The organism is Cupriavidus sp. Agwp_2, from assembly GCF_040784895.1.
GTDB lineage: Bacteria > Pseudomonadota > Gammaproteobacteria > Burkholderiales > Burkholderiaceae > Cupriavidus.
This window is the reverse complement of sequence record NZ_CP088084.1, coordinates 2,673,613-2,730,107: the sequence shown is the minus strand read 5'-3', so window position 1 is coordinate 2,730,107 and position 56,495 is coordinate 2,673,613. Positions and strand designations below refer to the sequence as shown.

The window sequence follows — 56,495 nt, the reverse complement described above, 5'->3', positions numbered from 1 at the left end:
CGCGGTCTCGGTCGGACCCGGGCACACCACGTTCACGGTGATGCCGTGGCGGGCATGCTCGCGTGCGATGGTCTTGGAGAACGACACCAGCCCGCCCTTGCATGCGGCATACACCGCCTCGCCGGACGACCCCACGCGCGCGGCATCGGAGGCGATATTGACGATGCGCCCGCGCTTGCGCGCCGCCATGCCCGGCAGCACCGCGTGGTGCATATGCAGGGCGCCGGTCAGATTGATGGCGATCAGCCGCTCCCACTGCGCCGGCTCGGTCTTGACGAAGGGACGGAACACGTCCCAGCCGGCGTTGTTGACCAGCACGTCGATGGGGCCCAGCTCCTGCTCCACCGCCGCCACCGCGGCATCGACGCTGGCGCGATCGGTAATGTCGCAGCGCACTGACAACGCGCGGCCGCCGGCGTCGCGGATCTGCGCCGCCACGCGTTCGCCGGCCTCCGGATTCAGGTCGAGCACGCCGACCGCCGCCCCTGCCCGCGCAAAGCGCAAACACGTTGCACCGCCGATACCACCGCCACCACCGGTCACGATGACCGTCTTGCCTTCGAGTCCTTGCACAGCCGTTCTCCTTTCAGGGTTCCGGTGCTATCGTGCCGGCGGTGCCGCCGCCACATGCCCCGTCAATTACGTAAATATGTTGACGTATAATAGGTGCGGCCGGCACCGTGCGCAAGGCATCAATCCTTTGGAAACGACTATGGTTAACCCCGACCTGGGAGGCGAACTCCCCACTAACGCACGCATGGAACTGGCCAACCGGCTGTTCTTCCGCCTCTACCAATGTGCAAACATGTTGCATAAAACGGGATCGCGGGCGGTGGAAGCCGAAGGCCTGACGACGCAGCAGTGGGCGGTGCTGGGCGCCCTGTCACGCCCCGACGCGGCCGGCGGCATGAGCGTCGGCGACCTGGCGCGCTACCTGATGGTGAGCCGGCAGAACCTGTCCGGGCTGGTCAGCCGGATGGAGCGGGACGGCCACGTGACGCTGGCGCCCGACGGGCGCGACCGCCGCTCGCGGCTGGTGCGGATGAGCGAGCCGGGCCGCGAGGTATGGCTGCACCAGGCGCAGCCGAAGATCCGCGAGTACTACGAGCACGCACTGGACGGGTTCTCGACCAACGACCTGACGCATACGCTGCACTACCTGCTGAAGCTGCTGGACAACATGCGCGCGCTGGATACGCCGGACGGTGCCGACGGCGGACCGGTACAAGACTGAGGCGGCGCGCTGTATCACGGCTGATACAGCCGGGCCTGCAATGCGCCGGCCCGGGACGGAGGCAACGGATGCGCCAGCCGCGAACCCGCCTGTCGCGCCGACTGGCGCGCGATATGCGTGGGTACGAGGTTGCTCAGGCACACCGGTGCCGCACCGGCAAGCCCTGAACCACTGCCCCGGCTGACTGCGGCGCTGCCGACCAAGCGCTGCGCCGGGACGGCGTCCGATCCATCCTTTACCGGAGATCCCGCCATGACCCGCTACATCGTGCTAGCCAGCTTCACCGACCAGGGCATCCGCGCCGTCAAGGACACCACCAAGCGCGCCGCCGCGGTGCGCGAGATGGGTGCGCGCTTCGGGGTGCAGATGAAAGACATCTTCTGGACACTGGGCAAATACGACATCGTGCTGACCGTCGAAGCGCAGGACGATGCCAGCATGACTGCCTTCGGCCTCGCGGTCGGCGCGCTGGGGAACGTGCGCACGCAGACGCTGCGGGCCTTCAATGCCGACGAGATGCAGGCGATCCTCGGCAAGATGAGTTGAACCGCCCTCGCACCGTCCCCGCAATGACGAACGCCCGCCAGGGTTCCTCGCGGGCGTTCTCGCTTCTGCTTGTTCTGCTTGTCGCGTGCGGGCTCAGAACCCTTCCAGCACCAGCTTGCCGATGGTGCGGCCACCCTCCAGCATGGCGTGGGCGCGGCGCAGGTTCTCGGCGTTGATGCGGCCCAGGTTTTCACCGAGCGTGGTTTGCAGGCGCCCGGCGTCAACCAGGCGCGCCACCTCGTTGAGCAGCCGGTGCTGCGCGATCATGTCCGGCGTGTGGAACATTGCGCGGGTGAACATGAATTCCCAGACGAATGTAGCGCTCTTGCTCTTGAGCAGTTCCACCGGCAGCGGGCGGGCGTTCTCGACGATCGTGCAGATCTTGCCCTGCGGTGCGACCAGTTCGGCCAGGGCCGGGAAGTGGCCGTCGGTGTCGTTGAAGCAGAGGATGTAGTCGACGTGCGCGAAGCCCAGCGCCTTCAGTTGCGCCGGCAGGTCGCCTCGGTGGTTGACGGTATGGTCGGCGCCCAGCTTGCGGCACCAGTCCTGCGACTCCTGGCGTGATGCCGTGGCGATCACGGTGAGGCCGGCCAGCACCTTGGCCAGCTGGATGCCGATCGAGCCTACGCCGCCGGCGCCGCCGACGATCAGCACGGAGCGGCCGGCGTGCTCGCCCTTGGGCGAGATGCCGAGGCGGTCGAACAGTGCTTCCCACGCGGTGATCGCGGTCAGCGGCAATGCGGCGGCGTTGGCAAAGTCGAGCGAGGCAGGCTTGTGGCCGGCGATGCGTTCGTCCACCAAGTGATATTCGGCGTTGGTACCGGGGCGGGTGATGCTGCCGGCGTAGTAGACCGGGTCGCCTGGTTTGAACAGGGTGACATCGGGGCCGACGGCTTCCACCACGCCAGCGGCGTCCCAGCCCAGTATGGGGGAGCGGGTTCGGCCTGGGGCTTGGGGGCACGGACTTTGGTGTCGACCGGGTTGACGGCGATGGCTTCGATCTTGACGAGCAGGTCGTGGCCTGATGGCGTGGGCTTGTCGATTTCCACGTCCTGGAGCGAACGGGGATCGGAAATGGAGAGGTACTGGGTCAGGCCGATGGCTTTCATTTGCTTGGGCTCCGGGGTGGAGAGGATGTGGCTCAAGCGTAGCGCATCGGGATTGGAATGATTAGCGGGATGACCCGGCAATCAATTTCCTGGAAACCAGGACAATCTTGTGCTTCTGCGGGATGGGCTGGTCGCAGCGCTCGCCAAGCGCCGTCGCCGGTGAACCCTTGTTTGCGCCCCTCTCCCGCGTCGCGGGAGAGGGGCCGGCCCATCACTCGCCGCGAGCCCAAACCCCTAGACAGCCTCCAATATCTGCCCGCCCCCATAACTGGACTGCACCGGCGCCTCCCCGCCCAGCGTCATGCGAATCGCGCAGTATTTGAATTCCGGAATCTTGCCGAACGGGTCCAGCGCCGCATTGGTCAGCTTGTTGATCGCCGCCTCGTAATAGCAGAACGGCACGAACACCGCCCCGCGTGGCGTGCCGGCGTCGGCGCGCGCATACAGCGTGACTTCGCCGCGCCTTGACGACAACGTGACCACACTCCCCGGCTTGCCGCCCAGCGCATCGAGATCCAACGGATGCACCAATGCCACCGGGTCCGGCTCGATCGCATCGAGCACGCCGGCGCGACGCGTCATGCTGCCGGTATGCCAGTGCTCCAGCTGGCGCCCGGTGATCAGCACCATCGGGTAGTCGGCATCGGGCCGCTCGGCAGCCGGGATGATGTCGGCCGGCACGAAGCGGCCACGGCCAGTGTCGGTCGGGAAGCCATCCGTGAAAATCACCGGCTCGCCCGGATCGCCCTCTTCCTTGCACGGATACGTCACCGCATGCTCGCGTTCGAGCCGCTCCCAGGTCACGCCACCGATGCTCGGCATCGCCCTGCGCATCTCGTTGAACACGTCCTCCACGCCGTCGTAGTGCCAGTCCAGCCCGAGCTGTGCCGCCATCTGCCGGATGATCCACAGGTCCTGCCGCGCCTGGCCCGGCGGATCGAGCGCCTGCCGGCCAAGCTGCACGGTGCGGTCGGTGTTGGTGAAGGTGCCGGTCTTTTCCGGGAACGCCGACGCCGGCAGCACCACGTCCGCCAGGTAAGCCGTCTCGGTCAGGAAGATGTCCTGCACCACCAGGTGATCCAGCGAAGCCAGCGCCTCGCGCGCATGCTCGGCGTCAGGGTCCGACATCGCGGGGTTCTCGCCCATGATGTACATGCCCCGCACTTCGCCGCGCTCGATCGCCTGCATGACCTCCACCACGGTCAGGCCCGGCTGGCGGTCGAGCGGCATGCCCCATAGCGCCTCGAAGCTGGCGATCGCCACCGGATCGTCGACGCGCCGGTAGTCCGGATACATCATCGGGATCAGTCCCGCGTCGGACGCGCCCTGCACGTTGTTCTGCCCGCGCAGCGGATGCAGCCCGGTGCCGGGCCGGCCGATCTGGCCGGTCATCAGCGCCAGCGCGATCAGGCAGCGCGCGTTGTCGGTGCCATGCACGTGCTGCGACACGCCCATGCCCCACAGGATCATCGATCCCTTCGAGGTGGCATAGAGCCGCGCGACTTCGCGGATAGTCTCGGCGTCAATGCCGCAGATCGGCGCCATCAGCTCGGGACTGTACGCGGCGACGTTGCGCTGCAGTTCGTCGAAGCCGATGGTGCGGCTGTCGATGAACTCGCGGTCGACCAGCCCATCGTTGACGATCACATGCATCATCGCGTTGAGCAGCGCCACGTCGGCATCGGGCTTGAACTGCAGGAAGCGCCAGGCGAAGCGCGCGAGGTCGGAGCGGCGCGGGTCGGCGACGATCAGCCTGGTGCCGTTCTTGACGGCATTCTTGATCCAGCTGGCCGCCACGGGGTGGTTCACGGTCGGGTTGGCGCCGATCACGATCACGACCTCGGCCTTGTCGACGTCCATCACCGGATTCGACACCGCGCCCGAGCCGATGCCTTCCAGCAGCGCCGCCACCGACGAGGCATGGCACAGCCGCGTGCAGTGGTCGACGTTATTGCTGCCGAAGCCGGTGCGCACCAGCTTCTGGAACAGGTAGGCCTCTTCGTTGCTGCCCTTGGCCGAGCCGAAGCCCGCCAGCGCGCGCTTGCCATGCGTGTCGCGGATCTGCGCAAGCTTGCCGCCGGCGAGCGCCAGCGCCTCTTCCCAGGTGGCTTCACGGAACACGTCCATCACGTGGTCCGGGTCCATGACGAAATCCCCGCGCTTGGGCGCGCCTTCGCGGCGCACCAGCGGCACGGTCAGCCGCTGCGGGTGCTGCACGTAGTCAAAGCCGTAGCGGCCCTTCACGCACAGCCGCTGGTGGTTGGCGGGGCCATCGCGGCCTTCCACGAACAGGATGCGGTTGTCCTTGACGTTATAGGTCAGCTGGCAGCCCACGCCGCAATACGGGCACACCGATTCGACCTGCTTGTCGGGCTCGGCCAGGGCCACGTCGCGCGCGGGCATCAGCGCGCCCGTCGGGCAGGCCTGCACGCATTCGCCGCAGGCGACGCAGGTGGATGCGCCCATCGGGTCGTCCATGTCGAACACGATGCGGGCTTCGTCGCCGCGCAAGGCCAGTCCGATCACGTCGTTGACCTGCTCGTCACGGCAGGCGCGCAGGCAGCGGGTGCACTGGATGCAGGCATCGAGGTTGACGGCGATGGCCGGGTGCGACAGGTCCGCCGCCACGCGCTCGCGCGGGGCAAAACGCGGCTTGCCCACCTCCAGCTTCGCCGCCCACTGGTCGAGTTCGTTGTGGCGGGTGTATTCCGTTTCCGGCATGTCCGACTGCAGCAGCTCCAGCACGGTGCGCTGGGCACGGCGGGCGCGCTCGGACTCGGTCTGCACCTGCATGCCCGCGGCGGGATAGCGGCAGCAGGACGGGGCCAGCACGCGCTCGCCCTGGATCTCGACCATGCAGGCGCGGCAGTTTCCGGCCGGCTCGAGGCCGTCCTTGTAGCACAGGTGCGGAAGAACGTCGAAGCCCTCGCGCTGCGCCACCTTGAGCAGGCTTTCGCCGGGCTGCGCGGTGACTTCGCGGCCGTTGAGCGAGAAGGAGACGGCCGGCTCGGCGGATTCGACAAGCGCGCGTTCGGCGCGGGTCAGTGCATTCATGTCAGTCTCTCACGCGAGTTCGTGCGGGAAGTACTTGATCACGCAGTCGACGGGATTGGGCGCGGCCTGCCCCAGCCCGCAGATCGATGCATCGCGCATCACCGCGGACAGGTCGTCCAGCGCGGCCAGGTCCCACTTCTGCTGCCGGATCAGGTCGAGCGCCTTGGCCGTGCCGGTGCGGCATGGCGTGCATTGCCCGCACGACTCATGCTTGAAGAAGTGCATCAGGTTGCGCGCCGCCTGCGTGGCGCTGTCATGGTCGGACAGGATCACCACCGCGGCCGAGCCGATGAAGCAGCCATAGGGCTGCAGCGTGTCGAAATCGAGCGGGATATTGCCCATCGATGCCGGCAGGATGCCCCCCGACGCGCCGCCAGGCAGGTAGGCGTAGAACGCGTGGCCGTCAAGCATGCCGCCGCAGTATTCGTCGATCAGCTCGCGCACGGTGGTGCCCGCGGGCGCCAGGTGAACGCCCGGCTTCTTCACGCGTCCGGATACCGAGAACGAACGCAGGCCCTTGCGCCCGTTGCGCCCTTGGGAAGCGAACCACTCGGCACCCTTCTCGATGATGTCGCGCACCCAGTACAGGGTCTCGAAGTTGTGCTCGAGCGTGGGCCGCCCGAACAGGCCCACCTGCGCCACATACGGCGGACGCAGCCGCGGCATGCCGCGCTTGCCTTCGATCGACTCGATCATGGCCGACTCTTCGCCGCAGATGTACGCGCCGGCGCCGCGGCGCAGCTCGATGACCGGCAGGCCGGGAATGGGCGGATCGTCGCGCAGTTGCCGCAAGGCCTCGGCCAGCAGCGCACGGCAGCCGGCGTATTCGTCGCGCAGGTAGATGTAGATCGCCGACACGTTGACCACCGTCGCCGCGATCAGCATGCCCTCCAGGAAGCGGTGCGGATCGCGCTCCAGGTAGACGCGGTCCTTGAAGGTGCCCGGCTCGCCTTCGTCGATATTCACGGCCATCAGGCGCGGTGCCGGCTCCTTCTGCACGATGCGCCATTTGCGGCCGGTGGGGAAGCCCGCGCCGCCCAGTCCGCGCAGGCCGGAATCTTCCATCGTGCACAGCACGGCGGCGGGATCGAGCGTGCCGTCGGCAAGGGACCGCAGCAACCCGTAGCCGCCGGCCGCACGGTACGCGTCGTAATCGATATGGGGTTCAGGCACGTGACGCACGGCCTTCTCCTGCACTGCATCGGCAACCGTGGCGGCAGTCGCGCCGTCCACGGGGTTCTGCCCGACCAGCGCGGCGGGCGCTTTCTCGCAACGGCCGATGCAGGGCGCGGCAACCACGCGCACATCGGCGCCCAGCAACGCCGGCAGCTTGTCGATCAGCGCCTGGGCACCTGCCAGTTCGCAGGCGATGCCTTCGCACACGCGCACCGTCAGCGCGGGCGGCGCGGCGATGTGTCCGTCCGCATCCTCGCGGACCACATCGAAATGATGGTAGAAGCTCGCGACCTCATACACCTCGGTCATCGACAGCCGCAGTTCGCTGGCGAGCGCCACCAGGTGTGGCATGGCCAGCTGCCCGTAGCGGTCGTTGATGCAGTGCAGGTGCTCGATCAGCAGGTCGCGGCGGCGCGGCAAGTCGCCCAGCGCCACGCGCACTTCGGCCAGCGCGGCCGCGTCAACCTGCCGGCCCTTGGGCTGGCGGCGCTTGCGCTGCCGGCCTAGCCCTGTCGCCTCAAGGGGAATGACAACCTGGTTCATGGCAGTGCCCGGATCTTTTGTGGATGTCAGATGGCCGATCAGGAAGGTGCCGTGCGGGCCACCTTCCTGTCGCGCTTCATTGTTTTTTGTATTGTGCTACCGGGGCGGGTGCCCGTGCAGGCATCGAGGCCGCCTGCCCCGGATACTACCGGCGCCCGCAGGCGCCGTACTGCTTTCTTCATCAGGTCAGGTCTTCGGGCACGGTACGGTAGCCCATTGGTGCCGAGGTATTGGCGTGGACATACTTGCGGGCATGGGCTTCGCGCATCGGCTTGAGCACGAACAGCGCCATGATCGCAGTCAATGCCGCCATGCCCGAGGCCACCATGAAGACCGCATGCCAGCTACCCGTGGCGGTCGTGATCACGCTGGAGAACGGCACCAGCAGCGCTGCGGTGCCCTTGGCGGTGTAGAGCAGGCCCGCATTGGTCGCGGCAAATTTCGGCCCGAAAGTGTCGCCACAGGTGGCCGGGAACAGGCTGTAGATCTCACCCCAGGCGAAGAACACCACGCCTGTCAGGATCACGAAGGCAACCGGATGATGGCCGTACTTCGACAGCAGCAGGATGCCGATGGCCTCGACGCCGAAGGCAAAGAACATGGTGCGTTCACGGCCGATATGATCGGAGATCCAGCCGAAGAACGGGCGCGTCAAGCCGTTGAGCACGCGATCGATGGTCAGTGCGAAGGTCAGCGCGGGCAAGGTCAGGCCAAGGATCGAGATCGGCGCGTCGTGCAGGCCAAAGTCCTTGGCGATCGGACCGAGCTGGGCGGTGGCCATCAGGCCGCCGGCGGCCATCATCACGAACATCGCATACATGACCCAGAAGATCGGCGACTTCAGCACCTGGCGCGGCGAAGCGTTGTAGGTGGCGGCAGCCTTCAGCGTGGTCTTGACCTCGCTCAGGATCTTGGCGGAAGGCGGGAACAGGGCCATGCCCAGGATGAACACGATCAGGCCCTGGCCAAGACCGAACCACAGGAACGCGGCTTCATAGCCCGACGTCTTGATCATGTTGGCGATAGGCACCACGGTCAGCGCGGAGCCCGCGCCGAACCCGGCCGCCGTGATCCCTGCCGCCAGTCCGCGGCGATTGGGGAACCACTTCAGCGCGTTGCCCACGCAGGTGCCATACACAGCGCCTGCGCCCAGGCCGCCGATTGCCGCCGCGACGTAGAGCATCGGCAGCGAGGACGCCACCGAGTTCAGCGCCCAGGCAATGGCGCACAGCAAGCCGCCACCCACCACCACCGGGCGCGGGCCGTACTTGTCGACGAGGTAGCCCTCGATCGGGACCAGCCAGGTTTCCGTCACGACGAAGATGGTGAATGCCACCTGGATCGCGGTGCGGCCCCAGTGGTATTTATCGTCGATCGGGTTGACGAACAGCGTCCAGCCATACTGCATGTTGGCGATCATCGCCATGCAGATCACGCCGAAGACCAATTGCACCCACGGCGACGCAAAGCGCGACGTGGACTCCCTTTGCTGCAGTTCCATGATGTCTCCTTATAGCGGCTAGCCGCCAAGGTGGAAGATTGGGCGCCTGAAGACGCCTCTGCGTGACTCTCGGTCTCGAACAGCTTAGCCGTTCTAGTGCTATACGGTATGTGATATATCAACCAAGTCAAGCGTATTCGTTGCGGCTCTGCAGCATGCCCTGTCCGCAACTGACGCCCGCATGGCCGATGGTGCCGCGCGACTGGTGCGCGCAATGCATCAACGGCCGTACCGCTGGTACCGGGAATCCTTGGAAATCAAGCAGTTGCCTTAAGTCGGCGCATCAATCCGCGCGTCGTTGGCAGCCATCAGAATGCCGGGGATCGCCCCGCTGGAAAACCCGGGAAAACGGTCGGTTCGGGAAAGTCCCTAGATAGATACAATAAGACATGGCCTGCTTGTCTGGCCACGAAATCGGCGGAATTTGGGGGGAATGACGGGGTAGGAGGATGGTGGCGGCCGTGGGTTCGCCTGGAACCCGCCCTGCCTGCCAGCGCGTGTGGCATCCAGGGAATTGCACGGGGGGACTACCTTACTGCTTGCTGCGCCACAAGGGTTGCCGGCCGCTACAGCCCTTGTCATCTGCGCCGGTCAGCAGCCGGTCCATGCACGAATGCGCGGACGGGCAGCCGGCGCCGCCTGGCTTCAGGCGTACGCCAGTTCGCCGGCGGCGGGCACTACGCGCGACGGGCGAGCGCGGCCAACACCATGGCTTTCCTGGTTCGAGCCCAGTCCGGCAAAGCGGCCGTGTTCCTGCGCGGTCACCAGCACGTCCATCGGCAGGCGGGTGGCGAGCAGGATGGTCATGGCGACACCGCCGGCAAGAGCGGCCAGGCCAAGGACGAAGAGCAGTGCGACTTCCATTTGAAAACTCCAGTTGCGTTGTGGTCAGGAGTTTTCATTATATGCTGCGCTGCACTATGTGTAAATATCCTGTATGTAATATATCAGTAGAAGTTTTGCTCCTATACAACAGGGCCGGCGCGCTATCCCGCCCCCGTCACACCTTGGTGGTTTCCTGCCGCGTGGCAGTCGGTTGTTCATACTCGAGCCCGCGCAATGCATCCCAGATGGCTGCGGCATTGGGCTTGAGTGAGCGGCTCTTGCGCCGCACCAGCATGACGGTGGATGTCACCTGCGGCCGCAAAGGCCGCATCACCGCGGCCGGGTTCAGGCCACCCGCCTGCGCGCGCGACGGCACCACGCCGATGCCGAGCCCCAGCGCAACCATGCCAAACACCGCGGCAAAGTGCCCGAGCAACTGCAGCGAACTGGTCCGCACGTGGTAGCTGCTGAGCGCCTTCTCCACCGCCGGCTGCATGCCGCACTGCTGGTCCAGTGTCAGCACGCTGGCATCGCTGAGCTCGCCCCACCCTACCGTGTCGCGCGCGGCCAGCGGATGCTGCGCCGGCAACACGGCGTGATAAGGGTCGATGCACAGCGGCTCGCAATAGAGGTCATCCGCGGCGTGCGGATCGGTGGCGATGCCGAAGTCGACCTCGCCGCTGCGCACGCTCTGCAGCACAGATTCCTGCGAGCGGTCCTTCAGGTGGATCGAGATCGCGGGCCACGCCTGCCGGCAGCCTGCCAGCCACGCCGGCAGCGACATCGAGCTGAGCACCGGGTCAGACGCGATCTGCACCAGTCCCTGGCATGGGCGGCTGGCGCTCTGGCTGTCGCGCAAAGTCTGCTCGACTTCCTCGATCAGGTGGCAGATGCGCTGCGACAGGTGCAGGCCGGCTTCGGTCAGTTCCACCTGGCGCGTGGTGCGGTCGAACAGCCGCTGGTCGATTTCCTCTTCCAGCTCGCGCACGCTGCGGCTCACCGCGGACTGCGTCAGGCCGAGTTCGGCGGCGGCGCGCGTAAAGCTCTTGTGCCGCGCCACCGCGGCAAAGGCCTTCAGCTGGGGGAGCGAGATGTTCATGGCCGCCCTCCCTGGCACGCGACGGCGAGGCTCAGGCGCAACCCGTGGTCGGGCGCGGCGGGATGTCGCGGTGCGGGCACCGATGCATGCGGTCCGGTCATGGCAGTCTCCTTGATGGGGCGTGGCTGTGTGCAGCCATCGTTGCTGTGGGTATGGATTTGCTTGTGTCGCGCGGTCGTTGGCCTTGCGTCACGGCAACGGCCCGCGCGCAGGCAGGCCGTTTTCCGGGGTACTCAGTCTCCTTCTCTCTGGATCCGGGGCAGGTACGCGGCATCGGATGCCGGCAGGCCCTCGGCCTGCCCGGTAATAAATCGCCTGCGCATGGGCGCCAGCAATACCTTGGCCGAGATGCCCGCGGCGATCGTCACGACCGCCGCCACGGTAAATACCGCTTCCCAGCCACCGCGCGCCGACAGCACCGACGCCAGCGGCACCAGCATCGCCGCCGTCCCCTTCGCTGTATAAAGCGTGCCCGCGTTCGCCGCCGCGAACTTGCTGCCAAACGTGTCCGCGCACAGCGCCGGGAAGATCGAGAAGATCTCGCCCCAGAACAGGAACGTCAGCGCCGCGAAGAACATGAACCAGTACGGGTTGTGCCCCAGCTGCATCAGCCCCAGCAGCGCCAGCCCCTCGCCGATGAAGATCACGAACATCGTGTTCTCGCGACCGAACCTGTCCGACAGGAACCCGCACAGCGGACGCGTGAAGCCATTGCACAGGTTGTCGATCGACAAGGTCATCGTCAGCAACGGCAAGGTCAGCCCCAGCAGCGTCACCGGCATCGACGCAAAGCCGTAGTCCTTCGCGATCGGCCCCAGCTGCGCCGTCGCCATGATCCCGCCCGCCGCCACCGCGACAAAGCTCGCGTAGATCAGCCAGAACACCGGCGTCTTCACCATCTGGCCCGGCGTGTATTCCACCGGGTTGGTCAGCACCGCCTTCGCCGCGACCGCGCCCTTGGGCGCCCTGGGCTTCACCAGCAGCAGCGCCAGCACGAAGATGCACACCCCTTGCAGGATGCCGAAGAACAGGAACGCTTTCTCATAGCCCGCGCTCTGGATCATGTTCGCGATCGGAATCACCGTGATCGCCGCGCCCGCGCCAAACCCCGCCGCCGTCAGCCCCGCCGCCAGCCCGCGCTTGTCCGGGAACCACTTCAGCGCATTGCCCACGCACGTGCCGTACACCCCGCCCGCGCCGATGCCCGCGATCACCGCCGCGGCATACAACTCCGGCAGCGTGGTCGCATACGCGTTCATCACCCACGCCAGACCCGCGCAGATCGCCCCGCCCGCCACCACCGGGCGCGGACCGAACTTGTCCACCAGCCAGCCCTCCAGCGGCACCAGCCAGGTCTCGGTCACGATGAAAATGGAAAATGCCACCTGGATCGCCGACGCCCCCCAGTGATGCTTGGCGTCCATCGGGGATACAAACAAGGTCCAGCCATACTGCAGGTTCGCTACCAGCCCCATGCACACCACGCCGATTGCAAGCTGCGTCCAACGGTTCTGCAGGCCCCGCCCGTTCACGTCGCCGTGAGCGGGCGGGGCTGCCGCTTCATATTGCGCCATCTGTTTTTGTCTCCTGGTGCTTGTCAGCTGCGTCCCGGACGGGACGCCCTCCCGGGCCTCTGCGGAGTGGGCCCTTGGTCACGATGAGATCGGCGCCTGACATTGCGGCATGCAAATCTGGGATTGATGCTACTTGAAACTAAGATCAACACTGCATAAAGTTTTTTATCGTTTGTATTGACGACCGTTTATATATTGCACGGAACGATTGAATGAAGAACGCCACGCTGCGGCAACTGAAGGTCTTTGAAACCGTCGCCCGCCATATGAGCTTTTCGCGCGCCGCCGAGGAACTGCACCTGACGCAGCCGGCCGTGTCGACCCAGGTCCGGCAACTGGAACACCATGTCGGCCTGCCGCTCTTCGAGCAGCTCGGCAAGAAGATCTACCTGACGCCGGCCGGGCACGAGATGCTGCACTACAGCCGCAGCATCATCCAGCAGTTCCGCGAGGCGGAAGACGCCATGTCGCAGCTGAAGGGCATCTCCGGGGGGCGGCTCAACGTGGCGGTGATCAGCGCCGGCGACTATTTCTTTCCGCGGCTGCTGGCCGAGTTTATGGAGCGCCATGACGGTGTGACGCTGAATCTCGCGGTGCACAACCGTGAGGAATTGCTGCACCAGCTGGCCGGCAACCTGACCGACCTCGCGGTCATGGTGCGCCCCCCCGAAGGCATGGACACCATCAACGAAGTCTTCGCGCCCCACCCTTACGTCATCGTCGCGGCGCCCAGCCACCCGCTGGTCGGCAAGCGCAAGATCCCGCTGGCGGGATTGGCCGACGAGGCCTTCGTATCGCGCGAGAAAGGCTCCGATACGTGGAATTCGATGCAGGAAGGCTTTGCCGGACGACTCTCCAACCTGCGCATCGCGATGGAGATCAAGAGCACTGAAACCATCAAGCAGGCGGTGATCGCCAACATGGGCATCGCGTTCCTGTCAGCGCACACCGTGGGACTGGAACTGCAGGCGGGGAAGCTGGCCGTGCTCGATATCGAGGGCTTCCCGGTGATGCTCAACTGGTATGTGGTGCACCGCAAGAACAAGCGCCTGCCACCGGTGGCGCTGGCGTTCAAGCAGTTTCTGATGGAGGAAGGCGCCGGATTGATCCAGCGGATTACGGGCGTGGAGGGGTTGATCCGCCGGCAAGCGTAGCCACCGCGATACATAAACGATTACTTATGATTAATCGATGAAACTTTAATTATCGTAAATCGTTCGCCATTCCTATGCTTGTCTCAACCCACCGCTACAGCGCACCGAGGAGACAAGCCATGAACCAGGTCCAGATTGACAGCCGCCCCGCAGCCATCACGATCGGTACCGACAACCAGCCCATCCCGCGCGAGACGCAGCTCGCGGCCTATAACGCCGCCTTCATCGAACTGGGCCTGCGCTTCCGCTGGGATGCCGAGATGTACGAATGGCTGTGCGGCATCGAATGCGAAAAGGCCCGCGTCGCCCGCTATATCGAAGAGCACCACGCCCACCTGCTCGCCGCCTATGATGCGGCCTTCCTCAGCGGGCTGATCTTCGAGAAAAAGAACGAATACCTGCGCGCGGTCGGCCATCTCAACTGAGCGGTCCGATCGATTACTGGCGAGGCGCTCTGGCGGCCTCGCCTTTTTTATTGCCGCGCTCGCCGCCACTCCCGCATTGGCATGGGAACGCGCTCGCAGAAAGGCTCAACGCGGTTGAATTCCTGACCTTCGCCACGAAGTGGGCGACAGCATAGAATTCGCTTGTCATGGCGGTGGCGCCGCCGTGCGGCGCTTCTGGTGCGGCCGGCGCACGCACGCGCCTTATTCCCGCCACCACATGGAATCCACTTATCACCAGGGCAGCACGGGCATGACGGCCATTGAAGCCGCCGGCGCCGGGCACCAGCACCCGACGGATGCGGCCACCATCCTGCGCCGCGCCGCGGTGTCCGGTGCCTGCGCCAGCCTGCTGTCCTCCGGCATGCTCGCCTGCGGCGGCACCGTCGATTGCGGCAGCGCCTTCGCGCCGGTCAATGCGGTCAGCCACTGGATCTGGGGCGAACGCGCCCTGCATGCGAACCGGCCGTCGGTCCGGCATACCGTGCTGGGTTACGTGATCCATCATGCGATGTCGGTGTTCTGGGCAGTGTTCTATGAAACCGCGGTGGCACGGCATCATGCGCGCGGTGCCCTCGGTACCCTGGCGCTTGGCGGTCTCGGCATCGCAGGCCTGGCCTGCCTGGTGGACCTGAAGTGTACGCCGCACCGCCTGACGCCCGGCTTCGAGCGGCGCTTGTCGGCGCCCATGCTGACGCTGGTCTACCTGGCTTTCGGGCTGGCCCTGCCGCTGGGGTCACTGCTGGCGCGGCGCGCGGCGCGCTCGCGTGGCAGCCTGCAAGGCCCCTCGGAGCCGATTGCAAGACTTATGCGCTGATCGTCGTAAGATGCGAGGATTCCCTCGACACCCGGCATTCTGCCCTTCCCTGTTTTCATGGCCACCCGACGCACCGACGACGAATTCATCCAGGAACTGACCCGGCTGCTAAGCACCGAAGGCGTGTCGTCGCTGACCATCGGCGAGCTCGCGCAGCGCATGCGCTGCTCGCGGCGGCGGCTGTATGAGATCGCGCCGACCAAGGAAGCGCTGTTCGTAGGCATCTGCGAGCGCGTGCTCGCGGCCAGCCTGGAAAAGGGCTTTGCCGCGGCCCGCCGCGAAAGCGATCCGGCGCACGCGGTTTCCGCCTACCTGCACGCCACGCTGAACACGTCGGGGCTGGGCAAGGCGGCGCTGACCGACCTGGATGCGATCGACAGCGGCAGGGCCGCGTTCGACGCCTACCAGCTGGCCCGTGTGCGCGGCCTGGAGAGCCTGCTGGAGGCCGGCATGCGCGCCGGGCAGATGGCGCAACACAATCCGCGGCTGGTGTCCGAAGCCATCCTTGGCGCCGCGCACCGGCTGCGCAACCAGCAGTTCCTGAAGGAGACCGGCATGAAGATCGGCGACGCCTTCAGCGAGTTCTACGAGATCATCCTGAATGGCCTGCTGTGCCGGCCCGGACAGGACGCGCGCGCATCCTAGCCCGGCCAGCCGGGATCACTGCGGCGGGATGTTCGCGGCGTGGATCACCTTGCCCCACTTGGTGTATTCATCCTGCACGAAGCGGCTGGCCTGTTCCGGCGCGCCGGCCACCGGGATCAGCGCGGCCGCGTCGAGCGTGGTGCGCAGGTCCTGGTTCTTCTGCGCCTGGTTGATGACCTCGTTCAGCCGCGTCACCACCGGCGCCGGCGTGCCCTTGGGCACGAACGCCGCCATCCAACCGACCACTTCGAATCCCGGCACGCCCGACTCGGCAATGGTCGGCACATCCGGCAATTGCGGTGCGCGCTTCGCGGTCGTCACCGCCAGCGCCCTGACCTTGCCCGATTTGACCTGCGTGACCGCAGCGCCGATGTTGGCGAACAGAAAGTCGACGTGTCCGCCGATCAGCGCCGACATGGCCTCGGACGGACCCCCGTACGGCACGTGCGTATATTCCAGCCCATTCACTTCCTGCTTGAGCAGCTCCGCCGCCAGGTGCGCCGAACTGCCGACGCTGCCGGAGGCATAGTTGATCTTGCCCGGCCGGGCCTTGATATAGGCAAGGAACTCGGCAAAGGTCTTCGCCGGGAAGCTGTTGCTGACCAGCAGCACGTTGCCGTTCAGCCCGAACACGGCCACCGCCTGGAAGTCCTTCAGCGGGTCATACGGCGTCGAGGCCAGCAGCCGCGGATTGATCGCATGGGTGACGTTGGTGCCGAGCAGCAGCGTGTAGCCGTCCGGCGTCGAGCGCGCGACAAAGTTGGCGCCGATGGTCGCGCCCGCGCCGGGCTTGTTCTCGGTCACCAGCGGCTGGCCCAGCGTATCGCCCATGTACTTGGCGAAGGTACGCGCAGTCAGGTCGGTCACGCCACCGGGCGCAAACGGAACGACGAAACGGATCGGCCTGGACGGGTACGGCTCGCTGGCGTGAGCGGCGGGGCTGGCCAGGCAAAGCGCCAGCAAGCAGGCGTGGGCGGCGCGCACGGCGTGGCGCGCATGCCGGATGATGCGGAATGACATGGTCTCCTCCATGGTTGTTGTCCTCGTCTAGCCGCCGGCCCTCTGGCGGAGCCTGGCGGCATGCGTCAGCGGCGCTCAGGCCACCTGCCGTTCCTGCCCGCCCCAGTAGCGGCCGCGGATCGCCTTGCGGTCGATCTTGCCCAGCGCGGTCAGCGGCAGTTCTTCGGCAAACACGACCTGCTTGGGCGCGTTGACCACACCCTTGTGTTGCGTGACATGGCCGATCACGTCGGCCTCGGTCAACGCGGCGCCGGGGCGTGTCACGACGATGGCCGTGACCGACTCGCCCCACTTGGCATCCGGGATGCCGATCACCGCCGACATGGCGATGGCCGGGTGCTGCGCCAGGCAGTGCTCCACCTCGCTCGGGTACACATTGAAGCCGCCGCTGATGATCATGTCCTTGGCGCGGTCGACCAGGTACAGGTAACCCTCGCTGTCGCAGCGCGCCATGTCGCCGGTATGCAGCCAGTCGCTGGCGAAGACTTTCGCGTTTTCTTCCGGCCGATTCAGGTAGCTTTCCATCACCAGCGGCCCGCGCACGCACAGTTCGCCGACCTCGCCCGGCGCGACTTCGCGCAGGTCGGCGTCGAGCAGCCGCACCTGGTTGCCGGCGATGACCTTGCCGCATGAACGCAGCCGTTCCGGACGATCCGGGTCGTGGTCGGCGCGTGGCAGGTAGCTGATGCACATCGGCGCTTCGGCCTGGCCATAGATCTGGCCGAACACCGGGCCAATGCGGCGCAGCGCATCGGCAAGCCGCACCGGCGCGATCGGCGCGGCGCCATAAAGCACCAGTTCCAGGCTGGACAGGTCGGCCGTATCGAGGCCATCGCAGTCGAGCACGCCGTAGATCTGCGTAGGCACCAGGAAAGTCAGGTTGATGCGGTCCTGCGCCACGCGGCGCAGGAAGTCCGCGGGGCTGAACTTGTCGCACAGGTAGACGGTACCGCCGCGCAGCAGCGTCGGCAGGATCATGGCGCCAGACGCGTGCGAGATCGGCGTGGTCACCAGGTAGCGCACCTGCGCCGGCCACTCGTAGGTAGCCAGCATGTACTGCAGCACGGTCACCGTGGTCCGGTGGGTATGCAAGATGCCTTTGGAGCGGCCGGTGGTGCCGCCGGTAAAGGAGATCTTGCTGATTTCCGTGGGATCGTCGCCGGGGATATAGTCGGCGCCATCCATCGCCGCCGCCACGCTGGCCAGCCCGGGGCCGAATTCGCCGTCGTCCAGCGGCAGCACCTGCACCGCGCGGGCACCGGCCAGCGCGCGCGCCCGCTCGGCGAAACGCGCGTTGTCGACCACCAGCGCCGTCACGCCCGCCTCCTGCAGCACGAAGGCGTGATCCGCTTCCGATGCCATCGGATGCAGCGACACGTTCTTCAGCCCGGCCAGCTGCGCGGCGATGATCGCGGCCACCGCTTCGGCGCGGTTGCCGACCAGGAAGGCCACGGCATCCTGCCGCGCCAGCCCTCTGGCGGCGAACAGCCGCGCGAGGCGCGCGCACAGCTGCGCGAGTTCGTCGTAACCCAGCGTGATGTCGTCGCCCACGATGGCCGGCACGCCCGGCCGCGCGCGCAGCGCCGTCGCATAGAGCTGGCCAACGGTCGCGCCGCCGTGCACGCGCGAGACCGCCGGAACGCCTGGGGGCTGAAGGGTCATCTTGTCTCCTCGGTGGCTGTTCTTGTCAGGCGACAATGTAGGGGCCGTTCGGTACCACGTCAATGCTTTTGGTACCGAAAAGGCGGCGTTCGGGCGCATTGAAGCGGCGCGCAAGGCGCGCGGCCGAAAGGGCTTGGGGTATTCCCGGGGACGAAAGGACGGGGTGCAGCGCCGCGGCACTGTGCGACGGCGCTGGCAACAATCAGAAGGGAAAACGCGAATGTTGTGTCCCCTCTCCCATTTATGGGTCATTTATGGGAGAGGTGGAGAATCAGGCCTGTTCCTTGACCTGGTTCTCCAGCTCGACCAGCCGCTTCTTCAGCGCCCGCTCTTCCTGGAAGCGCACGGTCTCGTCGCGGATCACGGCGACGATGCCGGTGATGGCACCCGCGTCGTCCTTGAGCAGCGCCACCGTAAAGGCGATCGACATGGTCTTGCCGTGCTTGTCGACCGCGGGCACCTTCAGCAGGTCATGGCCGTAGCGCGTGATACCGGTGGCCATGGTCTTGTCATAGCCCTCCCAATGGCGCCCGCGCAGTCGCTCGGGAATGATCAGGTCGAGCGACTGGCCCATGGCCTCGGCCTGGGTGAAGCCGAACATGCGCTCGGCGGCGGGGTTCCACAGCGTGATGGCGCCCTTGGCGTCGGAGATGATGACGGCGTCGCCGATGGCGGACACCAGTTGCGCGAAATCGATGGGTTCTGGCATGGGGATTCCCTCTCTGTCGGTCATTGCCGGTTGGGGTATGTTGCCATCAAGGTAGCGCGGCCCGGGGCCACGCTGCAAGCAAAAACGCCGGGGCGGCGCGGTTTGCGCGGCCCCGGCGTACGCCCCGGCACATGTGCCGGGCAGGTGGCGTCAGATCACTTGGGACTCGCGCAGGCGCTTGATGTCGTCCGCGCCGTAGCCCAGGCCGGCCAGCACTTCCTCGCTATGCTCGCCCAGCAGCGGCGAACCGGTGATCTCCGGCTTGAGGTCGGAGAACTTGATCGGGCTGCCCACCGTCAGGTAAGTGCCACGCTCCTTGTGCGGCACCTCGGTGATGCTGCCGCTGGCGCGCAGCGACGGATCGTCGGCGATCTCCTTCATCGACAGCACCGGCGAGCACGGGATGTCATGCTTGCGCAGGATGTCCACCGCCTCGTACTTGGTCTTGTCGGCGAGCCATTCCTCGATGGTGTTGAAGATATCGAAGATATGCGGCTGGCGCGCCTTGGCCGTGGCGTAGTTGGGATCGTCGATCCATTCCGGCTTGCCCAGCGCCTTGCAGATCGGCTCCCAGGCATGGCCCTGGATGGTGAAGTAGATGTAAGCGTTGGGGTCGGTCTCCCAGCCCTTGCACTTGAGCACCCAGCCCGGCTGGCCGCCGCCGCCCGCGTTGCCGCCGCGCGGCACCACGTCGCTGAAGCTGCCATGCGGATACTGCGGGTACTCCTCCAGGAAGCCCAGGCGGTCCAGGCGCTGCTGGTCGCGCAGCTTGACGCGGCACAGGTTCAGCACGGCGTCCTGCATCGACACGGCCACCTTCTGGCCCTTGCCAGTCTTGTCGCGGCCGATCAGCGCGGTCAGGATGCCGATGGCCAGGTGCATGCCAGTGTTGGAGTCGCCCAGGGCCGCGGCGGACACCGTCGGCGGGCCGTCCCAGAAACCGGTGGTCGAAGCCGCACCGCCTGCGCACTGCGCCACGTTCTCATAGACCTTCAGGTCTTCGTAGTGGTGGCCGTCGCTGAAGCCCTTGACCGAAGCCACGATCATCTTCGGGTTCAGTTCGTTGATGCGCTCCCACGAAAAGCCCATGCGGTCCAGCGCGCCCGGGCCGAAGTTCTCGACCAGCACGTCCGACTCGCGGATCAGCTGCTCCAGGATCTTCTTGCCGTCCGGCTTCTTGGTGTCCAGCGTCAGGCTGCGCTTGTTGGAGTTGAGCATGGTGAAGTACAGCGCGTCGACATCCGGGATATCGCGCAGCTGGGTGCGCGTCACGTCGCCGGAACCGGGGCGCTCGACCTTGATCACGTCGGCGCCGAACCATGCCAGCAGCTGCGTGCACGCGGGGCCGGCCTGGACGTGCGTGAAGTCAATGATCTTGATGCCGTTGAGCGGGAGGTTCACTTTCGTTCTCCTATTGGATTAGAGCGGTGAAATTCGGGGGTGAAATTCGGGTGAATTACTTCTTGGCCGAGCTTTGCGGATTCAGATTGGTCAGACGACCGCTTTCGGTGCCAGCAGACGGATCGATGACGGCGTTGACCAGCGTGGGCTTGCCCGACCGCAGGGCTTCGTTCACCGCGGCTTCGAGTTCCGCCGGCGTGGTGACGTTGTGACCGACGCCACCGAACGCTTCCATCATCTTGTCGTAGCGCGCGCCCGGGACGAACGTCGTGACCGCCGGGTCCTTGCCGCCGGTCGGATTCACGTCGATACCCTTGTAGACGCCGTTGTTGTTGAAAATGACGATGCAGACCGGCAGGTTGTAGCGGCAGATCGTCTCGACTTCCATGCCCGAGAAACCAAACGCACTGTCACCGCACAGCGCCAGCACCGGCTTGCTGGTCTCGACCGCCGCGGCGACCGCGTAGCCCATGCCCACGCCCATCACGCCCCAGGTGCCCACGTCCAGGCGCTTGCGCGGCTCGTACATGTCGATCACGGCACGGGCGTAGTCCAGCGTATTGGCGCCTTCGTTGACAAACGAGATGCCCGGATTGGCCTTGACGACATCCTTCAGCACGCCCAGCGCGCCGTGGAAGTTCATCGGCGACGCATCCTTGGCCCTGGCCAGGGTCTCGCCCATCTTCGCCAGGTTCGTGTCCCTGCGGTCGGCCACCGCGTTCAGCCAGTCGGCGCCCGGCTTGGCGAAGTCGTTGCCGACCTTGTCGAGGATCGCTGACACGCACGAACCAATGTCACCGACTACCGGCGCGGCGATGGCGACGTTGCTGTCCATCTCGGTCGCCGCGATATCGATCTGGATGAACTGCTTTGGCTTGCCCCAGGTCTTGCCCTTGCCGTGCGACAGCAGCCAGTTCAGGCGGGCACCGACCAGCAACACCACGTCAGCTTCAGCCAGCACATACGAGCGTGCGGCGGAGGCCGATTGCGGGTGCGTATCGGGCAGCAGGCCCTTGGCCATCGACATCGGCAGGTACGGAATGCCCGTCTTCTCGACCAGCGTGCGGATATCCGCTTCGGCGCGTGCGTACGCAGCACCCTTGCCTACCAGGATCAGCGGGCGCTTGGCGCTCTTCAGCAGCGCGACGGCACGGTCGACCGAGTCCGGGGCAGGCAGTTGGCGCGGGGCCGGATCGACCACCTTGATCAGCGACTTGCGGCCCTTCTCGGCTTCCATCGACTGGCCCAGCAGCTTGGCCGGCAGGTCCAGGTACACACCGCCCGGACGGCCCGACACGGCGGCACGAATGGCACGCGCGATACCGACACCAATGTCTTCAGCGTGCAGCACGCGGAAGGCAGCCTTGGCGTGCGGACGGGCGATGGCCAACTGGTCCATCTCTTCGTAGTCACCCTGCTGCAGATCGACGATCTCGCGCTCGCTCGAGCCGCTGATCAGGATCATCGGGAAGCAGTTGGTGGTCGCATGCGCCAGCGCCGTCAGCCCGTTCAGGAAGCCAGGCGCAGAAACGGTCAGGCAAACGCCCGGCTTTTGCGTGAGAAAGCCGGCAATCGCTGCTGCGTTGCCTGCGTTCTGCTCGTGGCGGAAGCTGATGACGCGCATGCCGTTGGCCTGCGCCAGACGCGCCAGATCGGTGACCGGAATACCGGGCAGGCCATAGATGTTTTCGATGCCGTTCAGCTTCAGCGCGTCGATGACCAGATGAAAACCATCGGTTTGTGCCTGATGTTCTTCCGTGGCGTGACGCTGCAGCTCGTTTCCGACTTCTGCCATGGTTGCTTCCTTCTATACAAATTGACTGGGGTTGGAAATCTTCTATTTCAGGGTGGCTGCCGCGGTGGTGCTCCCGGCCCCCTTCGCTACGACTTCGGACATGCTTGGTCTCCTCCTTGGACTCGTGTTCGTAGTGCGCGGGGGCTGTCCCCTTGCTTCACCCTCTGCCGGTCTGTTCGACCGCTCTTGATGACATACGGTATGTGATATATCAGAGAACGGCAAGCTATTTTCCTACTCTGCGACAAACTTTCGTCAGTGCACTGCAGCAAACTGGTCTCTATCTGCGCTCAAATCAGTGCAATTCCTTAATCTGCGCAATCCATTCCCCCTTTGCACAGATCCAGGAGTTCAATCCGCAAGCTAATTGCACTGGATATCTCAGCCGTCAGATATATTACATGCCACGTTTTCAGGCACTTTGAGGCCATCTAGAAGGCCCGTGATGAACCGTTGCGCAGGGGGCCAGCAGTCTCCTGGCTTTTTTGTATTGCGCCTCGACGGGCACTTACGGGCTTTATGCGGGTGAGTCCTTTACAACTGGACCTGCCCTTGGCCTTGCGGCACATGAATCCGTGGATTGATGCTAACTGAAGCTAAATTAGTCTTGGCTTAAAGTTTTTTATCGTATCTATTCATGACCGCTTATATATTGCGGGAACTGGCATGAATTCGGGTGCAGGAATGCCATCGAGGATTGCCGGTGGCACCCCACCCCTGGAAAACCCCTACGCCGGCGTTTCCTCCAGCTGCCGCAGCAACGCATCGACACTGCCCTTGGCATCGCCAAACCACATGCGCGTGTTGTCCTTGTAGAACAGCGGATTGTCGACTCCCGCGTAGCCCGCCGCCATGCTGCGCTTGGACACCACGACGGTCTTCGCCTTCCACACCTCCAGCACCGGCATGCCGGCGATCGGACTGGCAGGGTCTTCCAGCGCGCCCGGGTTGACGATGTCGTTGGCGCCGACCACCAGCACCACGTCGGCTTTCTCGAAGTCGTCGTTGATCTCTTCCATTTCCAGCACGATGTCGTACGGCACGCGGGCCTCGGCCAGCAGCACGTTCATGTGCCCCGGCAAGCGGCCAGCCACCGGGTGGATGCCGAAGCGGACATTGACCCCCTGCGCGCGCAACCGCCGCGCGATCTCGCTGATGGTGCCCTGCGCCTGCGCCACCGCCATGCCGTAGCCCGGCACGATGATGACCTCGTTGGCATCCTTGAGCAGGCTGCTGACTTCCTCGCTCGACACCGGCAGCACCTCGCCCTGCTCGGTCGCCGTGCCCTGCGCCTGCACCGCGCCGAAGCCGCCCAGGATCACCGACAGGAACTTGCGGTTCATCGCCTTGCACATGATGTAGCTGAGGATGGCGCCGCTCGATCCCACCAGCGCGCCGGTGATGATCAGCAGGTCATTGCCCAGCATGAAGCCGGTCGCCGCGGCCGCCCAGCCGGAGTAGCTGTTCAGCATCGACACCACCACCGGCATGTCGGCGCCGCCGATGGCCAGCACCAGGTGCGCGCCGACCAGCAGCGCGATCCCGGTCATGACCGCCAGCGGCACCAGTCCCTGCTGCGGATCGGCAGCACTCAGGAAGCTGTAGCCCAGCCACACGCACACCACCAGCGCGCCGGCATTAAGCACGTGGCGGCCCGGCAGCAGCATCGGCTTGCCGCCCATGGTGCCCTGCAGCTTGAGGAAGGCGATGATCGACCCGGTAAAGGTGACCGCGCCGATCAGGATGCCGAGGTAGGTCTCGATCTCATGGATCGCCTTTTCGGCGCCGGCCAGCGTGGTGGGTTCGAGGTAGTTGGCGTAGCCGACCAGCACCGCGGCCAGGCCGACGAAGCTGTGCAGCACCGCCACCAGCTGCGGCATCTGCGTCATCTCCACGCGCCTGGCCAGCACCGCGCCGGCGATGCCGCCCACAAGCATCGCGCCGATGATGATGGCGACGCCATCGGGCGTGCCGGCCAGCACGGTGGTCACCACCGCGATCACCATGCCGGCGATGCCGAACAGGTTGCCGCGTTTGGCGGTGGCAGGATGGCTCAGCCCGCTCAGGCTGAGGATGAACAGCGCGCTGGCGCCAAGGTAAGCGATATTGCTGATTCCGGAAGGCATGGCTCGGTCTCCTTTGCCCTTGTGTTCAGTCGCGCTGGAACATCTTCAGCATGCGCTGCGTGACCAGGAAGCCCCCGGCGATATTGATAGTCGCAACCAGCACCGCGCAGCCCGCGATCACAGCCGTCAGCAACGACGGCTTGCCCAGTTGCACCAGTGCCCCCACCACGATGATCCCGCTGATGGCATTGGTCACGCTCATCAGCGGCGTATGCAGCGCGGCGGTGACGTTCCACACCACCTGATAGCCAACGAAGATCGCCAGCACGAACACGGTGAAGTGCGCCATGAAGGCCGGCGGCGCCACAGCCCCGAGGGCGAGCAATGCGATCGCCGCCACCGCGAGCACGGCCAGCTTCACGCCGGTACGGTTCGGCGGCGGGGCGGCTTCCGCCTGCACCGGCGGCGACGCGGCCGGCGCCTGCTGCTGCGGGATCGCCACCGTCAGCGGCGGCGGCGGCCAGGTCACGGTGCCCTGGTGCTGCACCGTCGCGCCGCGGATCATCTCGTCGTCCATGTTGACGACGAGCCGGCCGTCCTTGCCCGGCGTCAGTTCGGTCAACAGGTGGCGGATATTGGTGGCGTAGAGCTGGCTCGACTGCGCCGCCATCCGGCTCGGCAGGTCGGTATAGCCGATGATCGTCACCCCGTTGCGGCGCACGCTTTCGCCCGGCACGGTCAGCACGCAGTTGCCGCCCTGCTCGGCGGCAAGGTCCACCACCACGCTGCCGGAACGCATGAGCCCGACGGTCTCGGGCTGCAGCAGCTTCGGCGCCGGCTTGCCCGGGATCAGCGCGGTGGTGATGATGATGTCCACCTCGCGCGCCTGCTCGGCAAAGAGACGCATCTCCGCCTCGATGAAGGCGGGGCTCATCTCCTTGGCATAGCCGCCGCTGCCACTGCCGTCCTCTTCGATCTCGACGGTCAGGAACTCGGCGCCCAGGCTCTCGATCTGCTGACGCACCACCGGCCGCGTATCGAAGGCACGCACCACCGCGCCCAGGCTGCGCGCCGCGCCGATTGCCGCCAGCCCCGCCACGCCCGCGCCGATCACCAGCACGCGCGCCGGCGGGATCTTGCCCGCGGCGGTGATCTGGCCGGCAAAGGGCCGGCCGAAGGCATGCGCGGCTTCGATCACCGCACGGTAGCCCGCCATATTGGCCATCGAGCTGAGCGCATCCAGCTTCTGCGCGCGCGAGATGCGCGGCACGCAGTCCATCGCCAGCACCGTGGCGCCGCGCTGCGCCAGCCGCTCCAGCAGCGCCATCTGCTGCGCCGGCCAGACAAAGCCGATCAGCGTGGCATGCTTCTTCAGCAGCGCCGCCTCTTCCACGCCGAGGCTGGGGTGGACCTGCGGCGGGCGCACCTTGACCACCACGTCGACCGAGGCCCACAGGCTCGCCGCATCGACGATGGCGGCGCCGGCGGCGCGGTAGTCATCGTCGGAGAAAGAAGCCTCCTGCCCCGCGCCGGTCTCTACCACGACCTGGTAGCCGAGCTTGAGCAGTTCCTTGACCGAGTCCGGGGTGGCGGCAACGCGCCGCTCGCCCGGGTGGACCTCGCGGGGCACACCGATCGTCATTGGCATGGCATTCACCGTAATCGAGTTTGCGTTAGGTCGCGCTCAGCCGCGCACGTGGTTGACCAGCGAGCCGATGCCAGCGATCGACACCTCCACCACCGCGCCATCCTTCATCGAACCCACGCCCAGCGAGGTACCGACGGCAATCACGTCACCGGGCAACAGCGTCAGGTCTTGCGAAATGCGGCTGACCTGCTCTTCCGGCGAGAAGATCATGTCCGACAGCGGATAGTTCTGGCGCTCCACGCCATCGAGCCGCGTCACCACGCTGGCGGCGCGCCAGTCAAAGCCGGTGACAATGGCCGGGCCGACACAGCCAAAGGTGTCGAAGCCCTTGGCGCGCGTCCATTGCGGGAAATTGGGATCGGCGGTGATCAGCTCGGCCGCGGTCACATCGTTGACGATGGTGTAGCCGAAGATATGGGCGCCGGCCTCTCCCACCGACACATTGCGCGCCTTCTTGCCGATGACGATGCCAAGCTCGCCCTCGTAGACGATCTTGCCGTCGTAGCTCTTGGGGCGCTGCACGGCGTCGTTGGGGCCGGCCAGCGACGACGCCGGCTTGATCAGGAACAGCGGGTGCGTCGGCACCGGCTTTTCCAGCTTGCGCGCGAGCGCGTGGAAGTTGTTCCACAGCGCCACCACCTTGCCGGGCTCGCACGGCGCAACCAGCGTCAGCGCCGCGAGTTCATGCACAGCGCCGGTGGGCGCGGGATGGTTGAAACCGTCGCTGTCGTATTCGACGACACGATGTTGATCTTCGAGGCGCCCATGGGCGATGCCGCCGTCAGCGCGGCGAAAGCGTATCCAGGTTTGCACGGGAATGCTCCTTGCGCAGGCAAAGGCGGGCCCTGCCTGCGCCGATATCGGTTGCAGGATTCGATCGAGGAAGAAAGAGGAATTGGCGGGAGGGGCCGCCTGCCGCGCCTGTCGCCCTCGCCGCTGCGGGAACGACTGGCGCCAGCAAGCGCCCCTCAGGCCGGGTGCGTCATACCGCCCCGGCCAGCTTCATCGCCGAGATCTGCGCGGGCGTGCGGCCCAGCCATTCGAGAATCTCGTCGGTATGCTCGCCCAGCAGCGGCGAGCGCTCTACCTGCACCGGCGACGCCGACATCGTGATCGGGCACCCCAGCTGCACATAGTTACCGCGCTGCGGATGCTCCAGCTCGACCAGGTAGCCGCGCTGGTACAGCGACTGGTCCTCGATCAGGTCCTTCATCGACAGGATCGGGCCGCACGGTACATCCACCTCGTTGAGCGCTGCCATCACGTCGAACTTGCTGACCTTGCCGGTCCACTTCTCGATCACGGCGAAGCAATCGGCGAGGTGCTTGAGACGCGCTTCCGGCGTGGCGTAGTCCGGGTTGGTGATCAGGTCCTCGCGGCCACACAGGCGCATCAGCGGCTCCCAGCCCTGCGGCTGGATGATGACGTAGACATAGTCGTTGGGGCCGCCCGGCGCGCAGCGCAGCGCCGCGCCCGGCTGGCCGCCGCCAGAGGCATTGCCGGCGCGCGGCACGTGGTCGCCGAACTCCTGGTTGGGGTATTCGCGCAGCGGGCCGTTGTCCAGGCGCTGCTGGTCGCGCAGCTTGACGCGGCACAGGTTCAGCACCGCATCCTGCATCGCCACCTCCACGCGTTGTCCGCGGCCGGTGTGCTCGCGTTGCAGCAGCGCGGCCAGGATGCCGACCACGCAATGGATGCCAGTGCCCGAGTCGCCGATCTGCGCGCCGGTCACGGTCGGCACGCCTTCGGCATCGCCGGTGGTCGAGGCCGACCCGCCCATGCACTGCGCCACGTTCTCGTACGCCTTGCAGTCAGCATATGGTCCCGGGCCGAAGCCCTTGATCGAGGCATAGACCAGCCGCGGGTTCAGGTCCTGCAGGTGCTCCCAGTCGAAGCCCGCGCGCTCCAGCACACCCGGCCCGAAGTTCTCGATCAGCACGTCGCTTCGCTGTACCAGGTCTTCCAGCAGCGCCTTGCCTTCGGGCGTCTTCATGTTCAGCGTCAGGCTGCGCTTGTTGGAGTTGAGCATGGTGAAGTACAGGCTGTCGGCGTTGGGCACGTCGCGCAGCTGGCTGCGGGTAATGTCCCCGCGGCCGGGCATCTCGACCTTGATCACGTCCGCGCCCAGCCACGCCATCAGCTGCGTGGCCGAGGGGCCTGCCTGGACGTGGGTCATGTCCAGGATACGAACACCTTGCAGTGCCTTGGTTTCCATTGCGAAAGTCTCCTCGGGAGATGGTGATTTTTGTCGCTCCTGATGACATACGGTATGTGATATATCAGAAGAGAGCAAGAGGAGTTTGACGGATGCATCAGAAATATCGACGATGCGGCGCAACATAAGCGCATGATGAGGCACCTTGCGCAAACGTCACTACAGACGCCAGCGCTAAATTCTCACATTGATATATTACATACCATCTGGCGAAATGGCATTCGCGTGAACATCAAACAAAAACGGCGGACCGAAGTCCGCCGATTGTTGCCTTCCCCGCTCGCCTCAGTCGAGGAAGTCGCAGTGCTTCTCCACGTATTCCGCCAGGTCCAGCGAGTGCTGCCGCACCAGCCGCTCGGCCAGCTCGGTATCGCGCTTTTCCAGCGCTTCGATGATGCGCAGGTGATCCACGATCGACCTTGAGGCCCGGTCGCTCTGCGAGATCGTCATCTTCCGGATCGCGCGTACGTGGATAAAGATATTGCGGATCGTGTCCATGATGATCTGCGACTTGGACAGCTGCACGATCGCCTGGTGGAACACGATATTGGCGTCTGAATACTCTTCGATATGCTCCGCCGGCGTCGAATCGCGGAAGCTGTCGAACATGCGGCGCAGCTGGGCGATTTCCTGGTCGGTGGCATTCTGCGTGGCCAGCCGCGCCGCCATGCTCTCCAGCGCCGCCCACATCTGGATCATCTCGACGATCTCGCGCTTGGTCTTGCGCATGATGTAGATGCCCCGGCGCGGCACGGTACGCAGGAAGCCTTCCTGCTCGAGCAGCGTCATGGCTTCGCGGATCGGCGTGCGGCTGACGCCCATGGCTTCGCTCAGCACCCTTTCGTCGAGCCGGATTTCGTCGTGCGACTGGTAGATGTCGGCATCGGCGATGGCCTGCCGCAGCATGGCGTAGGCCTGGTCGCGCAGGCTGGCGCCAGCGTTGATCGGTTGCACGGACAAGGTCAGCCCGTTGGGCTGGACGATGGATTGTGGTTGCGCAGACATGGAATATGCTCGTGTGAGACCGGTGGCGCGGCGGCCGGGATGGCTGCCCGCCACATTTCCGCACAGCTTAGCAAAACGCCCGACTCATTACGAAAATGCATCAAGCAATACGTTGCGGTCATGCATCGGCACCGTCAGCGTGCGCGGTCTGTCGTATATGGTATATCACAATCGTCCTGCCATTTCTTGCCCCAAAGCGGGCCAGGCGCAACATTGGCGCGGCCGGCTCAGGGCGGGAGGGCCAGACCCGCGGCCTCTCCCGTCATCCACTACCGCCGGCGGTTACGCCGCGAGCTTGGCCATCGCATCACGCTGCTTGATCAGGCCCAGCACGGCGTCGCACATCGGCGTCGGTTGCCCGACCAGCCGGCCCATTTCCTGCACCACCGTCAGCAGCGGGTCGATTTCCATGGCCCGCCCGGCCTCCAGGTCCTGCAGCATCGAGGTCTTGTGCGCCCCGACCGCTCCTGCGCCATCGATGCGCCGCTCGACGTCGACGCGGAACTTGACGCCGAAGCGCTCGGCAATGCCCTGCGCTTCCACCATCATCTGGCGCGACAGCGCGCGCGTGGACGGGTCCGAGGTAATGACATCGAGCGTGGCATGGGTCAGCGCGCTGATCGGGTTGAAGCACAGGTTGCCCCACAGCTTCAGCCAGATTTCGTCGCGGATGTTGTCACGCACCGGCGCTTCCAGGTCGGCGGCCATCATCAGTTCGCTGAGCCGCGTAACGCGGGTGGAGCGGCTGCCGTCCGGCTCGCCCAGCGGGAATTTCTTGCCATACACGTGCTTGATCACCCCGGGCGCGACGATCTCGGCAGCGGGATAGACCACGCAGCCGATCGCGCGCTCCGGCCCGAAACCACGCCACTGCCGGGCGCCGGGATCGACGCTTTCCAGCGTCGATCCCGCCAGTTCTCCGCCGTGCTTGTAGAAATACCAGTAAGGAATGCCGTTGACGCCGGTCACGATCGCGGTCTCCGGGCCCAGCAACGGCTGGATCAGGTCGACCACCCCCGGCACCGAGTGCGCCTTCAGCGTGATGAAGACATAGTCCTGTGGCCCCAGCTCGCGCGGATCGCTGGTGCAGCGCACGCGCGCGGCGCGCTCCTCGCCGTCGATCAGCAGCCGCACCCCGTGTTCCTGCATCGCCGCCAGGTGCGGGCCGCGCGCCACGAAGCTGACATCCGCCCCCGCGCGCGCAAGCTGCGCCCCGACATAGCCGCCGATGGCACCCGCGCCGTAGATACACACTTTCATTGCTGTCTCCTTGATGGCTCGATTGGATGTTTTGATATATCACATACTATATTCCACTAACGTGCAAAACAACCTTTATCTTCGCGGACACATTTCGGCAAGCGGCGCTGCGCTAACATGAAGCTTCGTGCGCCTGGAACGATGCCTGGGCGCCGGCTGCTTACTGACACCGGAGCCCGTACATGGAATCGTCGCTGGCATTGCTGCAGGACCCCGCCGCATGGGCGGCGCTGGCCACGCTGGTGGCCATGGAAATCGTGCTGGGGATCGACAACCTGATCTTTATTTCGATCCTCACCAACAAGCTGCCCATAGAGATGCGCGAGAAGGCGCGCAAGATCGGCATCAGCCTGGCGCTGCTGATGCGCCTTGGCCTGCTGGCCACCATCGCCCTCATCGTCAAGCTGACCGAGCCGGTCTTCACGATCCTTGGGCAGGGCCTGTCGTGGCGCGACATCATCCTCATCGCCGGCGGCGCCTTCCTGGTGTGGAAGGCCACCCGCGAGATCCATCACCACGTGACCGCCGAGGAAGAAGGCGAAAGCAACGGCAGCGGCAAGGTGGTGCACAGCTTTGCCGCCGCGATCGGCCAGATCCTGCTGCTGGACCTGGTGTTCTCGATCGACAGCATCATCACCGCGGTCGGCATGACCGAGCATGTCCAGATCATGTTCGTCGCGGTGATCGCCGCCGTGATGGCGATGCTGTTCGCCGCCACGCCGCTGGCCAACTTCATCAACCGCAACCCGACCATCGTGATGCTGGCACTGGCCTTCCTCATGATGATCGGCATGACGCTGATCGCCGAAGGGCTCGGCACACATGTGCCGAAGGGCTATATCTATACGGCGATGGCGTTCTCGGCCGCGGTGGAAGGGCTGAACATGCTGGCGCGGCAGCGGCGCCTGGCGCGCCGCGCGCGGGGCGAGTCCCGCTGAGCGTCCGGCGGCACAATGTGACTCGCGTGCCGCCGCAGGCTGTAACAGACGGTGTCCGAACTTTTCCCGGGAAACGCCGTCTTTTAGAGTGCTCTGCTCAACCCCGGAAACAAAAGGACGCTTTCGCCACATGATGAACCGCCGAACCCTGCTGGTCTCCGCCACCGCCTCCGCCGCCCTGGCCGCGCTGGGCATTACCCCATCGGTGCTGGCGGCCAGCCGGATCAAGCTCGGCGAGGCCCAGCCGTTCGGCTTCGACGCCCTGATCGAGCGTGCACGCGCCCTGGCTGCCAAGCCTTACGCGCCACCGCCCTCACCGCCGGCCGACGTGCTGTCGCGCATCGACTACGACGCCCACGGCAAGATCCGCTTCCGCACCGACGATGCGCTGTTTGCCAAGGGTCCGGGCCAGTTTCCGGTCACCTTCTTCCACCTCGGCACCTTCTTCCGCACCCCCGTGCGCATGCACGTGATCGAGCGCGGCAAGGACGGCGCGGGCCGCGCCCGCGAGATCGTCTATGACGATGCGTACTTCGACATGCCCGCCGACAGCCCCGCGCACAAGCTGCCGCCGGGCAGCGGCTTTGCCGGCTTCCGCTTCCAGGAAAGCCGCCTCGGCGACCAGAAGACGCGCGACTGGCGCAAGAACGACTGGGTCGCCTTCCTCGGGGCCTCTTACTTCCGCGCCATCGGCGACCTGTACCAGTACGGGCTGTCGGCGCGCGGCGTCGCCATCGACGTGGCCGAGGCAGGCACGTCGGAGGAATTTCCGTCTTTCACCCATTTCTGGTTCGAGACCCCGGAAGGCAACGGCGATACCGTCACCGTCTACGCCCTGCTCGACGGCCCCAGCATCTCCGGCGCCTACCGCTTCGTGATGCAGCGCGCCAAGGCCGTGATCATGGACGTGGAATGCGCGCTGTTCCTGCGCAAGGACGTGGGGCGCCTGGGACTCGCGCCGCTGACCTCGATGTACTGGTTCTCGGAAAGCATCAAGGGGGTCGCCGACTGGCGCCCGGAAGTCCACGACTCTGACGGCCTCGCCATCTGGAACGGCGCCGGCGAGCATATCTGGCGCCCGCTCAACAACCCGCCGCAGACCACGGCATCGGCATTCTCCGACGACAACCCCAAGGGGTTCGGCCTGCTGCAGCGCGACCGGCTGTTCGACCACTACCAGGACGGCGTCAACTACGAACGCCGCCCGAGCCTGTGGGTCGAGCCGCGCGACGGCTGGGGCGCCGGCACCGTGCAACTGGTCGAACTTCGCACCGACGACGAGATCCACGACAACATCGTCGCCATGTGGGTTCCCAAGGCGCCCGCCAAGGCCGGCGCGGCCTACCGCCTGCGCTATCGCCTGCACTGGCAGGCCGACGAACCGAACCCGTCGCCGCTGGCGCGCTGCGTGGCCACGCGCCTGGGCAACGGCGGCCAGCCGGGGCAGCCGCGGCCCAAGGGCGTGCGCAAGTTCATGGTCGAGTTCAAGGGCGCGCCGCTGGAAAAACTGCCGTTCGGCGTCAAGCCGGAAGCCGTGCTGACCGCCTCGCGCGGCACCTTTTCCTATGTCTTCACCGAAGCCGTGCCCAACAACGTCGCCGGCCACTGGCGCGCCCAGTTCGACCTGGCCGCCGACGGCAAGGAGCCGGTCGACATCCGCCTGTTCCTGCGCCTGAACGGCAAGCCGCTGTCGGAGACGTGGCTGTACCAGTACCACCCCTACCAGTCGTAAGCCCGCCCAGGGCGCAGCCGGCAGCCGGCGCCGCTTTGCAGGATATTGCGACGCCGTGATGTCAGGCGCGCTTGAGCGGGTATGATGGCTGGCTACGACAGTCAAACCGCACCAGCCAGCCTCACATGATTTCTCAAGAGTTTGCCGGTGCCGCCGACGGCGGCCAGGCTGCATCGCTCCCGCGCTCGGAGCGCGCCTATCAGCAACTGCGCGCCGCCATCCAGGCGGGGCAGCTATCTCCCGGCACCCGGCTGCGCGAAGTGGAACTGGCGGAATCGCTGGGGCTGTCGCGCACGCCGGTGCGCGAAGCGCTGTCTCGGCTGGAATCCGAGGGCCTGGTGGTCAACGAGCCAAACCGGGGCATGATGGTGACCCAGCTCGACGCCAGCATGGTCAGCGAGCTGTATGTGATGCGCGAGGTGCTGGAAGGCACCGCCGCGGCCCTGGCCGCGCGCCATGCCACCGATGTGGAGATTTCGCTTCTGCGCGATATCGTCGAGCGCGACCTGGCGTTCGCCGACGATCCGGACCGGCTGGCGCAGAACAACCGGCTGTTCCACGAGACCCTGCACCGCTGCGCCCATAACCGCTATCTGCTGAAGAACCTGCGCTCGCTGCATGAATCGATGGCGCTGCTCGGCCGCACCACGCTGGCAGTACCCGGCCGCGCGCGCAGCTCGTATGAAGAGCACACCGCGCTGGTCGAAGCGCTGGAAAAACGGGATCCGGCGCAGGCCGAGCAGATCGCCCGGCGCCATATCCAGCAGGCCTACAAGGTGCGGCTGTCGCTCTGGATCCAGGAACAGTCGGGTAGCTGAACCCTGGGAGCGGGCGTCAGGCAGCCGCTTGTGCCCGCGCCGTGCGCAGCGTGCCGACGCTCAGCACGGCCAGCGCCAGCAGGATCAAGATCACCGCATACAGCGTCTGCGGCGCGATCAGCTCCCCACCCAGCCAGGCGCCCATCGCCAGCGCCACCGGCGGATTGACGTAGACGTAGCTCGTCGACAGCGTCTGGCTGACCGTCGCCACCAGGTACATGTAGGCCGAGAACGCCACCAGCGAACCCGCCACCACCAGATAGACCCAGGCCCAGCCAGCCTGCGCGCTGATCGACGACAGCGACGCCGGCCACGGCTCCTGCCGCAGCGCCGACAGCACCATCAGCACCACCCCGCCGATCAACATTTCCGCGGCAAAGGCCGCGGCGCCCTGCGGCAGTTCGAGCCGGCGCACCAACTGCGAGCCGAACGACCAACTCGCCACCGCCAGCATCAGCGCCACCACGCCGCCCGTGCTGACGCGGAATTCCGCCCCCGCGGTCAGCACCAGGATGCCCGTGCTGCCGATTGCAATCGCCACATACTCATACCATTTCGGGCGCTGGCCGAAGCAGGCTGCCCAGATCAGCGCATAGATCGGCATCGAGCCGATCATCACCGTCGTCGCGCCCGAGGAGATGGTCTGCTCGGCAATCGCGGTCAATCCCATGCCGCCTACCAGCAGGAACAGCGCCGGCACCGCGCAGTTGCGCAGCAACCGCCACGACGGCATCGGCGTGCCGCGCCACGCCAGCCAGGCGCTCAGCAGCAGGCCCGCACAGAGAAAGCGCGTACCCGTCATGAACAGCGGCGGAAAGCTCTCCAGCGTAAAGCGGATCGCCAGGTAGGTCGTACCCCAGACCACGTAAGTGATCAGCAGGCACACGAGGACAAGCGGGGGCATGGTCGCGGACGGTTCTGCAAAGGCATCCAAGATAGCCCCTGGCCGCGCCGCGACAAAATGAAAAGGTCTGGCAAGCCTTGTCAGAGTTGCTCACAAGGCACGTCGACCTGCAGTGCGTGAAACGCGCAGGCAAAACAAAACCGGCCGCGTCTTGCCCATCGCGGGCGCGCGTCTGGCCGGTTCTCAACGCAGCCACAAGGGGCCGCGGGTACTGCAATACTGCTGGAAACTGCTTAGCCGTTGGCGTAGACCACCTTGGCCTTGCGGGCTTGCGACTGCAGGCGAGCAATGGTTTCCTGCACGGCGGCGATGGCACGCTTGGCGTCCTGCACGAAGCCCAGGCTTTGCTTGCCCAGCTCACGCTCGATGAGGTCACGTTCCAGTTGATCGGTCAGCTTGATATCGGATTGGGTGTTCATGGCTTCCTTCCTTACTTGCTTCGAGGGATTACCCTCATGGGGTTTTCCCGAATTGTAGCAAAGGAATTGTCGCATTGCAGCATTAGGTGATAGTACGTATGCGGGAAAGCAACGGTGTGTTAACGGGAAGCCCGCCGCAAAGTGGCCTTTGAGCGGCTCAGGCGGCCGACAACAACTCAGGTGCCGGAGAACGTGGGCGGGCGCTTCTCGCTGAACGCATGAACGCCTTCCTGGTAGTCCTGGCTCCAGCCTAGCTCCCGGATAGAGGTAGCCTCCATCGACAACTGCTGTTCAAATGAATGCACCGCGGCGGCAAGCATCATGGATTGACCCTCATACATGGAGTGGTGCCGGTTGCGCCCTGGCCGCCACCAGCCGCGCGGGCGTTGAGCGCCGTGCCGGCACCATCGGCACCCCCGCTCCTTCAGGAGATACGTTATCTGCCGGTGAACTGCGGCGCGCGTTTGGCGAGAAATGCTCCGATGCCTTCCCGCGCGTCGTCGGTGCGCGTGGCGCGCGAGAACAATTCAGCCTCCGCGCGCAGGCCGGCATCCAGGTCCAGCCGTGCCGCGGACAACACCGCCTCACGAGCCAGATGAAAGGCTGAAGGCCGGCCTTCCGAGACTTCAGCCAGGTGTGCCTTGCCGACAGCGACCGGGTCGCCGCCCTCGACCAGCCGGTCGACCAGGCCGATTTCCAGTGCCTCGTCTGCGGCAATCATTCGGCCGGTAGTAATCAGATCCAGCGCCCGTGTTGTGCCGACCAGCCGTGGCAGCCGTTGCGTGCCGCCGTAGCCCGGGATCAGGCCGAGCTTGATCTCAGGTAGCCCGAGGTTCGCGCCGGCCAGCGCCACGCGGTAGCTGCATGCCATGGCAAGCTCGAGGCCGCCCCCAAGCGCCAGGCCACGGATGACCGCAACACTTGGCATGCTGAGCGCAGCCAGCTTGGAGAGCACCCCCTGCCCGAACACCGAGCCATCCAGGTGCTGAGCCGGCGTGCGGTCCTGCAATTCCGCAATGTCGGCACCGGCGCAGAATGCGCGATCGCCGGCGCCGACAATGACAACGCCGCGCGCATCAGACCGTTCGATGTCATCGACATAGCCCGACAAGGTCTTGAGCATGTCGACGTTCAGGGCATTGAGGGCGGCTGGCCGATCGATCGTCAGCACGGCGAGTTCGCCGTCATAGCGCAGGCTGATGGTCATGCCTCGCCTCCGCCAGCGGCTTTGCGCTTGCCTTCATAGACTTCGCGAAAGCGCGGCTTGCGCTTTTCGAGGAAGGCGCGCACGCCCTCCTGCGATTCGTCAGTCTCGTAGTACAGCGCCAGTGCCTGCATGCCCAGGCCGCCGATGCCGCGGATCGAATCGGTGTCGGCGTTGAACGAACGCTTGGCGATGGCCAGTGCCGTGGGGCTCATGGCCAGGATTTCCTGGCACCATTTATCGACTTCCGCGTCGAGCTGGTCGTGCGGCACGACGGCATTCACCAGTCCCATGTTCAGGGCCTCCGCCGCGGTGTAGCGCCGGCACAGGAACCAGATCTCGCGCGCCCGCTTCTCCCCCACGACACGCGCCAGCAGCGCCGTGCCAAACCCCGGGTCGACCGAGCCAACCTTCGGCCCCACCTGGCCCAGCTGCGCGGTATCGGAGGCAATGGCCAGGTCGCAGCATGTGACCAGCACATTGCCGCCGCCAATGGCATAGCCATTGACGCGCGCGATCACCGGCTTCGGGCATTCGCGGATCATGCCTTGCAGTTCTTCGACCGGCAGGCCGATCACGCCGCGCCCGTCGTAGCCGCCGTCATGCGCCGACTGGTCGCCGCCGGTACAGAATGCCTTGTCGCCGGCGCCCGTCAGCACGACCACGCCGACGGATTTGTCCCACGATGCGGCGTTCAGGGCATCGATCAGCTCGTCGCAGGTCTTCCCGCGGAACGCGTTGTATTTCTCCGGGCGGTTGATCGTGATGCGCGCCACGCCGGCACGCATTTCATAAAGGATATCGGTGTATTGGCTCATGGTGTGCGCTTGCCTTTAGCCGTGCTGCGCAACGGTGTCGATTGCCTGCTTCACCGCGCCGTGGTCGGTGATATCGACCTTGACGGCGGTGACGCTCGCCCCGCTTGGCTTGAGCGCTGCGCCGAGCTGCTCCAGCGCATCGGCATTGACGTCGACGGCGACCACGCGCGCCTCTTCTTCGCAGAACCGCTGGCACAGCGCCTTGCCAATCCCACCGGCCGCACCGGTGATGACGACCACCTTGTCGTTCAGACCTCGCATACTGCTATCTCCTGAGTGAATTCGTGACTAAGTCCGGCTGGCTACCGCTGCGGCAGCCAGCTTGCGCAGGACAAATTTCTGAAGCTTGCCGGTCGCCGTGCGCGGCAGCGTTTCAAATACGATATGGCGCGGCGTCTTGAAGCCGGGCAGCCGCTCGCGGCAATAGCGGATCACCTCTTCCGCGCTCAGTGCTCCCGCGAACTGCGGCTTCAGCTCCAGCAGGGCGCACGGGACTTCGCCCCATTTGGCGTCCGGCACCGCCACCACCGCCGCGGCCTGGATGGCCGGACGCGTGTACAGCACCTCCTCGACTTCCAGCGAAGAGATGTTCTCGCCGCCGGAGATGATGATGTCCTTGGCCCGGTCCTTGATCTCGATATAGCCGTCGCCATGCACCACGGCGAGTCGCCGCTGTGGTACCAGCCGCCGGGATCGATGATGTCGACGATCCGGATCTCGCGGCCGGACTGGCTGACGGCCTCGCGCGCGACGGCGGCGAGCTGGCTGTCGACCAACAGCAGGCGCGTCTCGGAATGCTGGAGGATGAAGGCAATGGCCGGTGCGTCGAGGCGGATGTTGATGCTGTTCAGCACGGCGCCAGACAGCGGCACGCCGAAGTGCGCCTCGAGCATTTCCGGAATGTCGGCGCAAGGATCGATACCGTGTCGCCGCGCTCGATGCCGGCCGCGATCAGCGCCCTGGCGAGGGTGTAGCAGCGCTGTGCATACTGCCGCCAGGTATAGCGCCGGTCCCGATAAATCACGGCGGCGCGCTCCGGGAACACGTCCGCGGCGCGCTTGAGGAAATGCAGCGGCGTCAGGGGTTGGAAATTAGCCTGGCACTTCTCCAGGCCCTGGTCGTATTTGGTGGGCACGAGCATCTCCTGCGGGAAAGCTGGCGGGGTCAGTGGGTTAAAGGTGAACTCAGAGGGCGACAGCGAGCCGGGTGGCCTGGTCGATGGCGCGCAGCGCGTCAAGCTCGCTGGCGACATCGGCGCCCCCGATCAGGCGGGGCTTGAGACCACGTGCCACCAGCTCGTCGTACAGCGTGCGGTTCGGGTTCTGCCCCGCGCACAGGACGACGTGATCGACGGGAAGCACATGCGGCTTGCCCTGGACCGTGTAGTGCAGGCCTTCATCATCGATGGCGTCATAGGTCGCGCCCGCCGTCATGCCGACATTAGCCTTGCGCAGCCTGGCCTTCAGGATCCAGCCGGTGGACTTGCCCAGGCGCTTGCCGAGGGGCTCGTCCTTGCGCTGGAACATGAAGACGCTGCGGCGCGGCGCGTCCGGCTCGGCCGCCGCGGTCAGGCCGCCGGGCGTGACGCTCTTCGGATCCACGCCCCATGCACGGAAGAAAGCCTGCGGATCGAGGGATTCCTCGGCATCGCCAAGCAGGAATTCGGCAACGTCGAAGCCGATCCCGCCCGCGCCGATGATGGCCACGCGCTGCCCAGGCGTGACCTTGCCGCTCAGCACGTCGAGATAGGACACGGCTTTGGGATGATCCGCGCCGATGAAGTCCGGCACTCGCGGCGACACGCCGGTGGCCAGCACGATCTCATCGAAATTGCCCGTGGCAAGCGCCTCGGGCGTGGCGGCCTCGCCCAGCCGCAGCGTCACCTTCAGCTTGTCCAGCCTGACGCGGAAATAGCGCAGCATCTCGTGGAACTCGGCCTTGCCGGGCACCATCTTGGCCAGGTTGAGCTGGCCGCCGAGCTGGGCCTCCGCTTCGAACAGCGTGACGCGGTGGCCGCGCTCCGTGGCGTTGATCGCAAACGCCATCCCGGCCGGCCCTCCGCCCACCACGGCGATCCGCTTCGGGGCCGCCACGACCCCAATGGGAAATTCGATTTCCCGACCGGCGCGCGGGTTGACGAGGCACGTCGCGGTGCGCTCGGTGAAAATGCGGTCCAGGCAGGCCTGGTTGCAAGCGATGCAGGTATTGATCTCGTCGGTGATGCCAAGCCGCGCCTTGCGCGCGAAATCCGGATCGGCTAGCAGCGGCCGCGCCATGGACACCAGGTCGGCAACGCCCGCGGCGATCACCTGTTCGGCGGCGTCGGGCGCATTGATCCGGTTCGAGGCCATGACGGGAATACCCACCGCCTGCTTGACGTTCTTCACGGCCTCGCTCCACGCCGCCCGCGGCACGGTGGCCGCAATGGTCGGCACCGCCGACTCATGCCAGCCCACCCCGGTGTTGATCAGGTCTGCACCGGCGGCTTCGACCTGCCTGGCGAATTCGGCCACTTCGTCACCGGTCATGCCGCCCTCGACCAGATCGATCGCGGAAATGCGGTAGACCAGCATCGGATCGCGGCCGATCCGCTCGCGCACCGCGCCGATGACTTCCAGCGGGAAGCGGATGCGCGCGGCGAAGTTGCCGCCGAACTCATCGTCACGCCGGTTGGTCGGCGCGGCGGTGAATTCGTTGATCAGGTATCCCTCCGAGCCCATGATCTCGACACCGTCATAGCCGGCTTCGATCGCCAGCGCCGCGGTATGGGCAAAGTCGTCGATCGTCTTCCAGACCTCGTCCGTGCTCAGCGCGTGCGGCAAAAAAGTATTGATACGCGCCTTGCCCGGCGACGGGGCCACGCACTCCGGCACCTTGGCATAGCGGCCGGCATGCAGGATCTGCAGCACGATCTTGCCGCCCGCCTCATGCACGGCACTGGTCACGGCGCGATGCTCGTCAAGCTGGCCGGCGCTGTTGAACAGCGGCCCGCCCGCCTCCATGACCCCTTCCGGATTGGGCGAGAAACCGCCGCTCAGGATCAGCCCGATCTCGCCCCTGGCGCGCTCCGCATAGAAGGCGGCAAGGCGCTCGTGCGGCCGGTCAAGCGTCTCAAGCCGCGTATGCATCGCACCCATCACCATCCGGTTGGGAATGACGTGGCTACCTGTCCTCAGCGGCGTCAGGATCTTGTCGAGTGTCTCCATGGGGTCCTCGTTTGTTCTGGTGGTTGCGTGAACACATACTAGGCACCCCACGAATATACGTCAAGTACTTGACATAGTTTTACGTGAAATCAGCATTTCATCCGAACAATCATGCAATCTACATGTCATACATTCTGAATAATCACTTATCCGGCGCATCCGGCATTCCGGCGCGGGCGGCACCCCCGGCCGTAGAATGTCGCCATCCCGCCTGCCCCCCGCTGCGCGACCCGCAGCTCCCAGCCATGACCAGTTCCGACCCCTCCTATGACCAGTCCGTCTCGTCCGTCCACAACCGCCTGTTCTTCCGGCTGTTTCAGGCGGGCAATACGCTGGACCGGCAGACCATCAAGTACCTGGGCATCACCACGGTGCAGTGGTCGGTGCTGGGCGCGCTGACGCGGCCGCAAGCCGCGCAAGGCATGTCGTTCTCGGAGCTGGCCGAATACCTGGTGGTCAGCCGGCAAAGCCTCGATGGCGTGCTCAAGCGCCTGGAGCGCGACGAACACGTGGTGCGGGTGGCTGACACCGTGGACCGGCGCGCCAAGAATGTGGTGCTGACCCCGAAGGGTCGTGCGTTCTGGTCCAGCCTGCAGCCCCGGATCTATGAGTTCTATCGCCAGGCCCTGGCGAGCTTCCGGTTCGACGACAAGGTTTCGCTGGTGCACTTCCTGAACCAGCTCAATGGCGGCATGGCCGATGTGCACCTTGACGGCGCCGAGGGTGGCGCCGGCGCGGAAGCCGACGCTGCAGAGGCGCCGGAAAAGCGGACTGCATCGCGTTCCGATTTTTCATGAATCCATAGCAGCGGGTGCCGATAAGCGTGGGGAAGAACGTTGGTCCCAGTAGTCGCCACAGGCTCTGTGGCGTCAATCCCCGCTCCCACGTCACTGCCGCCCTTTTTCGCGCAAGCGCATGTCGTGCGCGCGCCCGGCCGGCACGCTGTATATCCATATCCGAAAGCGTTCTTTGTTCACCGCGGCGCCGGGCGATAGCATCGTCTCCTCCTTGTTCTTATGACCAGACATGCCCGCTCTCCCGCTCCTTCGCTTCGCCGCCGCTGCGGCACTGTCCTGCCTTACCCTGAATGCCGCCTGGGCGGATGCCACGCTGGACCGCGTCAAGCAGCGCGGCAAAGTCTCCATCGGCGTGCTCGTCGGCGGCAGCCTGTTCGGCTCGATCGATCCCGTCACGCAGCAGCCCGTCGGCTGGAATCCCGATCTGGCGCGCGACCTGGCAAAGCGCCTGGGCGTGGAAGCCGAACTGGTTCCCGTGCAGCCTTCCAATCGCGTGCAGTTCCTGCAGCAAGGCAAGGTTGACCTGCTGATTGCGTCGATGGAATACAACCCCGAGCGCGGCGAGCTGCTCGGCCATGCGCCAACGCCGTTTTACCGCGTCGGCGGCACGGCAGCTGTGCTCAAGCGCAGCGGCGTCGCCAGGTGGGAGGATCTGCGCGGCAAGACCGTCTGCGCCTCGCAGGGCAGCAGCTACGTCAAGCCTTTGCAGGAGCAGTACGGCGCCCAGGTGCGTGGCTTCAAGACGTCCGCAGAATCGTTGCTGGCATTGAGGGGCGGACAGTGCGTCGCCGCGGTTCACGACGCGACATTGATTCACCCGCTGGTTCGCAGCAACCCTGACTGGGCCGACTATGCCGCGCCGATTTCCACCGAGATCCTGCCGGCGCCCTCCGTGGTCTGGACCCGCAAGGGCGAGACGGACACCATCGCCGCGGTGGACAAGATCGTCCAGGAATGGCACCGCTCGGGCTGGCTGATCGCCACGGAAAAGCGGCTCGGCATCACGCCTCCGCAGCCGCTGCTGCCCGAACTGCAAGCGCGCTTCAAGCACGCGTCCTGAGCCGGTCGCTCCGCACCTGCAGTACCTCCGCCTGAAGCAGGCATTCGGCCCGCTCAACCCCGGCAAGGGCCTGCCAGGCACCATTACCGAGATTTCTCCATGAGCGTTCTCCTGCTCGAGCGCGCCCACCGGGTGCGCCTCTCGCCGATCGTCCGCGCCAGCCAGCGTGCCACCGCACTGGCCGGCCACGGGCGCGACATCCTGGCCCTGACCGCCGGCGAGGAGGGGGTGGCATGACCGATTTCCTGGCCCCCGTGGTCGCGGCGCTCAAGCCGCTGGGGCTGAACTATGCCTTCGTCCTCGACGCCGGCGAACGTTCGGCCTTCCTGCGTGGCCTGGTTGTGACGCTGGAGCTTTGCCTGCTGACCATCCCCTGCAGCCTCGCCGCCGGCATCGTGCTGGCGGCAATGCTCACGTCCGGTCGGCGCGCGCTTGCCGCGCCGGCCCGCGCCTTCGTCGAGCTCACGCGCAATACGCCCACGCTCGTGCAGCTCTACTGCGCGTTCCTGGTGCTGAACATGCTCATCACCCAGCAGCTCGCCAGCCGCGGCACCGGCAACCCGCTGACGCCCTTCGTCTGGGTGGTGATCGTGGTCTCGCTGCACAAGGCGGTGTTCCATGCCGAGGCGCTGCGCGCCGGTATCGAGGCGGTGCCGCGCATCACGCTGGAAGCGGCGCGCTCGCTGGCCTTTTCGCGGCGCCAGCTGCTGCTCCAGGTTGAACTGCCGCTCGCGGTGCGCTTTGCGTTGCCGGCGCTCATCAACAACGTGGTGGACCTCGTCAAGATGACTGCGGTCGCCTCGGCCATCGCGGTCGGCGACGTGACCTATGAATCCATCATGATCTGGACGCAGCGCGACAACGTGCTGGAACTGCTGTTGCTGATCCTGGCCTGGTTCGGCCTGCTGACCTGGCTGGTCAGCCGGGCCGGCCGCTGGCTGGAAAATCACCTGAGGATGCCCGGCTATGGCCAGTGATTCGATGCTCCCGTCCGCCTTCGGCCGCCCCGCGTTGCCGGCGCGCGCGCTGCGCGACCCATGGGTGCTGGCCCTCGCCGCGCTGGCGGCGCTGCTGCTGTTCTGGAGCGTTACCGGCAGCACGCCGGCCGCGGTGCGCAGCCTCTGGACCTGGACCCCCGCGCTGCTGCGCGGGCTGCTGGCCAACATCGAGATCAGCGTGTTCGCCATGGGGCTCGGCACCGTCGTCGGCCTGGTGATCGGCGCGCTGTCGTTGTCGTCGCACGCGGCGCTACGCGTGTTCACGCGGACCTGGGTGCAGGCGTTCCGCAACGCCCCGGTGCTGGTACTGGTCTATTTCACCACCTACGTGTTCCCCTTCGAGTTGCACCTGGTGCACTGGACGTTTCCGTTTCCGGACTGGGTCAAGGTCGTGCTGGGCCTTGCGTTGCCGGCAAGCGCCAACGTTGCCGAGATCTTCCGCGGCGCGATCCAGTCGATTCCGAGCGCGCAGTGGGAGGCGGCGCAGTCCCTCGCCTTGCGACGCCGCCAGATCTTCCGCCTGGTCGTGCTGCCCCAGTGCCTGCGGCGCATGCTGCCACCGTGGATGAACCTGTACGCCAGCATCACCATGAGCACGTCGCTGGCGTCGCTGGTCGGCGTTCATGACGTGGTCGACACCGCGCAGGTTGCCAGCAACACCGTGGCGCGCACCGACTTCACGATCCTGGTCTATTTCACGCTGCTGGTCCTGTTTTTCGCCTACTGCTACCCGATTGCGCGCGCGACCCGCGCGCTGGAACGCCGCCATGAACGCCACTGAGTCCTTCCTGCGCCGGGACACCGGCAGCCATTCCACATCGCCACTGGTGCAGCTGCGCGACGTCCACCTGAGCTTCGGCGCGAACGCGGTGCTCAATGGCATCGATGTCGACGTGCGCCGCGGCGAAGCCGTCACCATCATCGGTCCGTCCGGTTCGGGCAAGAGCACCATCCTGCGCTGCATCACCGGGCTGCTGCGGCCGCAACGCGGGCAGATCCGCGTGGGCGACACCGCCGTCGAGACCTTGCGCGGCGAGGACGAATTCATTGCGTTGCGCAAGCGGGTGGGGTTCGTGTTCCAGCAGTACAACCTGTTTCCGCACCTGACGGTGCTGGAGAACCTGGTGCTCGCCCCGACCCGCGTGATCGGCCGCCCGCGCGCCGAGGCCGAGCGCGAGGCGCAATCGCTGCTCGCCAGGGTGCGGCTGTCGGAGAAAGCCGGTGCTTACCCGGGCGAGTTGTCCGGTGGCCAGCAACAGCGCGTTGCGATTGCGCGCGCGCTGGCGATGCAGCCCGAGCTGATCCTGTTCGACGAGGTGACCTCCGCGCTCGACCCCGAGACCGTCGGCGAAGTGCTGACCGTGATCCGCGAACTGGTTGAGGACGGCATGACCTGCGTATTGGTGACGCATGAAATGCGCTTTGCCGCCGAGATCAGCGACCAGATCTACTTTACCGAAACCGGCCGGATCGTCGAGCACGGCCCGCCGGCCCAGATATTCGGCAAGCCGCAGCACGAACGCACGCGCGCGTTCCTGCGCCGCGCGCTGGGTGCGATCCCGCGCCTGCCGGCCGAATTCGATGCCGCGTTCGCGCCGGCGCCTTCCTTCTTACCTGCTGACGGAGTCTCCGCACCATGAGCCATTCATCTCCCGCCGAACGCCAGGCGGCCCGCCGCAAGGCAGTGGCCGCCGCACTGACCGACATCCGGCGCCTGGCCGCGGGCCAGCCTGACCGCGACGCGCTCGACGCAGTGGCCGCGCGCCTGCAGGCACTGGCGGCGCAGCGCGAACTGTTCACCCGCGAGGACTTTCCGCCACCGGCGGATACGGCCAGCGGCGCTTCGACGCGCTACCGGCTGAATCCCGATGATGGTGACGACGCGGCCGCGCTGTACCTGAACTCGATCAATCCGGGCAAGACGACCATCCCTCACAACCACGATACCTGGGCCGTGATCGTCGCGGTGGAAGGCCGCGAGTTCAACCGGGTCTACCGCCGCACCGACGACCGCAGCGACCCGGCTTTCGCGCAGCTTGAAGTGGCGCGCGAGCTGACGGTCGAGCCGGGCACGCCAATCGCCTTCCTGCCTGACGACATCCACAGCATCCACGTGGTCGGCGACGCGCCGACGCTGCATTTCCACTGCTATGGCCGACCGCTCGAAACGCTGACGGGCCGCTATGGCGTGCGCCCGGAGAGCGGCGAGATAGTCAACTACAACGCCACGCAGATGCAACCGAGCAAGGTGTCGGGATGAGCGGCGCGGGCAGGCATACGCAGTTGCTGCATGCGGGGGCGGCGACGCTGCGCGACGGCGCGGGGCCGGTCAATGTGCCGGTGGTGAGGACCAGCACGGTACGCTTCGCCAGCCAGCAGGCACTGGAGTCGCGCCAGCACCGCCGCGCCGCCGGCGAACGCGTCGCTTCCTACGGCCGCCACGGGCTGGATACGCACGAGGCACTGGAGGACGCGCTGACCACGCTCGAAGGCGGCCATCGCGCATTCCTGGCGCCATCGGGGCTGTCGGCGATCACGCTGGTGCTGCTGGCCCTGCTCGGTCCCGGCGACCATGCACTGGTATCCGACAGCGTCTATGCGCCGGTGCGGCGCGTCGACAAGACGCTGCTGCGGCGGCTGGGCATCACCATCGAATACTTTTCGCCAGCGCATGACGACCTCGCCGCGCTGATCCGGCCCGAGACCAGGCTCGTCTACCTGGAATCGCCAAGCTCGTTGTTGTTCGAGGTGCTGGACCTGCCAGGGCTGGCGGCGGTGGCGCGCGAACGCGGCGTGCCGGTGGCCGTGGACAACACCTGGAGCGGCGGGTGGTTCCTGCAGCCCCTGCGCCTCGGCGCCAATATCTCGATCCAGGCCGCGACCAAATATATTGCCGGGCATTCCGACGTGATGCAGGGCGCGGTCGTCGTGGACAGCCCCGCGCTGGCGGAGCGCATCGCCGCCACGCACGAGGCCCTGGGCCTCGCCATCGGCGCCGATGATGCCTACCTGTCGCTGCGCGGTCTGCGCACGCTGCCGCTGCGCCTGGCCCAGCACCAACGCAATGCCACCGAGGTCGCGCAATGGCTGCAGCGCCACCCACAGGTGGGCCGCGTGTTCTACCCGGCGCTGCCGGACGACCCTGGCCACGCGCTGTGGCAGCGCGACTTCAGCGGCGCGAGCGGGCTGGTGTCGTTCGCATTCCGCGATGCAGGCGCCAGCGCGGCCAGCGAATTTGTCGATGCGTTGCGGTGGTTCTCGATCGGCGCTTCCTGGGGCGGCTACGAAAGCCTCGCGCTGGTCGCCCCGCCGGAACGGCTGCGCGAGCACCGCACGTGGCAGGGCAATACGCCAGTGGTGCGGCTGCACGTCGGGCTCGAAGACACACAAGACCTGCTGGCCGATCTCGACCAGGCCTTCCACCGTACCCTGACCTGATATGAGCGATCCGGATCAACTCGCCCGCGAAGCGCTGCGCCTGCTCGGGCCGGCGCCAGAAAACTGGGTGCCGCCACGCGACGGCTTCGACCACAACGTACTGAGCGTCGGCGGCGGCCAGGGCAGCAGCGCCTTTGCGTATGCCCTGCGCCGCGCCGGCATCGGCGGCGTGTCGGTGATCGACGCCGCGCCCGACGCCACGCAAGCCGGCGTCTGGCTGACGCGGGCGCGCATGCACAAGCTGCGCACCGTCAAGAACCTGGTTGGCCCCGAACCGGGCGTCACCGCGCTGGGCTTCCAGGCCTGGTACGAGGCCCGCCATGGCAGCGAGGCTTACGCAGCGCTGGACCGCATCCCGCGCACCGACTGGGCCGCCTATCTCGACTGGTTCCGCCGCTTCCTCGATATCGAGGTCCGCTACGGCACCCAGCTCACGGAGATCGCGCCGCACAAAGGCGCTGCCGTCCCAGGGCTGGCGGTGCAGCTCGTCGTGAACGGTCAGGCGCGCACGGAAACCACGCGCAAGCTCGCGCTGGCGCGATCGCTACACGCCGCCCACCGGCGAGTGCGACGACGCATTGGGGGCATCGCCTTATCTCGGCGATGGCCTGCAGTACAACGAGAAGGTCCCGGGCACCGCCCCGTGGCTGGGTGCGATCCACGTCTACAACCCGGCCGGCTATGCCACCGTCGGCGTACCCCTGGGCGACGGCCGAGCATGCGGCGCGACATCCCGGCCGCGGTGCGGCGCATCGGCGAGGACCTGTTCCTGGCCGACCTCGACCTGCATGAGGCCCGGGCCCGCGTCGACGTGGAGCCGGACTTCAGTCCCGAGCTGTATGCGGGAGCAGTCTGGCGCGGGTGAGTGGGGTGCAGCCGGGGCATGCCATCAGTGCCTGCCCCGGCGGCTACGCGCTATGGCTTGCCGCCGTACTGCTGCTGAAGCTGCACCAGCAGCGGCGAGCGCGGCACCAGGTCGAGACGGGCCTCCAGCCCGATCAGCCAGACGCCCATCTCAGTGCGCCAGGAGCCGGATGCCGATGTCCCCTTCGCGCTCAAGCTGCGCAACCAGTCCGATCTCCCAGTCCAGGTAGGCCCGGAATCCTGCATCGCGCAGCGCTACGTCGGCGTGGTGGTACGGGCTGTACCAGTAATCCTCCTCGCCGGTCAGCACGCCCTGCGCGCCGCTGCCGGTGGGCAGCCCCGCCGCCGTCCATGCTTGCGTGCCTCCGGCCAGGTAGCGCACGTCACGGCCGCTGCGCGCCGCCAGTTCCGCCGCCACAATGCGCGCCAGCACACCGTCCGATGACGTGACCAGCAACGTTTCGGCGGCGGGAATCCCGGCAATCAGCGCCTCTAGCCGGTCCGGCACCGCGAACTGCGCGCCGGCAACATGGCGCTTCTCGTAGGCGGCGCGCCGCTCGACGTCGAAGACGCGTGCCCCGCCTGCCTGCAACAGCGCATCGGCCTGCTGCGCCGACACCGGCTGCGCCGCGTGCCGCGACGTCAGCACGCGAAGCGGCTCCGCGCCGGTGTCGACCGCGGCGTCGGGCGACGGGGCATACACGAACACCTCGTGCGCGCCCAGTTGCGCCAGCCACGCACCGGTGGTCAGCGCCCGCACGCCGTCCCAGTCGGCGAGCACGATCCGCGCATGGCGCGTTGCCGCGTATTCGTCCGTGGCTTGCACCAGTTGCCCGCCAGGCGCCCAGCGCCAGCCCGGCAGGTGGCCGGCCTCATATTCGGCGCGCGTGCGCACATCGAAACGATACAAGGTGTGCTGTCCGGCTTCTCGCTCCAGCCGCGCCAGGCCGGCGGCATCGAGACGGCGTACACCGGCGCGCGAGGCGACAGCCTCGGCACGGCCACGGGCGGCTTCACGTGCCGCCTCCGCCGGTTCGGGCAGCGGTGTATGGCGACCGTGGGCCAGCGTGCGGCCATCCAGCAACCAGGCCATGGTGCCGTCCTTGAGCGAGACCACCGGGTTGGGCACCCCCGCGTCGATCAGCGTCTGTGCGCCGACGATGCTGCGGGTGCGGCCCGCGCAGTTGACCACGACCAGCGTTTCCGGCCGCGGCGCCAGCTCGCCAATGCGGTAGACCAGTTCCGCGCCGGGCAGGCTGTGCGCGAAGGGCAGGCTGAAGTCGGCAAACTCCTCGGTGGTGCGGCTATCCACCACCACCAGGTCGTCGCCGCGCTCGATGCGTTGCTGCAGTTCGTCGGCGCTGATCCAGGGCGTGTGCTTCTGGTGCTCGATCACTTCGCCGAAAGCCTTGCTGGGGACGTTGCTGCCGGAGAACACCTCGAACCCCGCCGTCGCCCATGCCTGCGTGCCGCCGGTCAGCACCGACACGTTGCGCCAGCCCAGCCGCAGCAGCTTGGCGGCCGCCTGGTGCGCCAGGCGATCGCCGCCATCGCCACCATCATCGCCATCAGTCAGGACGATGCGCGTATCGCGGCGCGGCACCAGGCGGTCGATCAACAGTTCAAGCCGCCACAGCGGTGCCGAAGCCGCAAGCAACAGGTGCCCGCGCACAAAGACGCCGGTCTCGCGCACGTCCAGCAGCGCGATCTCGTCGCCATCCGCCAGCGCCGCCTTCAGCGCGACCGCGTCGATGGCGGCATGGGCGATATGCCTGGGCGGCCCGAAGTGCCGATAGCTGCCGCCCGCGGCGCTTTCAAACACCACGCGCCCGCTCAGGCGGTCGAGCGCCAGGCCATAGAAATGCAGGTGCAGGCCGGGCTCATTGCCGATCAGCTCGATGGTATGGACGTCGTCGGGCAACAGCGTCACGGAGCTGCCGCTCGCGACATCGCTGCGACCGGTCTCGGTCAGGCGGTCGCGTACGGGGTCGTCGGTGGCTTCCCGGCGATAGAAGACATTGCGCTCATTGCCGGTGATGCCGGCAATGATGGCCCACGTGGTGTGGTCATGCGGCGGCTGTGCCTTGCCCGGCAGCCCGGCGGAGACGTACAGCGCATAGCGGCCATCGAGATCCTCCGAGAGGCGATAGACCTGCGCGGGATTGTCGGCCGAGACAGGAAAGTGCGCCGCCGGGAACAAGTCGCGTTGCGCGCCCAGCCGCTCCAGCGCTCGCGCCACGGTCTGCAGCGTCTCGCGGCCAGGATGCGGGGCACGCTCCAGCAACTGTCTTGCCTCGGCGATGAAGGCGGCCACGGCCGCGTGGCGCCGGCTGGCAACGTCGCTGCCCGGCACCGCTGATGGGGAAAGGTTCTGTTGGGTCATGCGCCGACTTTAACGCCGCCATGAAGCGGTGCAAAAGAAGGCTTTCGAGTATCAACATGCTGCCCGCGTCCATCGCCGCCCGTCGCGGCCAGCGGCATGCCGCATATCCATAGGCTCAAACATTCGTTGGTGCGGGCCGGCCGGATTCGTAAGCTTGATGGTCCTGTCAGGCCTTCGCACTTCCGTGCCCACAACGGCCTGCAGGCTCCCTTCCAGGTCTTGCCATGCTCCGCCGCAACTTTCTCCGCGCTCTCCTTGCTCTTTCGCCAGCGATGCTGGCCGCCATGCCGCTTCCGGCGACTGCCGCCGACGCGGCGTTTCCCACGCGCCCTGTGCGCATCGTGGTGCCGGTCGCACCCGGCGGCAGCGCTGACAAGCTGGCGCGCACGCTTGCCACCCGGCTCAGCGAAGTGTGGCAGCAACCGGTGATGGTAGACAACGTGGTCGGCGCCAGCGGCACCATCGGCGCGGCGCAGGTCGCGAAGGCCAGGCCGGACGGCCACGTGCTGCTGCTTGGCGGCGAAGGCGTGACGCTTAACGCCTCGCTGTTCAAGAACCTGCCGTATGACACCAGCCATGCCTTCCGCGGCGTCACCAAGGCCGTGGTGAACCCGCAGGTGCTGGTGGTCAGGCCGGACCTGGGGGTACGAAGCTTCCAGGATTACCTGGCCCTGGCCCGCCGCAAGCCGGGAGAACTGGCGCTGGGGCTGCCCGGCAATGGCGGCATCGCGCACGTCGCCCATGAAATGTTGTCGCGCCAGCTTGGCTTCAAGGTCAACTACATTCCTTATCCCGGAGGAGCGCCGGCTACGGTGGACCTGCTCGGCGGCCATATCGACGCCACGCTGATCACACTGGCCGCGGTGACCGACTATGTACGGGCAGGCAAACTCACGGCGCTGGCGGTCACCACGCCGTATCGCTCCAGGGCACTCCCGCAGGTACCCACGCTGGCCGAGGCCGGCGCCGCGGGATTCTCCGTGGAGAGCTGGCAAGGACTGCTTGCCCCCGCTGCGACCCCGGCCGCCGTGGTTGACCGTATCAGCCGCGATGTGGCGGCGGTGCTGCAAGCACCCGCCACGCGCAGCCAGCTGGAGGATGCGGGCTATGTCGTGGTTGCCTCGTCGGCGCAGGAGCTGGATGCCACGCTGTCGCGCGACCTGCCCCGCTACGCCTCCGTGATTGCCTCATCCGGCATCGCCTTGCGCTGACAGCCGCCATCACAACAATGACCGACATGACCCATACCATCGACGCCGCCACGCTGCGCAACTGGCTGAATGATGGCCAGTCGTTGGCCCTGTTCGACGTGCGCGAGCATGGCCAGTACGGCGAAGGCCATCCCTTCTTTGCCGTCCCCCTGCCCTACAGCCGCCTGGAACTGGAGGTTGGCCGCCTGGCGCCGCGCCACGCGGAGCGTATCGTCTTGCTCGACGACGGTGCCAGCGACGTGGCAGCGCGCGCTGCGCGCCGGCTTGCGCAACTTGGCTACGCTGACGTGACGTTGCTGGCCGGCGGTGCGCCTGCCTGGGCGGCCGCCGGATACACCTTGTTCAAAGGCGTGAACGTGCCTTCCAAGACGTTTGGCGAACTGGTCGAGCATATCCAGCACACGCCGCGTCTGAGCGCCGATGCATTTGCCGCGCGCCGGGCCGCCGGTGAGCCGTTCGTGCTCGTGGACGGCCGCACCGGGGAAGAACACCGCAAGATGACCATCCCCGGCGCACTGGGGTGTCCCAACGGAGAACTGGCGCTGCGCCTGCCGGCTCTGCTGACCAATCCGAATACGCCAGTTGTCGTGCATTGTGCGGGGCGCACGCGCAGCATCATTGGCGCCCAGACGGTGTTGAACCTCGGCTTGCCCAACCCGGTGCTCGCGCTGGAGAACGGCACCCAGGGCTGGTATCTGGCAGGCCATGCGCTGGAACACGGCAGCGAGCGCTTCGCCGACGCCGTAGCCACCACGCCCCTTCTGCAGGTTGCCCGCGATCGATCCGCCACGCTGCTGCGGCGCTTCGGCCTGCCGTCCCTGTCTACGGCACACGCGCAGCAATGGCTCGATGACGCGCACCGCACGACCTACCTCTTCGATATCCGCACCGCGGAGGAATTCGTCCGGCACTCGATCGAAGGCGCCATCCACGCACCCGGCGGGCAACTGGTCCAGGCCACGGACCGCTATATCGGCGTGCGCGGCAGCCGTGTCATCGTGTTCGACGATGACGGTGTGCGCGCACCTGTGATCGCCAGCTGGCTGCACCAGCTGGGCTATGAGAGCGCCGTCCTTGCCGATGGCCTGGATGCGGCCGTCAAGGTGCGGGCGTGGCCGCAGCCGGACCTCGGCGGAGGCCCGCGTGTACTCGACGCCGGGCAACTGCGCAAACTGCACGGTGAAGCCGCAGCACTGGCGATCATCGATCTGCGCGAAAGCGCCGCGTTCGATCAGGGCCACGCGCAAGGCTCGGTATGGTCGATCCGGCCGCGCCTGCTGCAAGCGCTGCAGTCACTACGCACGACGCCGGAGGATCCCGTGGTATTGCTCGCGAGCGAGCCCGATGTGGCTGCCCTCGCCTGGAAAGACCTGGTGGACGCGGGCTACGGCAATGTCTTCCGCACCGACGAAGGCTATCAAACGTGGCTGTCGGCCGGGCTGGCGCCAGCCGTGGATGCCGAGCCGTTGCCCCCGGCTACGCGCATCGATTACCTGTTCTTCGTGCATGACCGCCACGAAGGCAACCAGGACGCGGCCAGGGCGTACCTGGCCTGGGAGACCGGGCTGATCGCCCAGTGCGAGGAAGATGAACTACAGGTGTTCCGCATTCCGGCGGATACGCGTAGCTCGCCGCCCGAGGCGGGCGCGACAAGGAGCGCATAGCACAGTCAGGACGCGCCGCTCCGTCCACGTTGCTCCGCAAGGGCCAGCCGCCCGCCCCCGCCACCTTGCCCTGCGGGGGCGGGGGCGCAGGGCATGCTAGAACAACGCCCCCGTCGGCGGCACGCCGAACGTCTTGCCCTTCCCCGCCAGTTCCAGCACGCGGCGCGAGAACGGTTCATCACGGGTGCCGACGTGCTGCTCGACCGCGAAGAAGTGGGGCGCCTTACACCCGGACCGAGTAGTCGGCGACGTTGATTTTCTTCGGCAGGATGCGACGTGCCGACAGCCAGTCGGCGGCGCGCTGGAAGTCCGCCAGGAACGCCTTGTCGTCGGCCTCGTAGAACTTGTTCTTGCGGCGCAGCGAGACCAGGTGGTCACGTACCGCGTCGCTGTACTTGCCCTCCTTCTGCGCGAACAACTCTGCTTGCGGGCCGTTCTCGTCGAGCCATTTTCCTTCGATCCGATAGGCGTCGATCACCGCGCGCACCAGCGCCGAGTTTTCCGTCGCGAAGCGGCGCGCGGTCACCAGCGAGGAATAGTCGATCAGGAAATCGAGGTCGCTGCCCTCGAAGAAGATGGTCCTGGCATCGAACTGCTGGCGTGCGATGTCTACCCCCGGCGACCACATCGACCAGGCATCCACCTTGCCCTGGCCGAAGGCGGGCGCTGCGTCCGGCGGGTTCAGGTAGACGAACTCCACCCTGGACCGGTCGATGCCGTTCTTCTCCAGCGCCGCCACCAGCAGGAACTCGCCCAGTCCGGAACGGTTGACCGCGACTTTCTTGCCGGCAAGGTCGCGCACCGAGCTGATGCCCGAGTTCTTCTTGACGATGATCGCCGTGCTGCGCCGGCCGTACACATTGAACTGCGCAAAGACCAGCGGCGAACCGGCGATCATGGCCGCCAGGGCCGGCGTGGTGCTGCCCCAGAAGCCAAAGTCCGCGCTGCCGCCCACCACCGCCTGCAGCGACGGGGCATGATTGGGGAACGGGCCGACCCATTCGACCTTGATCCCCTTGGAAGCCAGGTTTTTCTCGAATTCGCCGCGTTCGCGGGCGATCAGCGGCAACCCGCAGGAACGAAGATGTCAGGATATGAATATGCGGTTTCCGGCGAGGCTCGCACCTCGACTGGCCCGGCGCGACTTTTGTCACGCGACCCCCGACCACTAGCGGCACAGCGCCATCAGCTGCACCCACGCCAGCGCATAAGCCGGATCGAGCCACGCAGCCAGTGCCGCCGCGCACACGGCCGCGAGGCTGAGCGCCGACAGCCACGCACCGAGTGCCGGTCCGCAGCGCGGCGTCATGTCCGCGCCGGCGCGAGGCCGGCCCTGACGATCTGCCGGTCGTCGATCGGCCAGTGCAGCGCCGCGGCCAGCACGCCCAGCACCATGGCGCCGAACCAGACCGGCTCGTACGAACCCGTCAGCTCGAACACCAGCCCGCCCAGCCATACGCCGAAGAACGAGCCAAGCTGGTGGCCGAAGAACACAAAGCCGAACAGCGTGGCGAGGTAGCGCACGCCAAACACCTGCGCGAGGATCCCGTTGGTCAGCGGCACGGTGCCGAGCCACAGGAAACCCATCGCGGCGCAGAACAGGTACAAGGTAGGCGTGCCCAGCGGCAGCAGCAGGAACAGCGCCATCGCCGACGTGCGCGCGAGGTAGATGCCGGCGAGCAGGTACTTTTTGCTGTGGCGTCCGCCCAGGAGGCCGAACACGTAGATGCCGGCCACATTGGCCAGCGCGATGATGGCAAGCGCTGCCATGCCGTCGGCCGGACGCATGCCGCGATCCAGCAGATACGCGGGCAGGTGGCTGGCGATGAAAGCCAGCTGGAAGCCGCATGCCAGAAAGCCAAGGTTCAGCAGCCAGAAGCCGGAGTGGCTGAACGCCTCGCGCACGGCGGCCAATAGCGGCAGTTCGCCGGCAGCCGCGCTGGCTGTATTGCCAACGGGCGCCGGCGCCTCGGCGGCCCGATCCTGGAAAGGCAGCGCCAGCGGCAGCACCACGGCCAGCGCGACGGCGAGCATCAGCAGCGTGCCGGCCCATCCCGATGCAACCAGCAGCCCCTGCGTAGCCGGCACCAGCGCGAACTGCGCGATGCCGCCGACGGCGCCGGCCAGGCCCAGCGCGCGGCTGCGCTGCGCGGCGTCGGTCATCCGGCTCAGCGCGCCGTACACCACGCCGAAGGTCGTGCCGGACAGCGCGATGCCGATGCACACGCCTGCCGACCAGACCAGGGCCGGCGACGTGTCCGCCTGCGTCATCCCGTACAGCCCGGCGGCATAGAGCACCAGTCCGCCGGCCATCACCTTCCATGAGCCGTACCGGTCGGCCAGCATGCCGGTGAAGGGCTGCGCCAGTCCCCACGTCAGGTTCTGCACCGCCATCGCAAAGCCGAAGGTCTCGCGGGTCCAGCCGCGCTCGCCGATGATGGGCAGCAGGAACAGCCCCTGCACATGGCGCACGCCCAGCGCCAGGCCCATCAGCACGCCGCCGGCCAGCACCACCACCCACAGCGTTCGCCACCACGGCGTGGCGGCTTGCTGAGGAGCGATGGCGGCGGACGGATGCGGCAGGCGGGTGGTCATGACGGCCCTTGTCGGACGATGGCGCCGGCAGGCGCGGGATGGCTCTATTGCAGCCGCCCCGGCGCCCTGCTTCAAGCGATCATTCTGTCGTTTTGCCATGCGCACGACGCATGGCAAAGACTCAACGGATCGTGCTGTAATGGAGCTTCCCGCGTCTGTCCGCCGTGTTTGCCAGGAGGCCCTCGCATGTCAGTGCCGCTCGTCAGACTGTTCCCGCTCGACCTGCTCAAGGGCTTCGTCGCCGTTGGCCGGCGCATGAGCATCACCCAGGCAGCTGATGACCTGTGCCTGACGCAGTCGGCGGTCAGCCGGCAGATCCACGCGCTGGAAGAGCAGCTGAAGGTGCCGCTGTTCGTGCGCAAGCATCGCGGCGTCGCCTTCACCGCCGAGGGCGAACGCTTGTTCCGCAGTGCCGACAGCGCGCTGCAGCAGTTGCAGGACGTGGTCGCCGAGGTACGCCGCATCGAGGGCCAGCGGCCGGTCACGGTCACCGCCAGCATCGGCGTCACCGGCTTGTGGCTGCTGCCGCGGCTGGGGAGCCTGCAGAAGACGCATCCGCACCTGGATGTGCGCCTGTCCGCCAGCAACCGCATCAGCGACCTGCGCGCCGAGGGCATCGACCTCGCCGTGCGCTATTGCCGCGATGCCGCGGCGCCGCCCGGTGCCGTACGCCTGTTCGGCGAGCACATCGCCCCGGTCGCCCATCCGTCGCTGGTGCGCGAGGTAGCCGGGGCGGCCGGGCACGACGAGGCGCTGCTGCGCCTGCCGCTGCTGGAATTCGACGATCCCCGCCCGTGGCTGCAGTGGCGCAGCTGGCTGGAGCCAGGCGGCTACCATCAGGCGAGCCAGCGCGGCATGCTGCGCTTCAACCAGTACGACCAGGTCATCCATGCCGCGCTGGCGGGCCAGGGCATCGCTCTGGGGCGGCTGGAGCTGGTGCGGCCG

General features: G+C 66.5%; 50 protein-coding genes and 3 pseudogenes (2 of these 53 only partly in view). 21 read left to right on the top strand and 32 right to left on the bottom strand.

Translation table 11 applies throughout. The features are described 5' to 3' along the window. On the bottom strand, nt 1-573 hold the 5' portion of the coding sequence (badH, locus tag LPA45_RS30085; protein ID WP_116321783.1) for a 2-hydroxycyclohexanecarboxyl-CoA dehydrogenase. Its footprint begins 195 nt before the window's first position; only the first 573 of its 768 coding nucleotides appear in the window; it begins with the start codon at nt 571-573; its stop codon lies off the left edge, out of view. 139 nt (nt 574-712) lie between these two features. Between badH and LPA45_RS30080 the strand changes: the two genes are divergently transcribed. Continuing rightward, the gene (locus tag LPA45_RS30080) at nt 713-1,234 is read left to right on the top strand and encodes a MarR family winged helix-turn-helix transcriptional regulator (RefSeq protein ID WP_367395073.1); all 522 of its coding nucleotides are present in this window, start codon (nt 713-715) and stop codon (nt 1,232-1,234) included. 252 nt (nt 1,235-1,486) lie between these two features. Next, a complete protein-coding gene (locus LPA45_RS30075; RefSeq protein ID WP_116321781.1) occupies nt 1,487-1,780 on the top strand; it encodes a GYD domain-containing protein in 294 nt (97 codons plus the stop codon). A 93-nt stretch (nt 1,781-1,873) separates the two neighbouring features. On the opposite strand, the pseudogene LPA45_RS30070 reads toward LPA45_RS30075, so the two are convergent. The 7 genes and pseudogenes from LPA45_RS30070 to oxlT (LPA45_RS30040) form a co-directional block, all read right to left on the bottom strand. Beyond that, nucleotides 1,874-2,889 (bottom strand): annotated as a pseudogene (locus LPA45_RS30070) (zinc-binding alcohol dehydrogenase family protein). Between the two features lie 234 nt (nt 2,890-3,123). After that, a complete protein-coding gene (gene fdhF, locus LPA45_RS30065) occupies nt 3,124-5,943 on the bottom strand; it encodes a formate dehydrogenase subunit alpha (RefSeq protein ID WP_367395072.1) in 2,820 nt (939 codons plus the stop codon). A gap of 9 nt (nt 5,944-5,952) precedes the next feature. After that, a complete protein-coding gene (locus tag LPA45_RS30060; RefSeq protein WP_367395071.1) occupies nt 5,953-7,662 on the bottom strand; it encodes an NADH-ubiquinone oxidoreductase-F iron-sulfur binding region domain-containing protein in 1,710 nt (569 codons plus the stop codon). A 181-nt stretch (nt 7,663-7,843) separates the two neighbouring features. Further along, on the bottom strand, nt 7,844-9,163 hold the full coding sequence (gene oxlT / locus LPA45_RS30055; RefSeq protein WP_116321777.1) for an oxalate/formate MFS antiporter: 1,320 nt from the start codon (nt 9,161-9,163) through the stop codon (nt 7,844-7,846). 645 nt (nt 9,164-9,808) lie between these two features. After that, a complete protein-coding gene (locus tag LPA45_RS30050) occupies nt 9,809-10,027 on the bottom strand; it encodes a hypothetical protein (RefSeq protein WP_116321776.1) in 219 nt (72 codons plus the stop codon). 136 nt (nt 10,028-10,163) lie between these two features. Next, complete coding sequence (locus LPA45_RS30045; protein ID WP_317921051.1) at nt 10,164-11,087, bottom strand: LysR family transcriptional regulator; 924 nt, start codon at nt 11,085-11,087, stop codon at nt 10,164-10,166. Between the two features lie 233 nt (nt 11,088-11,320). Further along, nucleotides 11,321-12,661, bottom strand: a complete 1,341-nt coding sequence (gene oxlT, locus LPA45_RS30040) for an oxalate/formate MFS antiporter (protein ID WP_317921050.1) — start codon at nt 12,659-12,661, stop codon at nt 11,321-11,323. A gap of 212 nt (nt 12,662-12,873) precedes the next feature. Between oxlT (LPA45_RS30040) and LPA45_RS30035 the strand changes: the two genes are divergently transcribed. The 4 genes from LPA45_RS30035 to LPA45_RS30020 all read left to right on the top strand — a co-directional run bounded on the left by LPA45_RS30035 (nt 12,874) and on the right by LPA45_RS30020 (nt 15,720). Then, complete coding sequence (locus tag LPA45_RS30035; protein WP_116321773.1) at nt 12,874-13,815, top strand: LysR family transcriptional regulator; 942 nt, start codon at nt 12,874-12,876, stop codon at nt 13,813-13,815. 119 nt (nt 13,816-13,934) lie between these two features. Beyond that, nucleotides 13,935-14,240 (top strand): LysR family transcriptional regulator, encoded by a 306-nt coding sequence (locus tag LPA45_RS30030; RefSeq protein ID WP_317921046.1) that lies wholly within the window; start codon nt 13,935-13,937, stop codon nt 14,238-14,240. Between the two features lie 271 nt (nt 14,241-14,511). Continuing rightward, complete coding sequence (locus LPA45_RS30025; protein ID WP_367395070.1) at nt 14,512-15,075, top strand: hypothetical protein; 564 nt, start codon at nt 14,512-14,514, stop codon at nt 15,073-15,075. Nucleotides 15,076-15,132: 57 nt separating this feature from the next. Next, entirely contained in the window at nt 15,133-15,720 is a 588-nt protein-coding gene (locus LPA45_RS30020; RefSeq protein ID WP_317921044.1) for a TetR/AcrR family transcriptional regulator, read from the top strand. A 15-nt stretch (nt 15,721-15,735) separates the two neighbouring features. Here LPA45_RS30020 and LPA45_RS30015 read toward each other — a convergent pair whose 3' ends face one another. The 11 genes from LPA45_RS30015 to LPA45_RS29965 form a co-directional block, all read right to left on the bottom strand. Further along, on the bottom strand, nt 15,736-16,740 hold the full coding sequence (locus LPA45_RS30015) for a tripartite tricarboxylate transporter substrate binding protein (protein ID WP_317921043.1): 1,005 nt from the start codon (nt 16,738-16,740) through the stop codon (nt 15,736-15,738). 75 nt (nt 16,741-16,815) lie between these two features. Beyond that, nucleotides 16,816-18,402: an AMP-binding protein gene (locus LPA45_RS30010; RefSeq protein WP_317921042.1), complete on the bottom strand. Its 1,587-nt coding sequence runs from the start codon at nt 18,400-18,402 to the stop codon at nt 16,816-16,818. A gap of 271 nt (nt 18,403-18,673) precedes the next feature. Further along, a complete protein-coding gene (locus tag LPA45_RS30005) occupies nt 18,674-19,111 on the bottom strand; it encodes a PAS domain-containing protein (RefSeq protein WP_116321769.1) in 438 nt (145 codons plus the stop codon). A 150-nt stretch (nt 19,112-19,261) separates the two neighbouring features. Then, nucleotides 19,262-20,512 (bottom strand): formyl-CoA transferase, encoded by a 1,251-nt coding sequence (gene frc, locus LPA45_RS30000; RefSeq protein WP_116321768.1) that lies wholly within the window; start codon nt 20,510-20,512, stop codon nt 19,262-19,264. Between the two features lie 55 nt (nt 20,513-20,567). Continuing rightward, a complete protein-coding gene (gene oxc / locus LPA45_RS29995) occupies nt 20,568-22,307 on the bottom strand; it encodes an oxalyl-CoA decarboxylase (RefSeq protein WP_367395069.1) in 1,740 nt (579 codons plus the stop codon). A 728-nt stretch (nt 22,308-23,035) separates the two neighbouring features. After that, the gene (gene pntB / locus LPA45_RS29990; RefSeq protein WP_116321766.1) at nt 23,036-24,433 is read right to left on the bottom strand and encodes a Re/Si-specific NAD(P)(+) transhydrogenase subunit beta; all 1,398 of its coding nucleotides are present in this window, start codon (nt 24,431-24,433) and stop codon (nt 23,036-23,038) included. Between the two features lie 25 nt (nt 24,434-24,458). Then, nucleotides 24,459-26,021 (bottom strand): Re/Si-specific NAD(P)(+) transhydrogenase subunit alpha, encoded by a 1,563-nt coding sequence (locus LPA45_RS29985; protein WP_116321765.1) that lies wholly within the window; start codon nt 26,019-26,021, stop codon nt 24,459-24,461. A gap of 36 nt (nt 26,022-26,057) precedes the next feature. Further along, a complete protein-coding gene (locus tag LPA45_RS29980; protein WP_116321764.1) occupies nt 26,058-26,834 on the bottom strand; it encodes a fumarylacetoacetate hydrolase family protein in 777 nt (258 codons plus the stop codon). Nucleotides 26,835-27,003: 169 nt separating this feature from the next. Beyond that, nucleotides 27,004-28,236, bottom strand: coding sequence for a formyl-CoA transferase (frc, locus tag LPA45_RS29975; RefSeq protein ID WP_116321763.1), 1,233 nt, complete (start codon nt 28,234-28,236; stop codon nt 27,004-27,006). 285 nt (nt 28,237-28,521) lie between these two features. Next, on the bottom strand, nt 28,522-29,241 hold the full coding sequence (locus tag LPA45_RS29970; protein ID WP_116321762.1) for a GntR family transcriptional regulator: 720 nt from the start codon (nt 29,239-29,241) through the stop codon (nt 28,522-28,524). 282 nt (nt 29,242-29,523) lie between these two features. After that, nucleotides 29,524-30,501, bottom strand: coding sequence for a 2-dehydropantoate 2-reductase (locus LPA45_RS29965; RefSeq protein WP_116321761.1), 978 nt, complete (start codon nt 30,499-30,501; stop codon nt 29,524-29,526). A gap of 182 nt (nt 30,502-30,683) precedes the next feature. On the opposite strand from LPA45_RS29965, the gene LPA45_RS29960 reads away from it, so the two are divergent. The 3 genes from LPA45_RS29960 (at nt 30,684) to LPA45_RS29950 (ending at nt 33,989) form a co-directional block, all read left to right on the top strand. Beyond that, nucleotides 30,684-31,439 carry a TerC family protein gene (locus tag LPA45_RS29960; RefSeq protein ID WP_116321760.1) on the top strand — a complete coding sequence of 252 codons (756 nt, stop codon included), beginning with the start codon at nt 30,684-30,686 and terminating at the stop codon, nt 31,437-31,439. Nucleotides 31,440-31,569: 130 nt separating this feature from the next. Then, nucleotides 31,570-33,171: a glucan biosynthesis protein gene (locus LPA45_RS29955; protein WP_317921032.1), complete on the top strand. Its 1,602-nt coding sequence runs from the start codon at nt 31,570-31,572 to the stop codon at nt 33,169-33,171. A gap of 125 nt (nt 33,172-33,296) precedes the next feature. Then, on the top strand, nt 33,297-33,989 hold the full coding sequence (locus tag LPA45_RS29950) for a GntR family transcriptional regulator (protein WP_029047007.1): 693 nt from the start codon (nt 33,297-33,299) through the stop codon (nt 33,987-33,989). 16 nt (nt 33,990-34,005) lie between these two features. Here the strand turns inward: LPA45_RS29950 and LPA45_RS29945 are convergent, their stop codons facing one another. The 8 genes and pseudogenes from LPA45_RS29945 to LPA45_RS29910 form a co-directional block, all read right to left on the bottom strand. Further along, nucleotides 34,006-34,893, bottom strand: a complete 888-nt coding sequence (locus tag LPA45_RS29945) for an EamA family transporter (protein ID WP_317921028.1) — start codon at nt 34,891-34,893, stop codon at nt 34,006-34,008. A 233-nt stretch (nt 34,894-35,126) separates the two neighbouring features. Then, nucleotides 35,127-35,312 carry a hypothetical protein gene (locus tag LPA45_RS29940; protein WP_116321757.1) on the bottom strand — a complete coding sequence of 62 codons (186 nt, stop codon included), beginning with the start codon at nt 35,310-35,312 and terminating at the stop codon, nt 35,127-35,129. Nucleotides 35,313-35,488: 176 nt separating this feature from the next. After that, nucleotides 35,489-35,635, bottom strand: coding sequence for a hypothetical protein (locus LPA45_RS29935; protein ID WP_158577714.1), 147 nt, complete (start codon nt 35,633-35,635; stop codon nt 35,489-35,491). Nucleotides 35,636-35,748: 113 nt separating this feature from the next. After that, complete coding sequence (locus tag LPA45_RS29930) at nt 35,749-36,519, bottom strand: enoyl-CoA hydratase-related protein (protein WP_116321888.1); 771 nt, start codon at nt 36,517-36,519, stop codon at nt 35,749-35,751. Continuing rightward, nucleotides 36,516-37,334 carry a 2-ketocyclohexanecarboxyl-CoA hydrolase gene (badI, locus tag LPA45_RS29925; protein ID WP_116321889.1) on the bottom strand — a complete coding sequence of 273 codons (819 nt, stop codon included), beginning with the start codon at nt 37,332-37,334 and terminating at the stop codon, nt 36,516-36,518. The genes LPA45_RS29930 and badI overlap by 4 nt, the downstream gene beginning before the upstream one ends. A gap of 15 nt (nt 37,335-37,349) precedes the next feature. Next, entirely contained in the window at nt 37,350-37,595 is a 246-nt protein-coding gene (locus LPA45_RS29920; RefSeq protein ID WP_116321890.1) for an SDR family NAD(P)-dependent oxidoreductase, read from the bottom strand. Between the two features lie 27 nt (nt 37,596-37,622). After that, nucleotides 37,623-38,475: pseudogene (locus LPA45_RS29915) on the bottom strand (AMP-binding protein). 43 nt (nt 38,476-38,518) lie between these two features. Next, complete coding sequence (locus tag LPA45_RS29910) at nt 38,519-40,540, bottom strand: FAD-dependent oxidoreductase (protein WP_317921023.1); 2,022 nt, start codon at nt 40,538-40,540, stop codon at nt 38,519-38,521. A 245-nt stretch (nt 40,541-40,785) separates the two neighbouring features. Between LPA45_RS29910 and LPA45_RS29905 the strand changes: the two genes are divergently transcribed. Continuing rightward, the gene (locus LPA45_RS29905) at nt 40,786-41,337 is read left to right on the top strand and encodes a MarR family winged helix-turn-helix transcriptional regulator (RefSeq protein WP_317921022.1); all 552 of its coding nucleotides are present in this window, start codon (nt 40,786-40,788) and stop codon (nt 41,335-41,337) included. Between the two features lie 90 nt (nt 41,338-41,427). On the opposite strand, the gene LPA45_RS29900 is transcribed toward LPA45_RS29905, so the two are convergent. Beyond that, nucleotides 41,428-41,568: a hypothetical protein gene (locus LPA45_RS29900; protein ID WP_317921021.1), complete on the bottom strand. Its 141-nt coding sequence runs from the start codon at nt 41,566-41,568 to the stop codon at nt 41,428-41,430. Here LPA45_RS29900 and LPA45_RS29895 point away from each other — a divergent pair. The 8 genes and pseudogenes from LPA45_RS29895 (at nt 41,567) to LPA45_RS29860 (ending at nt 47,698) form a co-directional block, all read left to right on the top strand. Further along, entirely contained in the window at nt 41,567-42,397 is an 831-nt protein-coding gene (locus LPA45_RS29895; protein WP_317921020.1) for a transporter substrate-binding domain-containing protein, read from the top strand. The genes LPA45_RS29900 and LPA45_RS29895 overlap by 2 nt on opposite strands. A 99-nt stretch (nt 42,398-42,496) precedes the next feature. Further along, entirely contained in the window at nt 42,497-42,634 is a 138-nt protein-coding gene (locus LPA45_RS29890) for a hypothetical protein (protein ID WP_158577715.1), read from the top strand. Beyond that, nucleotides 42,631-43,374 carry an amino acid ABC transporter permease gene (locus LPA45_RS29885; protein ID WP_317921019.1) on the top strand — a complete coding sequence of 248 codons (744 nt, stop codon included), beginning with the start codon at nt 42,631-42,633 and terminating at the stop codon, nt 43,372-43,374. Before LPA45_RS29890 ends, LPA45_RS29885 begins: the two co-directional genes overlap by 4 nt. Next, on the top strand, nt 43,364-44,176 hold the full coding sequence (locus tag LPA45_RS29880) for an amino acid ABC transporter permease (RefSeq protein ID WP_116321894.1): 813 nt from the start codon (nt 43,364-43,366) through the stop codon (nt 44,174-44,176). The genes LPA45_RS29885 and LPA45_RS29880 overlap by 11 nt, the downstream gene beginning before the upstream one ends. Then, on the top strand, nt 44,163-45,035 hold the full coding sequence (locus tag LPA45_RS29875; RefSeq protein ID WP_317921018.1) for an amino acid ABC transporter ATP-binding protein: 873 nt from the start codon (nt 44,163-44,165) through the stop codon (nt 45,033-45,035). The genes LPA45_RS29880 and LPA45_RS29875 overlap by 14 nt, the downstream gene beginning before the upstream one ends. Beyond that, the gene (locus LPA45_RS29870; RefSeq protein WP_317921017.1) at nt 45,032-45,655 is read left to right on the top strand and encodes a cysteine dioxygenase family protein; all 624 of its coding nucleotides are present in this window, start codon (nt 45,032-45,034) and stop codon (nt 45,653-45,655) included. The genes LPA45_RS29875 and LPA45_RS29870 overlap by 4 nt, the downstream gene beginning before the upstream one ends. Further along, entirely contained in the window at nt 45,652-46,833 is a 1,182-nt protein-coding gene (metC, locus tag LPA45_RS29865) for a cystathionine beta-lyase (RefSeq protein WP_317921015.1), read from the top strand. The genes LPA45_RS29870 and metC overlap by 4 nt, the downstream gene beginning before the upstream one ends. Before the next feature lies 1 nt (nt 46,834). Continuing rightward, nucleotides 46,835-47,698: pseudogene (locus LPA45_RS29860) on the top strand (FAD/NAD(P)-binding protein). Nucleotides 47,699-47,848: 150 nt separating this feature from the next. On the opposite strand, the gene LPA45_RS29855 reads toward LPA45_RS29860, so the two are convergent. Further along, entirely contained in the window at nt 47,849-50,080 is a 2,232-nt protein-coding gene (locus LPA45_RS29855; RefSeq protein ID WP_317921013.1) for a rhodanese-like domain-containing protein, read from the bottom strand. 224 nt (nt 50,081-50,304) lie between these two features. Here LPA45_RS29855 and LPA45_RS29850 point away from each other — a divergent pair, with 224 nt between their 5' ends. Beyond that, nucleotides 50,305-51,291, top strand: a complete 987-nt coding sequence (locus LPA45_RS29850; RefSeq protein ID WP_317921011.1) for a tripartite tricarboxylate transporter substrate-binding protein — start codon at nt 50,305-50,307, stop codon at nt 51,289-51,291. 17 nt (nt 51,292-51,308) lie between these two features. Continuing rightward, complete coding sequence (locus LPA45_RS29845; RefSeq protein WP_376790666.1) at nt 51,309-52,955, top strand: rhodanese-like domain-containing protein; 1,647 nt, start codon at nt 51,309-51,311, stop codon at nt 52,953-52,955. Between the two features lie 223 nt (nt 52,956-53,178). Here LPA45_RS29845 and LPA45_RS29840 read toward each other — a convergent pair whose 3' ends face one another. The 3 genes from LPA45_RS29840 to LPA45_RS29830 all read right to left on the bottom strand — a co-directional run bounded on the left by LPA45_RS29840 (nt 53,179) and on the right by LPA45_RS29830 (nt 55,550). After that, entirely contained in the window at nt 53,179-54,024 is an 846-nt protein-coding gene (locus tag LPA45_RS29840; RefSeq protein ID WP_317921009.1) for an NrtA/SsuA/CpmA family ABC transporter substrate-binding protein, read from the bottom strand. A 99-nt stretch (nt 54,025-54,123) separates the two neighbouring features. Continuing rightward, the gene (locus LPA45_RS29835) at nt 54,124-54,264 is read right to left on the bottom strand and encodes a hypothetical protein (protein ID WP_317921008.1); all 141 of its coding nucleotides are present in this window, start codon (nt 54,262-54,264) and stop codon (nt 54,124-54,126) included. Beyond that, a complete protein-coding gene (locus LPA45_RS29830; RefSeq protein WP_317921006.1) occupies nt 54,261-55,550 on the bottom strand; it encodes an MFS transporter in 1,290 nt (429 codons plus the stop codon). The genes LPA45_RS29835 and LPA45_RS29830 overlap by 4 nt, the downstream gene beginning before the upstream one ends. 186 nt (nt 55,551-55,736) lie before the next feature. Between LPA45_RS29830 and LPA45_RS29825 the strand changes: the two genes are divergently transcribed. Then, nucleotides 55,737-56,495: the 5' portion of a LysR substrate-binding domain-containing protein gene (locus LPA45_RS29825; protein WP_317921005.1), read on the top strand. The gene runs 183 nt beyond the window's last position; 759 of the gene's 942 nt are visible here — the first part of the coding sequence; it begins with the start codon at nt 55,737-55,739; its stop codon lies beyond the right edge, outside the window.

Excerpts from the sequence above, each read along its gene's own strand:
- LPA45_RS30005 (WP_116321769.1), bottom strand. The coding sequence starts at position 19,111 with ATGCCAGAACCCATCGATTTCGCGCAACTGGTGTCCGCCATCGGCGAC.
- LPA45_RS29855 (WP_317921013.1), bottom strand. The coding sequence starts at position 50,080 with ATGACCCAACAGAACCTTTCCCCATCAGCGGTGCCGGGCAGCGACGTT.
- LPA45_RS30020 (WP_317921044.1), top strand. The coding sequence starts at position 15,133 with ATGGCCACCCGACGCACCGACGACGAATTCATCCAGGAACTGACCCGG.
- LPA45_RS29870 (WP_317921017.1), top strand. The coding sequence starts at position 45,032 with ATGAGCCATTCATCTCCCGCCGAACGCCAGGCGGCCCGCCGCAAGGCA.
- LPA45_RS29850 (WP_317921011.1), top strand. The coding sequence starts at position 50,305 with ATGCTCCGCCGCAACTTTCTCCGCGCTCTCCTTGCTCTTTCGCCAGCG.
- LPA45_RS29955 (WP_317921032.1), top strand. The coding sequence starts at position 31,570 with ATGATGAACCGCCGAACCCTGCTGGTCTCCGCCACCGCCTCCGCCGCC.
- badI (WP_116321889.1), bottom strand. The coding sequence starts at position 37,334 with ATGAGCCAATACACCGATATCCTTTATGAAATGCGTGCCGGCGTGGCG.
- LPA45_RS29940 (WP_116321757.1), bottom strand. The coding sequence starts at position 35,312 with ATGAACACCCAATCCGATATCAAGCTGACCGATCAACTGGAACGTGAC.
- LPA45_RS29960 (WP_116321760.1), top strand. The coding sequence starts at position 30,684 with ATGGAATCGTCGCTGGCATTGCTGCAGGACCCCGCCGCATGGGCGGCG.
- LPA45_RS30045 (WP_317921051.1), bottom strand. The coding sequence starts at position 11,087 with ATGAACATCTCGCTCCCCCAGCTGAAGGCCTTTGCCGCGGTGGCGCGG.
- LPA45_RS29880 (WP_116321894.1), top strand. The coding sequence starts at position 43,364 with ATGGCCAGTGATTCGATGCTCCCGTCCGCCTTCGGCCGCCCCGCGTTG.
- LPA45_RS29905 (WP_317921022.1), top strand. The coding sequence starts at position 40,786 with ATGACCAGTTCCGACCCCTCCTATGACCAGTCCGTCTCGTCCGTCCAC.
- LPA45_RS29920 (WP_116321890.1), bottom strand. The coding sequence starts at position 37,595 with ATGCGAGGTCTGAACGACAAGGTGGTCGTCATCACCGGTGCGGCCGGT.
- frc (WP_116321763.1), bottom strand. The coding sequence starts at position 28,236 with ATGGAAACCAAGGCACTGCAAGGTGTTCGTATCCTGGACATGACCCAC.
- oxlT (WP_116321777.1), bottom strand. The coding sequence starts at position 9,163 with ATGGAACTGCAGCAAAGGGAGTCCACGTCGCGCTTTGCGTCGCCGTGG.
- LPA45_RS29930 (WP_116321888.1), bottom strand. The coding sequence starts at position 36,519 with ATGACCATCAGCCTGCGCTATGACGGCGAACTCGCCGTGCTGACGATC.
- LPA45_RS29895 (WP_317921020.1), top strand. The coding sequence starts at position 41,567 with ATGCCCGCTCTCCCGCTCCTTCGCTTCGCCGCCGCTGCGGCACTGTCC.
- LPA45_RS30025 (WP_367395070.1), top strand. The coding sequence starts at position 14,512 with ATGACGGCCATTGAAGCCGCCGGCGCCGGGCACCAGCACCCGACGGAT.
- LPA45_RS29875 (WP_317921018.1), top strand. The coding sequence starts at position 44,163 with ATGAACGCCACTGAGTCCTTCCTGCGCCGGGACACCGGCAGCCATTCC.
- LPA45_RS30015 (WP_317921043.1), bottom strand. The coding sequence starts at position 16,740 with ATGTCATTCCGCATCATCCGGCATGCGCGCCACGCCGTGCGCGCCGCC.
- LPA45_RS30050 (WP_116321776.1), bottom strand. The coding sequence starts at position 10,027 with ATGGAAGTCGCACTGCTCTTCGTCCTTGGCCTGGCCGCTCTTGCCGGC.
- LPA45_RS29845 (WP_376790666.1), top strand. The coding sequence starts at position 51,309 with ATGACCGACATGACCCATACCATCGACGCCGCCACGCTGCGCAACTGG.
- LPA45_RS29950 (WP_029047007.1), top strand. The coding sequence starts at position 33,297 with ATGATTTCTCAAGAGTTTGCCGGTGCCGCCGACGGCGGCCAGGCTGCA.
- LPA45_RS30080 (WP_367395073.1), top strand. The coding sequence starts at position 713 with ATGGTTAACCCCGACCTGGGAGGCGAACTCCCCACTAACGCACGCATG.
- LPA45_RS29885 (WP_317921019.1), top strand. The coding sequence starts at position 42,631 with ATGACCGATTTCCTGGCCCCCGTGGTCGCGGCGCTCAAGCCGCTGGGG.
- LPA45_RS29890 (WP_158577715.1), top strand. The coding sequence starts at position 42,497 with ATGAGCGTTCTCCTGCTCGAGCGCGCCCACCGGGTGCGCCTCTCGCCG.
- oxlT (WP_317921050.1), bottom strand. The coding sequence starts at position 12,661 with ATGGCGCAATATGAAGCGGCAGCCCCGCCCGCTCACGGCGACGTGAAC.
- LPA45_RS29935 (WP_158577714.1), bottom strand. The coding sequence starts at position 35,635 with ATGATGCTTGCCGCCGCGGTGCATTCATTTGAACAGCAGTTGTCGATG.
- LPA45_RS29830 (WP_317921006.1), bottom strand. The coding sequence starts at position 55,550 with ATGACCACCCGCCTGCCGCATCCGTCCGCCGCCATCGCTCCTCAGCAA.
- pntB (WP_116321766.1), bottom strand. The coding sequence starts at position 24,433 with ATGCCTTCCGGAATCAGCAATATCGCTTACCTTGGCGCCAGCGCGCTG.
- LPA45_RS30035 (WP_116321773.1), top strand. The coding sequence starts at position 12,874 with ATGAAGAACGCCACGCTGCGGCAACTGAAGGTCTTTGAAACCGTCGCC.
- LPA45_RS29965 (WP_116321761.1), bottom strand. The coding sequence starts at position 30,501 with ATGAAAGTGTGTATCTACGGCGCGGGTGCCATCGGCGGCTATGTCGGG.
- LPA45_RS29970 (WP_116321762.1), bottom strand. The coding sequence starts at position 29,241 with ATGTCTGCGCAACCACAATCCATCGTCCAGCCCAACGGGCTGACCTTG.
- oxc (WP_367395069.1), bottom strand. The coding sequence starts at position 22,307 with ATGGCAGAAGTCGGAAACGAGCTGCAGCGTCACGCCACGGAAGAACAT.
- LPA45_RS30060 (WP_367395071.1), bottom strand. The coding sequence starts at position 7,662 with ATGAACCAGGTTGTCATTCCCCTTGAGGCGACAGGGCTAGGCCGGCAG.
- LPA45_RS30030 (WP_317921046.1), top strand. The coding sequence starts at position 13,935 with ATGAACCAGGTCCAGATTGACAGCCGCCCCGCAGCCATCACGATCGGT.
- LPA45_RS29945 (WP_317921028.1), bottom strand. The coding sequence starts at position 34,893 with ATGCCCCCGCTTGTCCTCGTGTGCCTGCTGATCACTTACGTGGTCTGG.
- LPA45_RS30010 (WP_317921042.1), bottom strand. The coding sequence starts at position 18,402 with ATGACCCTTCAGCCCCCAGGCGTTCCGGCGGTCTCGCGCGTGCACGGC.
- LPA45_RS29910 (WP_317921023.1), bottom strand. The coding sequence starts at position 40,540 with ATGGAGACACTCGACAAGATCCTGACGCCGCTGAGGACAGGTAGCCAC.
- fdhF (WP_367395072.1), bottom strand. The coding sequence starts at position 5,943 with ATGAATGCACTGACCCGCGCCGAACGCGCGCTTGTCGAATCCGCCGAG.
- LPA45_RS29985 (WP_116321765.1), bottom strand. The coding sequence starts at position 26,021 with ATGCCAATGACGATCGGTGTGCCCCGCGAGGTCCACCCGGGCGAGCGG.
- LPA45_RS30075 (WP_116321781.1), top strand. The coding sequence starts at position 1,487 with ATGACCCGCTACATCGTGCTAGCCAGCTTCACCGACCAGGGCATCCGC.
- LPA45_RS29835 (WP_317921008.1), bottom strand. The coding sequence starts at position 54,264 with ATGACGCCGCGCTGCGGACCGGCACTCGGTGCGTGGCTGTCGGCGCTC.
- metC (WP_317921015.1), top strand. The coding sequence starts at position 45,652 with ATGAGCGGCGCGGGCAGGCATACGCAGTTGCTGCATGCGGGGGCGGCG.
- LPA45_RS29900 (WP_317921021.1), bottom strand. The coding sequence starts at position 41,568 with ATGTCTGGTCATAAGAACAAGGAGGAGACGATGCTATCGCCCGGCGCC.